51 protein-coding genes, 1 tRNA gene and 1 other RNA gene (1 of these 53 running past the window's edge) are annotated in these 57671 nt (G+C 56.2%); 22 read left to right on the forward strand and 31 right to left on the reverse strand.

All coding sequences use genetic code 11. From position 1 onward, the window contains the following. Positions 1-711: metallophosphoesterase (locus AC4GMC_RS00460; RefSeq protein ID WP_487879489.1), on the reverse strand; the 711-nt coding region annotated here is incomplete at its 3' end. 428 nt (positions 712-1139) lie between these two features. Continuing rightward, positions 1140-2390 carry a urate hydroxylase PuuD gene (locus tag AC4GMC_RS00465; protein ID WP_487878771.1) on the reverse strand — a complete coding sequence of 417 codons (1251 nt, stop codon included), beginning with the start codon at positions 2388-2390 and terminating at the stop codon, positions 1140-1142. Positions 2391-2490: 100 nt separating this feature from the next. On the opposite strand from AC4GMC_RS00465, the gene AC4GMC_RS00470 reads away from it, so the two are divergent. Beyond that, complete coding sequence (locus tag AC4GMC_RS00470; protein ID WP_487879488.1) at positions 2491-3393, forward strand: LysR family transcriptional regulator; 903 nt, start codon at positions 2491-2493, stop codon at positions 3391-3393. Here the strand turns inward: AC4GMC_RS00470 and uraH are convergent. Beyond that, on the reverse strand, positions 3390-3734 hold the full coding sequence (gene uraH / locus AC4GMC_RS00475; RefSeq protein ID WP_487880242.1) for a hydroxyisourate hydrolase: 345 nt from the start codon (positions 3732-3734) through the stop codon (positions 3390-3392). The genes AC4GMC_RS00470 and uraH overlap by 4 nt on opposite strands. A 143-nt stretch (positions 3735-3877) precedes the next feature. Here uraH and puuE point away from each other — a divergent pair, with 143 nt between their 5' ends. From puuE to AC4GMC_RS00505, 6 genes are all read left to right on the forward strand, one after another. Continuing rightward, complete coding sequence (gene puuE / locus AC4GMC_RS00480; RefSeq protein ID WP_487876940.1) at positions 3878-5296, forward strand: allantoinase PuuE; 1419 nt, start codon at positions 3878-3880, stop codon at positions 5294-5296. After that, positions 5293-6162, forward strand: coding sequence for a bifunctional allantoicase/(S)-ureidoglycine aminohydrolase (locus tag AC4GMC_RS00485; protein ID WP_487876941.1), 870 nt, complete (start codon positions 5293-5295; stop codon positions 6160-6162). The genes puuE and AC4GMC_RS00485 overlap by 4 nt, the downstream gene beginning before the upstream one ends. After that, the gene (locus tag AC4GMC_RS00490; protein ID WP_487876942.1) at positions 6159-6665 is read left to right on the forward strand and encodes an ureidoglycolate lyase; all 507 of its coding nucleotides are present in this window, start codon (positions 6159-6161) and stop codon (positions 6663-6665) included. Before AC4GMC_RS00485 ends, AC4GMC_RS00490 begins: the two co-directional genes overlap by 4 nt. A gap of 35 nt (positions 6666-6700) precedes the next feature. Next, positions 6701-8113: a uracil-xanthine permease family protein gene (locus tag AC4GMC_RS00495; RefSeq protein WP_487876943.1), complete on the forward strand. Its 1413-nt coding sequence runs from the start codon at positions 6701-6703 to the stop codon at positions 8111-8113. 577 nt (positions 8114-8690) lie between these two features. Continuing rightward, complete coding sequence (locus tag AC4GMC_RS00500; protein ID WP_487876944.1) at positions 8691-9491, forward strand: phosphate/phosphite/phosphonate ABC transporter substrate-binding protein; 801 nt, start codon at positions 8691-8693, stop codon at positions 9489-9491. 36 nt (positions 9492-9527) lie between these two features. Then, positions 9528-11333 (forward strand): ATP-binding protein, encoded by a 1806-nt coding sequence (locus AC4GMC_RS00505; RefSeq protein ID WP_487876945.1) that lies wholly within the window; start codon positions 9528-9530, stop codon positions 11331-11333. Positions 11334-11419: 86 nt separating this feature from the next. Here the strand turns inward: AC4GMC_RS00505 and AC4GMC_RS00510 are convergent, their stop codons facing one another. From AC4GMC_RS00510 to AC4GMC_RS00565, 12 genes are all read right to left on the reverse strand, one after another. Then, a complete protein-coding gene (locus AC4GMC_RS00510; RefSeq protein WP_487876946.1) occupies positions 11420-12139 on the reverse strand; it encodes an alanyl-tRNA editing protein in 720 nt (239 codons plus the stop codon). Then, on the reverse strand, positions 12136-14472 hold the full coding sequence (locus AC4GMC_RS00515; protein ID WP_487876947.1) for a mechanosensitive ion channel family protein: 2337 nt from the start codon (positions 14470-14472) through the stop codon (positions 12136-12138). Before AC4GMC_RS00515 ends, AC4GMC_RS00510 begins: the two co-directional genes overlap by 4 nt. Before the next feature lie 59 nt (positions 14473-14531). Then, on the reverse strand, positions 14532-15566 hold the full coding sequence (locus AC4GMC_RS00520; RefSeq protein ID WP_487876948.1) for a cysteine synthase A: 1035 nt from the start codon (positions 15564-15566) through the stop codon (positions 14532-14534). Between the two features lie 53 nt (positions 15567-15619). Then, positions 15620-16747: an NUDIX domain-containing protein gene (locus AC4GMC_RS00525; protein WP_487876949.1), complete on the reverse strand. Its 1128-nt coding sequence runs from the start codon at positions 16745-16747 to the stop codon at positions 15620-15622. Continuing rightward, on the reverse strand, positions 16744-17187 hold the full coding sequence (locus AC4GMC_RS00530; protein ID WP_487876950.1) for a TrgA family protein: 444 nt from the start codon (positions 17185-17187) through the stop codon (positions 16744-16746). The genes AC4GMC_RS00525 and AC4GMC_RS00530 overlap by 4 nt, the downstream gene beginning before the upstream one ends. A 6-nt stretch (positions 17188-17193) precedes the next feature. Then, positions 17194-18405 (reverse strand): class I SAM-dependent methyltransferase, encoded by a 1212-nt coding sequence (locus tag AC4GMC_RS00535; RefSeq protein ID WP_487879087.1) that lies wholly within the window; start codon positions 18403-18405, stop codon positions 17194-17196. Between the two features lie 89 nt (positions 18406-18494). After that, complete coding sequence (locus AC4GMC_RS00540) at positions 18495-19913, reverse strand: cryptochrome/photolyase family protein (protein ID WP_487878538.1); 1419 nt, start codon at positions 19911-19913, stop codon at positions 18495-18497. A 148-nt stretch (positions 19914-20061) separates the two neighbouring features. Further along, the gene (locus tag AC4GMC_RS00545; RefSeq protein ID WP_487879088.1) at positions 20062-21723 is read right to left on the reverse strand and encodes a BCCT family transporter; all 1662 of its coding nucleotides are present in this window, start codon (positions 21721-21723) and stop codon (positions 20062-20064) included. Positions 21724-21865: 142 nt separating this feature from the next. Continuing rightward, on the reverse strand, positions 21866-22849 hold the full coding sequence (gene acuI, locus AC4GMC_RS00550; RefSeq protein WP_487878647.1) for an acryloyl-CoA reductase: 984 nt from the start codon (positions 22847-22849) through the stop codon (positions 21866-21868). 12 nt (positions 22850-22861) lie between these two features. Further along, entirely contained in the window at positions 22862-23962 is a 1101-nt protein-coding gene (locus AC4GMC_RS00555; protein ID WP_487878646.1) for a dimethylsulfoniopropionate demethylase, read from the reverse strand. A 32-nt stretch (positions 23963-23994) separates the two neighbouring features. Further along, positions 23995-24702, reverse strand: a complete 708-nt coding sequence (locus AC4GMC_RS00560; protein ID WP_487879089.1) for a DUF1326 domain-containing protein — start codon at positions 24700-24702, stop codon at positions 23995-23997. A 1-nt stretch (position 24703) separates the two neighbouring features. After that, positions 24704-25471 carry a DUF2182 domain-containing protein gene (locus AC4GMC_RS00565; protein WP_487879090.1) on the reverse strand — a complete coding sequence of 256 codons (768 nt, stop codon included), beginning with the start codon at positions 25469-25471 and terminating at the stop codon, positions 24704-24706. 75 nt (positions 25472-25546) lie between these two features. On the opposite strand from AC4GMC_RS00565, the gene AC4GMC_RS00570 reads away from it, so the two are divergent. The 8 genes from AC4GMC_RS00570 (at position 25547) to AC4GMC_RS00605 (ending at position 30690) form a co-directional block, all read left to right on the forward strand. After that, positions 25547-26275 carry a FadR/GntR family transcriptional regulator gene (locus AC4GMC_RS00570; RefSeq protein WP_487878716.1) on the forward strand — a complete coding sequence of 243 codons (729 nt, stop codon included), beginning with the start codon at positions 25547-25549 and terminating at the stop codon, positions 26273-26275. A 79-nt stretch (positions 26276-26354) separates the two neighbouring features. Next, on the forward strand, positions 26355-27389 hold the full coding sequence (locus AC4GMC_RS00575) for an ABC transporter substrate-binding protein (RefSeq protein WP_487878715.1): 1035 nt from the start codon (positions 26355-26357) through the stop codon (positions 27387-27389). Positions 27390-27502: 113 nt separating this feature from the next. Next, entirely contained in the window at positions 27503-27862 is a 360-nt protein-coding gene (locus AC4GMC_RS00580) for a DUF4345 family protein (RefSeq protein WP_487878714.1), read from the forward strand. Beyond that, positions 27863-28218: a transfer-messenger RNA gene (ssrA, locus tag AC4GMC_RS00585) on the forward strand. 95 nt (positions 28219-28313) lie between these two features. After that, positions 28314-28775, forward strand: coding sequence for an SspB family protein (locus tag AC4GMC_RS00590; RefSeq protein ID WP_487876129.1), 462 nt, complete (start codon positions 28314-28316; stop codon positions 28773-28775). 95 nt (positions 28776-28870) lie between these two features. Further along, positions 28871-30262, forward strand: coding sequence for a class II fumarate hydratase (gene fumC / locus AC4GMC_RS00595; RefSeq protein WP_487876130.1), 1392 nt, complete (start codon positions 28871-28873; stop codon positions 30260-30262). Positions 30263-30271: 9 nt separating this feature from the next. Beyond that, a complete protein-coding gene (locus AC4GMC_RS00600; protein WP_487876131.1) occupies positions 30272-30475 on the forward strand; it encodes a DUF4169 family protein in 204 nt (67 codons plus the stop codon). Then, positions 30472-30690, forward strand: a complete 219-nt coding sequence (locus AC4GMC_RS00605; RefSeq protein WP_487876132.1) for a ribbon-helix-helix domain-containing protein — start codon at positions 30472-30474, stop codon at positions 30688-30690. The genes AC4GMC_RS00600 and AC4GMC_RS00605 overlap by 4 nt, the downstream gene beginning before the upstream one ends. Here AC4GMC_RS00605 and aroB read toward each other — a convergent pair. Beyond that, a complete protein-coding gene (aroB, locus tag AC4GMC_RS00610; RefSeq protein ID WP_487876133.1) occupies positions 30687-31796 on the reverse strand; it encodes a 3-dehydroquinate synthase in 1110 nt (369 codons plus the stop codon). The genes AC4GMC_RS00605 and aroB overlap by 4 nt on opposite strands. Beyond that, entirely contained in the window at positions 31793-32371 is a 579-nt protein-coding gene (locus AC4GMC_RS00615) for a shikimate kinase (protein WP_487876134.1), read from the reverse strand. Before AC4GMC_RS00615 ends, aroB begins: the two co-directional genes overlap by 4 nt. A gap of 83 nt (positions 32372-32454) precedes the next feature. Here AC4GMC_RS00615 and AC4GMC_RS00620 point away from each other — a divergent pair, with 83 nt between their 5' ends. From AC4GMC_RS00620 to AC4GMC_RS00635, 4 genes are all read left to right on the forward strand, one after another. After that, positions 32455-32583 (forward strand): hypothetical protein, encoded by a 129-nt coding sequence (locus AC4GMC_RS00620; protein ID WP_268873742.1) that lies wholly within the window; start codon positions 32455-32457, stop codon positions 32581-32583. Beyond that, entirely contained in the window at positions 32573-34126 is a 1554-nt protein-coding gene (locus AC4GMC_RS00625) for a hypothetical protein (RefSeq protein WP_487876135.1), read from the forward strand. Before AC4GMC_RS00620 ends, AC4GMC_RS00625 begins: the two co-directional genes overlap by 11 nt. Then, positions 34123-35070, forward strand: coding sequence for a site-specific tyrosine recombinase XerD (locus AC4GMC_RS00630; RefSeq protein WP_487876136.1), 948 nt, complete (start codon positions 34123-34125; stop codon positions 35068-35070). Before AC4GMC_RS00625 ends, AC4GMC_RS00630 begins: the two co-directional genes overlap by 4 nt. A 68-nt stretch (positions 35071-35138) precedes the next feature. Next, positions 35139-36470: an HlyC/CorC family transporter gene (locus AC4GMC_RS00635; RefSeq protein WP_487876137.1), complete on the forward strand. Its 1332-nt coding sequence runs from the start codon at positions 35139-35141 to the stop codon at positions 36468-36470. Between the two features lie 45 nt (positions 36471-36515). Here the strand turns inward: AC4GMC_RS00635 and AC4GMC_RS00640 are convergent, their stop codons facing one another. Genes AC4GMC_RS00640 through AC4GMC_RS00650 form a run of 3 tightly spaced genes read right to left on the reverse strand, consistent with a single transcriptional unit; the run spans position 36516 to position 41222 of the window. Further along, entirely contained in the window at positions 36516-37016 is a 501-nt protein-coding gene (locus AC4GMC_RS00640) for a chemotaxis protein CheD (RefSeq protein WP_487876138.1), read from the reverse strand. Positions 37017-37041: 25 nt separating this feature from the next. Beyond that, entirely contained in the window at positions 37042-38103 is a 1062-nt protein-coding gene (locus tag AC4GMC_RS00645) for a protein-glutamate methylesterase/protein-glutamine glutaminase (protein WP_487876139.1), read from the reverse strand. Positions 38104-38105: 2 nt separating this feature from the next. Continuing rightward, positions 38106-41222 (reverse strand): methyl-accepting chemotaxis protein, encoded by a 3117-nt coding sequence (locus AC4GMC_RS00650; protein WP_487876140.1) that lies wholly within the window; start codon positions 41220-41222, stop codon positions 38106-38108. A 195-nt stretch (positions 41223-41417) separates the two neighbouring features. Between AC4GMC_RS00650 and AC4GMC_RS00655 the strand changes: the two genes are divergently transcribed. Next, positions 41418-41867: a rhodanese-like domain-containing protein gene (locus tag AC4GMC_RS00655; protein WP_487876141.1), complete on the forward strand. Its 450-nt coding sequence runs from the start codon at positions 41418-41420 to the stop codon at positions 41865-41867. Positions 41868-41889: 22 nt separating this feature from the next. Further along, the gene (locus AC4GMC_RS00660; RefSeq protein ID WP_487876151.1) at positions 41890-42735 is read left to right on the forward strand and encodes a CE1 family esterase; all 846 of its coding nucleotides are present in this window, start codon (positions 41890-41892) and stop codon (positions 42733-42735) included. Here the strand turns inward: AC4GMC_RS00660 and mdoH are convergent. From mdoH to AC4GMC_RS00690, 6 genes are all read right to left on the reverse strand, one after another. Then, complete coding sequence (mdoH, locus tag AC4GMC_RS00665; protein ID WP_487876142.1) at positions 42719-44575, reverse strand: glucans biosynthesis glucosyltransferase MdoH; 1857 nt, start codon at positions 44573-44575, stop codon at positions 42719-42721. The two genes, AC4GMC_RS00660 and mdoH, sit on opposite strands and share 17 nt — an antisense overlap. Beyond that, positions 44572-46098, reverse strand: coding sequence for an OpgD/OpgG family glucan biosynthesis protein (locus AC4GMC_RS00670; RefSeq protein ID WP_487876143.1), 1527 nt, complete (start codon positions 46096-46098; stop codon positions 44572-44574). Before AC4GMC_RS00670 ends, mdoH begins: the two co-directional genes overlap by 4 nt. Beyond that, positions 46095-47351, reverse strand: a complete 1257-nt coding sequence (locus AC4GMC_RS00675) for an OpgC family protein (RefSeq protein ID WP_487876144.1) — start codon at positions 47349-47351, stop codon at positions 46095-46097. Before AC4GMC_RS00675 ends, AC4GMC_RS00670 begins: the two co-directional genes overlap by 4 nt. Positions 47352-47394: 43 nt before the next feature. Further along, entirely contained in the window at positions 47395-48747 is a 1353-nt protein-coding gene (locus AC4GMC_RS00680) for a tetratricopeptide repeat protein (protein WP_487876145.1), read from the reverse strand. A gap of 167 nt (positions 48748-48914) precedes the next feature. Next, the gene (locus AC4GMC_RS00685; RefSeq protein ID WP_487876146.1) at positions 48915-50123 is read right to left on the reverse strand and encodes a CaiB/BaiF CoA transferase family protein; all 1209 of its coding nucleotides are present in this window, start codon (positions 50121-50123) and stop codon (positions 48915-48917) included. Next, complete coding sequence (locus tag AC4GMC_RS00690; RefSeq protein WP_487876147.1) at positions 50107-51714, reverse strand: thiamine pyrophosphate-binding protein; 1608 nt, start codon at positions 51712-51714, stop codon at positions 50107-50109. The genes AC4GMC_RS00685 and AC4GMC_RS00690 overlap by 17 nt, the downstream gene beginning before the upstream one ends. A 172-nt stretch (positions 51715-51886) precedes the next feature. Here AC4GMC_RS00690 and AC4GMC_RS00695 point away from each other — a divergent pair. Continuing rightward, positions 51887-51976: transfer RNA gene (locus AC4GMC_RS00695), tRNA-Ser, on the forward strand. 307 nt (positions 51977-52283) lie between these two features. Here the strand turns inward: AC4GMC_RS00695 and AC4GMC_RS00700 are convergent. The 5 genes in view from AC4GMC_RS00700 to AC4GMC_RS00720 are tightly spaced (at most 1 nt apart) and all read right to left on the reverse strand, a layout consistent with a single transcriptional unit that may run on beyond the window. Then, positions 52284-54533 carry a hypothetical protein gene (locus AC4GMC_RS00700; RefSeq protein WP_487876148.1) on the reverse strand — a complete coding sequence of 750 codons (2250 nt, stop codon included), beginning with the start codon at positions 54531-54533 and terminating at the stop codon, positions 52284-52286. Further along, entirely contained in the window at positions 54533-54949 is a 417-nt protein-coding gene (locus AC4GMC_RS00705) for an EcoRII N-terminal effector-binding domain-containing protein (RefSeq protein WP_487876149.1), read from the reverse strand. The genes AC4GMC_RS00700 and AC4GMC_RS00705 overlap by 1 nt, the downstream gene beginning before the upstream one ends. Continuing rightward, on the reverse strand, positions 54946-56769 hold the full coding sequence (locus tag AC4GMC_RS00710) for a DEAD/DEAH box helicase (RefSeq protein ID WP_487880218.1): 1824 nt from the start codon (positions 56767-56769) through the stop codon (positions 54946-54948). The genes AC4GMC_RS00705 and AC4GMC_RS00710 overlap by 4 nt, the downstream gene beginning before the upstream one ends. After that, entirely contained in the window at positions 56759-57577 is an 819-nt protein-coding gene (locus tag AC4GMC_RS00715; RefSeq protein WP_487877506.1) for an HNH endonuclease, read from the reverse strand. The genes AC4GMC_RS00710 and AC4GMC_RS00715 overlap by 11 nt, the downstream gene beginning before the upstream one ends. Position 57578: 1 nt before the next feature. After that, positions 57579-57671, reverse strand: partial view of an ATP-binding protein gene (locus tag AC4GMC_RS00720; RefSeq protein ID WP_487877505.1) — the 3' end only. It continues 1560 nt past the right edge of the window; only the last 93 of its 1653 coding nucleotides appear in the window; its start codon lies beyond the right edge, outside the window; it ends in the stop codon at positions 57579-57581.

Here is a 57671-nt window from a genome sequence, read left to right on the forward strand (position 1 = left end):
AAGGGGAAGTCTCCTCAAACCCCGATTTGTGCAACAGAGCCGATCATTGGCCGCATAGTGCCCATGCACTAATCGATGACCCGGCAAGCCCGCGGATTGTTGCGAAGACGTTTGCCCCCAAAGCAAAGCCTCATCAGGCTGATCCTCCAGCGGCAACGTTGCTTCAAGATTTGCATGAGCGTAGACCACGTCGCCGGATACCGCGTAGCGTTGGAGGGAGCGTAGAAAACACAGATGTCTTTGCGCCTTTTCCTGAAGCGCGTCGCGCATGCTTATCAGTTCATTCTTATCCGGTCTTCGCGATGCCGACCTGATGCCGTAACTCGTAAGCGTTTGCAGTCCGCCCCAGCCAATCCAGTTTGCACCCGCGATTGGATCCTCCAGAAACGCAAGCATCGCGGCTTCATGATTGCCCATCAGAAAGTCGAAACTATTGTTGCTGGCTTCTTTGACGTCACAGAGCGTTTGTAAAACCTGTGCGGATTGATCGCCTCGATCAACGTAGTCGCCAAGAAAGATGAAACGCGCTTTCCGATCATCGCCAAAGCCGCAGGCATCCTTAGTGAGCCGTTCCAACATGGCGACCAATAGGTCATTGCGACCATGTACGTCACCTATTGCGTATACGCGTTCATCCGACGCAACACTCAGCAAACGACGAGACGCGTCGCGCTCTGCAAATCTTAATAATTTTTGAAGCAAAATCTTCACACACTTTAAAACCCCGAAGTAAGCATATCTGAAAACATGGCCTTAGCCTAGGGTTTAAGGCCGATCAGAGTGGAAGTAGGATTTCAGGTGGACTTAATTGCAGTCCGTTTTTGTGTTTTTTGTTCCAAGCTCCGGCGACACACATTCTGGATACTCTCAGTTGTTTGCTTGCTCGTTGAGGCACTGATTGTGACGGATGGCTAGCGTAGCACCCGACGTTCGTCGCTAAGTTGGGGCTGCCACTTGCGAAGTGACGTCGCGGGTGTCTTGCACAAGCCTGGCTTTGATGGACCTGCCGCTCAGCCCGGTCTAGATGGACGCTGAAAAAGGAACACCGCCGTGGCGAAGGGTTTAGACGCTTTCTGTGGCTATGCCGTATACTTACTTCGCGGGTCGTAAACCTGATCGGGATTGGTTGGCTTGCGCCCCTACTCGGCCAAGGCGGCGCGCTCAGCGCCCAGGCCGCGATACCAGCGGACGATTTGGGCGCGTTCTTCTTTGGTCATGCCGGTTACATTGCCCGGTGGCATTGCGTGGCTCAGACCTGCGTGCAGATAAACCGCGCGCGCGTTGAGAGCGATCTGCGCCTCATTGTCCAAGCGTACGGCCTTGGGGGGCCATACCATGCCGGACCAAGTGGGCTCTGGGTTGTGGCACATGGAACACCGCCCCAACACAATGTCATGCACCTCGCCGTAGCCCTCGGCCTCAACCGCATATTGCAGCGGCTCGGGCACGACGACCTCTGCCTGCCAATCATAGTCTTTATACATCGGTGCCGACGACAGCCACATAATCAGGACAAAGATCACGGCCGACGCGCCAAGCGTCCAAATTGGTTTGCCTTTTCGGGCGTGCATCGAGTTGAAGTAGTGGCGGATCAAAACACCCAGCAAAAACACCAAAGACGCGATGATCCAGTTGTGCTCAGTCGCGAAGGCCAACGGGTAGTGGTTGGACAGCATCAGAAAGATCACGGGCAACGTCAGGTAGTTGTTGTGGGTGGAGCGTAGCTTGGCGATCTTGCCGTATTTAGCGTCTGGCGCGCGGCCTTCTTGCAGGTCTTTGACGACTATGCGTTGGTTCGGCATGATGATCAGGAACACGTTTGCCGTCATGATTGTCGCGGTGAACGCACCCAAGTGTAGCAATGCGGCGCGGCCCGTAAACACTTGATTGTAGCCCCACGCCATCGTCACCAGGATGACAAAGAGCAGAAGCATTAGCGCTGTAGGGTGCTCTCCCATACGGCTTTTGCACAGGATGTCGTATAGCACCCAACCGATTGCCAAGGATCCGCCGGAAATGGCGATAGCTTGGAACGTCGAGAGTTCAATTTTGTCGTAGTCGATCAGGTACATCTCGGCCCCGGCCCAATAGACCAGCACCAAAAGAGCCGCGCCCGACAGCCAGGTCGCATAGCTTTCCCATTTGAACCACGTCAGGTGCTCGGGCATGTTTTCGGGTGCCACAAGGTACTTTTGGATGTGGTAAAAACCGCCCCCATGGACCTGCCATTCCTCACCATGGGCACCAACGGGCAGGTGCGGAACCTTTCGCAGACCAAGGTCCAAAGCGATGAAATAAAACGACGCACCGATCCAAGCCATTGCCGTAATGACGTGCAACCAACGCACCGCAAACCCGAGCCAATCCGTCATAACGGCGAGATCATACATGTGGCGTTCTCCCAAACATTTTTTGCGACGCTATACCGTCTCGCTTCTATATGATAATTGCTGATTATCTGGATCAGCTTCAAGAAAAACCAAATAATCCATGGCCAATATCAATAATATCCGCATGTTTACCCGCGTGTTTGAACTTGAAAACATGTCAGCGGCCGCGCGCGATCTGCGTGTGTCGGCGGCGGTTGCCTCCAGCCGGATCGGAGAGTTGGAAAAGCAGTTGGGGATTCGGTTGTTCACGCGCACAACCCGGTCCATCCAACCCACAGAACAGGGCCGCATTTTTTATCCCAAGGCTTTGAAAGTTCTCGAAGCCCTAGAGGAGGCTGAAGCTGCGGTTCATGAGATCACGTTAAACCCACGCGGGTCCATTTTTGTCTCAGCGCCGCTTGGCATCGGGCGGCGATTGATTGCGCCGAATGTGGCCGTCTTTCGTGAAAAATACCCGGAAATACACACGCGCCTTCGGCTGTCGGACCGGGCGCTTGATGTGGCGGGCGAAGGGCTGGACGTGGCTTTCGTGGTCGGCAATCCGCCGGACTCAGGCCTAATGATGAAGCCCATCGCCACGTTTGCGCGGGTCCTGTGTGCTGCGCCTGAATATATCACGCGCAAGGGTCGTCCGGTGCATGGCGCCGATCTGATTTCACAAAATCACGACTGTCTGCTTTTGCGGTTCCCCGGCTCGACCGAGTTTCGCTGGTCGCTGGCGACCAGTGATGGGTATCAAAACTTTGACGTAACGGGGCCGTTTGCTTGTGATGACGGCGATGTTCTCACCGAATGGGCATTGGACGGGCGTGGGATTATCAACAAACCTGCGTTTGAGGTTCAGCACCACCTAGATAGTGGTGCCCTTGTCCCGGTGTGCCAAAAATCGCCGCCACCCAATACCCAGCTTGCGGTGCTGTATCCGCATCGGAAGAACCAAGACCCAAAGAGCCGGTTCTTCATAGATTTCATGTCAGATATGCTGAAAGCTGCGCTCGCTTAGCTGCCGCGATAGGTGCTGAAGCTATAGGGGCTCAGCAGGAGCGGGACGTGGTAGTGATCTGCATCACTCATCACAAAGCGCAGTGGGATGACGTCCAGAAAATCTGCGGGCGCATTGTTGGCGCGCAGGTAATCCCCGGCATGAAAGACCAACTCATATGTGCCCGTTTCAAATGCGTCTTGGGGCAGGATCGGGCTATCGGTGCGGCCATCAGAATTGGTCGTGGTCTCGGTGATCTTCGTGGATGCGCCACCGTCGATACGGAACAGTTCAATCCGTAAATTCGCCGCGGGGCAGCCCTTGGCCGTGTCGAGAACGTGGGTCGTGAGGTAGCCAGCCATGATGCGTCTCCTGTTGGTGTAAAAGATGTCTGCGGGATGGGCTTTGCGTTGGAAATGCAAGAACCCCCGAAACACTTTCAAGAAATTTTTGAAAGACCGAAACTTAATCGCGGTTTAAGCGGAGATAGGTTTGGGAGGACACATTGCAACGTTACAGTCGAGATATGTCAGGTTACGCCGGACAACCGCCCGCAGCCAACTGGCCCAATGGTGCCAAAATTGCTGTGCAATTCGTGTTGAACTACGAAGAAGGTGGTGAAAACTGCGTTCTTCACGGCGATGCCGCCTCCGAGGCATTCTTGTCCGAGATCGTCGGGGCCGCCGCTTGGGAAGGCCAGCGCCATTGGAACATGGAGTCGATCTATGAGTACGGTGCGCGCGCTGGGTTCTGGCGGTTGCACGATATGTTCACCAAACGCGACATGCCCGTCACAGTCTATGGAGTGGCAACTGCCCTCGCCCGCTCTCCGGCGCAGGTTGAGGCGATGCTGGACGCCGATTGGGAAATCGCGAGCCACGGCCTGAAATGGGTCGAACACAAAGACATGCCCGAGGCTGAGGAACGTGCCCAAATCACGGAAGCCAAGCGTTTGCATACCGCCGTCACGGGCAGCGCGCCCAAGGGCTGGTATACGGGCCGCTGTTCCGAAAATACTGTGCGTTTGATCGCAGAGGATGGCAGTTTCGATTATGTTTCCGACACGTATGCCGATGACCTACCCTATTGGACCGATGTGGCAGAGCGCCCGCAACTGGTGATCCCCTACACGCTGGATGCCAATGATATGCGGTTTGCGACACCGCAGGGCTTCAACACGGGTGAGCATTTCTACACCTACCTCAAGGACAGTTTTGACACGCTCTACGCCGAGGGTTTGGCAGGCGCGCCCAAGATGATGAGCATCGGTTTGCATTGTCGTTTGGTGGGACGTCCGGGCCGGGCGGCGGCTTTTGCTAGGTTCTTGGACTATGTGGCCTCGCATGAGAATGTTTGGGTTGCCCGCCGTGCGGATATCGCCGCGCATTGGGCGGATGAGCATCCCTATCAAGCTCCGAAACTGGAGCCATCCCGGATGGACGGCCCCACATTTGTGTCCACATTCGGCGGCATATTTGAGCATTCGGCTTGGATCGCGGAGCGCGCCTATGAGGCAGAGCTTGGCCCAGCCCATGATAGTGTTGTTGGTATTCATGCCGCACTCAAAACGCAGTTCCGCCTTGCGTCTGAGGCGGAGCGCCTTGGGGTTCTGACGGCCCACCCGGATCTGGCAGGCAAGCTGGCACAGGCCAAGCGCCTCACGGCTGAATCCACAGGGGAGCAATCGTCTGCGGGTCTAGACGCTCTGACGGATGCAGAACGTCAGACATTTACCGACCTGAATGCTGCCTATGTCAAAGCCTTTGGCTTTCCATTCATCATCGCGGTGCGCGACCACGACAAAGCCAGTATTCTAGCGGCATTCCACGAACGGCTTAACAACAGCCGTGACCAAGAATTTGCGCAAGCGTGTTATCAGGTTGAACGCATCGCCTTTCATCGCCTCAAGGATTTATTCGCATGAATGTAGTGAACACCGCACCCACGGATGGGCCTCAATCAATCGAGACGCAAACCCGTTACGCCTTTCCGCCCGGCGGCATGCCTTCGTTTGACGAAAGCCCCGAAGGCACTGCGATTTTTACCTCCGCTTATGCCGTCCTGCCTGCCTGCACACAGCGTGATATCGTCACCAGCTTTTTGCCCGGTTGGACCGGACACCGCGCTTGGATCCTTGCGCGTCCACTGACTGGCTTTGCAGAGACATTTGCCCAGTACGCCGTCGAATTGCAGCCCGGTGGCGGGTCGTCCACGCCCGAGCCGCTGGCCACCGCCCAAGCCGCATTGTTTGTGGCGCATGGCAGCCTTCGGCTGACGATTGGTGAGGTTGCGCATGAATTGCGCGCCGGTTCCTTTGCGTACCTGCCTGCGGGCGCGCCTTGGCAGCTATGGAATGCATCCGATGCCGAGGCAGGTTTCCACTGGGTGCGCAAAGCCTATGTGCCCCTGCCCGGTGATCTGGAGCCTGAGCCATTTGTGGTGCACGAAACTGATGTCACCCCCACGGGCATGCCCGGGGCCGAGACAACGTGGGCCACGCAACGGTTCTTTGATCCGCTGGACATGGCCTATGACTTTCACATGACGATCGTGAACTTCGAGCCCGGCGGCCGCATTCCGTTTGCCGAAACGCATGTAATGGAACATGGGCTGTATGTTCTGCAAGGCACGGCCAAATATCTGTTGAACGACACATGGGTCGATGTCGGCCCCGGCGATTTCATGTGGTTGCGTGCCTTTTGTCCGCAAGCCTGCATCGCCACAGGGGATGAGACGTTTCGCTACCTGCTGTATAAGGATGTGAACCGTCACGTGGGGCTGCACCTGTGACCCAGTCGAACGAGACCCCGACGCGCTCGCTGCAAGCGCGGCCCATTACTGCGGCTGCGTTTGCGCCGTTCGGTGATGTGGTTGAGGTTGGCACTGTTGCCCCTGTCTCGATCAACGCGGGGCTTTGTGATCGGTTCAGTGACCTGGCGTCGTTCGACATTGAGGACGGGAAACTGGGCCTAAGCCTGTTTCAGGCGCAGCTGCGCGCCCTGCCCTACACCTGCGACCTGCTAGAGCGTCATCCGCTCGGCTCGCAATGCTTTGTGCCCATGTCGGCTGCGCGCTTTTTGGTCATTGTTGCGCCGGATGAAAACGGCCGCCCCGGCCCGCCGCAGGCGTTTGTTGCGACCAATACCCATGCCATCAATATCGCTCGTAACACCTGGCACGGTGTTTTGGCTCCGATCGAAGGATCGGGGCTTTTTGCTGTGATCGACCGCATCGGTGACGGCACCAACCTTGAGGAACACTGGCTGGAGGAGCCGGCCCTCATCACACTCTAACAAAAAGACGACTACACCAAAGGGAGGACAGCCACATGGCTGACACAACAATCGGAACGCCAGAACAACTGCGCGATCCAAATTACACACCACCGCTGGCAAAAGCGGTTCCACTGGGCATCCAGCACGTTCTGGCGATGTTCGTATCCAACGTCACGCCTGCGATTATCGTTTGTGGTGCGGCGGGCTTTGGCTTTGGCTCAAACAGCCCCGATTTTCCGCAGATGATCTATATGATCCAGATGTCGATGTTCTTTGCTGGGATCGCGACGCTGATCCAGACCATCGGTTTGGGTCCAGCGGGTGCGCGCCTGCCTATCGTACAGGGTACGTCGTTTGCGTTCATCCCGATCATGATCCCACTTGTGGCGGGGAAAGGCGTGGATGCTATGGCTGTCGTCATGGGTGGCATCGTCGTCGGCGGCTTGTTTCACGCGTTCCTTGGCCTCTTCATCGGAAAGATCCGCTTCGCTTTGCCGCCGTTGGTGACAGGCTTGGTTGTGACGATGATCGGTCTTGCGCTGGTCAAGGTCGGTATTCAGTACGCCGCCGGGGGTGTGCCCGCGATTGGCAAACCTGAGTACGGCTCGCTCCTGAATTGGACGATGGCGGGTACGGTTGTTGTTGTAACTCTGGGGCTGAAATTCTTTGCACGGGGCATGCTGTCCGTTTCTGCAGTGCTGATCGGTTTGCTCGTGGGGTACGCTTTGGCCTTCATGATGGGCGAAGTGAGCTTTGCGAACGTGGGCCGGGCTGCGTCCTTTGCGCTTCCCAACCCGCTGCATTTCGGGATCGAATTCTCGGTCGCGGCGATCGTCGGCTTTTGTTTGATGTCGTTCGTGTCTGCGGTCGAAACCGTGGGCGATGTGTCTGGCATCACCAAAGGCGGCGCAGGGCGCGAAGCTACCGACAAAGAGATCCAAGGCGCAACATATGCCGACGGTCTGGGCACCGCTGTTTCGGGCCTGTTCGGGGCGCTGCCCAACACATCGTTTAGCCAAAACGTTGGCCTTATTGCCATGACCGGCGTTATGAGCCGGCATGTCGTGACGATTGGCGCGCTGTTTTTGATTGCGGCAGGTTTGATCCCCAAGGTTGGCGCGATCATTTCCTCGATCCCGATTGAGGTTCTGGGCGGCGGCGTCATCGTGATGTTTGGTATGGTTGTTGCTGCTGGCGTCTCGATGCTGTCGGACGTGAACTGGAACCGCCGCAACATGGTGATCTTCGCGATCGCTCTGTCGCTCGGTCTGGGCCTCCAGTTGGAGCCGGGTGCTTTGCAACACCTGCCCGGGACACTGAAGGTTCTTGCGACCTCAGGTATCCTGCCTGCCGCATTCATCGCGATTGTGCTCAACCTGATCCTCCCCGAGGAACTGGCTGCCGAAGCGACCGAAGAAGTGTCGGGCGGCATGTCCGGCGGTGCAAGCGGGCGTTCTGGGAAATAAGCCGAACACCTTTGCATGAAGTAGACAAAGAGCAGCTCCCACACCGGGGGCTGCTTTTTTGGTTTTGAGTTGAGCCTGTTCCGTTGGACTCATCATGTCGTTCGTGTGGGTTGAAATATCCCATAGATAATCAGATGAGACTGCGAGCTGTCAGGCCAGCGCCGAACCTGGGACCTGTCTACTTACGGCGTGCCATCGAGCCCCAAGAACGGCGTATAAAACAACCAGCTTTCGAAACGCGGATCAGATCTAGGTGTAGTGTGGCTTTTCAATGCACTACATTGAATTTCCAATGTGAATTCAGGGGCCGAGGAACAGAATGTCTGTTGGGGCTCGCTTTCAAAAGTAAATGAAAGCCATTTAAAATTCCCAATTCGGCGGGGAAAAGGGGGCAAGTCTTCCCCTTACGTAAATCACGCCTTGACAGAACTACTTGTAAGTCTAAGAGAAATATTAGTACCTTTTTGGTAGTATTGTTGACACGTTTTTAAACCCTGCTGCAACCATAGCCGAGGTCACTATGTTTTATCACACGCACGGCCAGACCTGCGACATAAGACAAGCATTCAGATATGGCGTGGCGGTCCTAGCCTCGGCGCTGTCTTTGTCGGGCAACGCGACAGCGGACACATTTACCGTTGGCATCGTTCCGCAGTTTGAGCCGATAAAACTGGCCGAGATATGGTCGCCCATTCTGCGTAAGCTCGAAGAGGAAACGGGTCATACGTTTGAAATGATCGGCTCGCCCCGAATTTCGGAGTTTGAAGACAGCTTTATCGCGGGTGAGTTCGATTTCGCCTACATGAACCCGTACCACTTTTTGGTCGCGCGCAAAGCCCAAGGCTATGATGCATTGGTCCGTGATGGCGCCCGAGAACTATTTGGCGTTCTCGTGGTTGGCAAAGATTCAGGCATCGAAACAGTTGCGGATCTAAAGGGCAAAACCATCGCATTTCCCTCGCCCAATGCTTTGGGCGCGGCCCTTTTGATGCGCGCTGATTTGGATCGCATTCATGGGCTAGAGTACACTCAGGAATATGTGTCGACCCATTCTTCAACGTACTTGAACGTTGCCCTTGGGCAAATGGATGCAGGTGGCGGCGTCATGGCCACCTTGAACCGCGCAGAGCCCCAAGTTCGGGATCGACTGCGGATTGTGTACGAAACAACCCGTGTGCCGCCTCATCCCTTTGTCGCACACGAACGTATTCCTACTGAGGTTGCCCAACCCGTTCAGGACGCGTTCCTCAAACTTGCAGAAACGTCGGAAGGCAAAGAACTGCTGGCACGTATCCCGATGCGCCAAGCAATTCCAGCCACCAGTGCTGACTACGATGGTTTGTACGATCTCAACTTACAAAACTACTGGGTCAACTAAGCCCTTTGTGGGGCCAAGCCTGTTGGACATATTCACATGAATTTCAAATCAATCAGATTTCGCGTAACGGCCGTCATTCTTGTGTGTGCGACCGTGGGGGTGTTGCTGTTTGAAACATTCTGGCTTCCGCGGCTCAACAGTATGTTGACGGAAACTCAGACAAGTGAATTGCAAAAAGGCGTGGCAATCCTGTCAGAAGCGCTTTTGCCATATCTGGCTAGCAATCAGATTGGTGCGGTCTACGAAACGTTGCAAAACGTCGAAGCCCAGTACCCAGAGTGGGTACAGGTCACCTTGCATCGCCCTGATGGTGCGCAACTTTATCCTATGGAGCCATTGGCGGAATTGCAGGGCGCAAAGCTATTTACCGAAAGTATGGCTATTTCTCTGCAGGGTGACGATCTTGCGAAACTTACGATTGTCGCCGATTTTGGTCCGCAAATTCAGTATTTTCAAACCGAACAAATTCGCATTTTCCTCATTGGGATGGTCATCGTCGCACTTTTGTTAGGTGCCAATATCTACCTTGTAGATCGGTTGATAACGCGACGTATTTTGATGGTAACCAAGGCTGCTGATGAATTGGCGGCCGGTAACTATGAGGCATCGCTGCCAAGTGGTGCAGACGAAATCGGACTTTTGGCCAAAAGCTTTTGTATGATGCGCGATCATATTCGTGACCAAACTGCCAAGCTGGACGCTGCACGTGTGCGGGCGGAATTGGCGTTAGCGGCACGTTCTCGGTTCTTGGCCACAATGAGCCACGAAATCCGAACGCCTCTCAACGGAATTATCCCCGTGGCGGAGCTTTTGCGGCATTCAAAGTTAGAGCCCTCTCAGTTTGAAAAGGTTGATATTATTGTCAAATCCGGCAAGGCGTTGTCCTCGATCGTGAATGATATTCTGGATGTCTCCATGCTTGCTGGTGGCAAGCTAACAATTCAAAAGGTCGAATTTTCGCCCAATGAGTTGGTTGCAGAGGCCTTGGAGGTTGTTCGATCCGCTGCGGAGCACAAGGGCTTGAAGATTATTAATGCCTTCAATGCGCCTGCTGATATCCGCCTTCATGGTGACAATAGCCGCATTCGCCAAGTCCTGATCAACCTAATGAGCAACGCCATTAAGTTCACGGAAAGCGGTACAATTACGCTCAAAGGGTTCGCAAAGCCAAAACCTGGCGCTTCTGTTCCGCTTCATTTCGAAATTATTGATACCGGGATCGGCATTCCACAGGACGCGATTTCGCGGATTTTTGAGCGCTTTGAACAGGTCGATGGCAGTATTGAGAGGCGTTTCGGTGGAACAGGTTTGGGACTGTCGATTGTCAAAGACTTGATGGATGCCATGGAGGGCACTGTTTCTGTCAAAAGCCATCTTGGTGAGGGCAGCACATTTATTGTCGATCTTGAACTCGAAGCAATCACCACCCCCTCGGTACCCAAGGCAGAGACCGGAATTAAACCGTTATCGAACACTGGCCGCCGGATCGCCCTGATTGTGGATGATAATGGCATCAATAGGACTGTTGGATCGGCAATTCTTACAAAGCTGGGATATGCCTCTGAAATGGCGGAGAACGGCGTCGTAGGCGTCTCCAAGGCTCAGGATCAAAAGTTTGACGTCATCCTCATGGATATGCACATGCCTGAGATGGATGGTCTGATCGCGACCCAAAAGATTAGAGCAACCGATGGCCCCAATGCGGCGACCAAGATCATTGCCCTGACAGCAAGCGTTCAAGCCGAGGATATTGAGAAATGCCGTGTGGCCGGAATGGATGATTTTTTGTCCAAACCCATCAACATCAAAAATCTGACATCAATGCTGAGTGATGGTAGCTAAAAGGGGCGCAAAACGATTGGACAAGTTGCCGAGAACACTGGCTATTCGTCGTAAACACGCGACAAAGTGCTGCCCTAAGCCTTGCTCTAGTCTGCGAAAGTGATTGAGATACGGCGGTTCATCCGCCCCTTATTTTCAATCTTTGTGATTTTGATTGGACCAATTTCACGGGTGTTGGCGACATGCGTCCCACCGCATGGTTGCAAATCAACTGTTCGATTTTCGGCACCAATCCGGACTAGGCGAACGCGCCCACTGCCCATTGGGGGGACGACGGACATGGTTTTTACCAACTCGGGTTGAGCGGCCAATTCGGCATCTGTGATCCAACTCTCGGAAACATCAAAATACCCGGAAATGAGCTGACTAAGTTTGGCCTGAATCGTATTCTTGTCGTCAATCGGGTCTGGCATGTTGAAATCTAAACGGCCTTTGTCTGCCCCAATCGAACCGCCTGTTACGGGAAATGGCAACACAACCGACAGCAAATGCAGCGCTGTGTGAATGCGCATATGCGCATAGCGCCGCTCCCAATCGAGCCTTTGTTCAACGGCAGCCCCGATGGGGGGCAATGGATTGGGTGTTGCGGGAATAATCGCAATGTCATCCATGTCGACCTTTACGGAAGTCGCGATATCAAGCGTTCTTCCATCCCACGCCAATCTCCCAGAATCCCCCGGCTGCCCCCCACCGCGCGGATAGAAAAGGGAGCGGTCCAATACAATTCCGCCCTCATTCGTATGTCCGATTACGCGCGCAATGGCGGTTTTGGCATAGGGCTCTGAGTTGAACAGCGGCTCTGTCACGAGGGGGTCTCAGTCGCGGTCAACGCTTCGGGATTGCGGAGCCAAACGTCCCGCTGGGCGAACGGAATTTCGATGCCTTCCTGGACGAAACGCTCGGCAATCGAATGGTTCATGTCGGATTTGACGCTCATCATCCAGTTCACATCGCGAAGAAATGCCCGGATTTCAAAATCAAGGCTATCTGCGCCAAACCCTTGAAAAACCACGGCGGGTCCGGGGTTGAGCAGGACCATGGGATGGTTTTCAGCGATCTCTTTCAAGATGCCTTCGACCCGGCGCGTATCAGTGCCATAAGCCACGCCTACGGGCACGATGACGCGACCCGTCGTGTTGCCCAAGGTATAGTTCGTCACCACGCCTGCGATCAAATCCGCGTTGGGCACAATCACGTCTTGGCGGTCAAACGTCTCAATCCGAGTGGAGCGAACGGAAATGTCGCGAACATAGCCCGATACGCTACCAACAGATATCCAGTCGCCCAACTTGATCGGTCGTTCGATGAGCAAAATAATACCCGACACAAAGTTCGACACGATCGTCTGAAGACCAAAACCGATACCGACCGACAGCGCACCAGCAACAATTGCAAGGCCGGACAGGTCGATCCCTGCGAGGGTAATCGCAACCAACGCGGCGATGAAAAAGCCGATGTAGCCGGCCCCGGACAGGATGGCGTTCTTACCACCACTATCTAGGCGCGTTTTCGGCAGGACAGAGTTCCGCAGAACGCCCTGTAGCAGGCGGGTAATCGTGTAGCCGATGGCAAAAACGATGGCGAACGTGATGAAGTTTGTTGGTGAAATCACCGTGCCGCCAATAGAAGCCCCGTTAAGGAAGCTCGACCACAGCTCGGTCAAGGTCGCCCAACGCACACCCCAGATGAGCGCGAAAATCGGCGTAGCAAGGACCCACAGGACAATCCCGATCAATGTCGGGATCAATGCGTCACCCGCGTCGTCGGCGCGCTGCGTTGCCCATGCAAAAATGTCCTCAACCAAAGACTGAAGCGCGGCCAACAACGCCCAAAGGCCAAGAGATATGATTGTGGGCCAAATCAACAGGTTGGCGGCTGTACTATAGCCAACCAAAGACAACGCTGGTGCCGTGACACCGACGATGATTACGACTTTTGCAACCAAGCGAAGCGCACGTGTCAGGACCGGAATGTCCTCTTTGCCCTCGGCGGCAGCGCGGGCTGCGTGCAAAACCGTCAGCGCGAGGCGGATCAATACAAGACCAGCCAGTGCTATGACTGGGAACGTGAGGACGGAGACGTATTCGACCACCCCCTCGCCCGTGTTTTGAAGCACATTCGTAAGCTTGGCGACCGCGTACAAAAGCGCCAGCCCTAGGGTTTGTCTACGCGCTTTTGCACGAACCGATGCATCTAGATCCAGAACAACGCGGTGCGTTTCCCCCTTCGGAAAGACCAAGATGCCCAACCAGCGCGCCGCAAGGATAGCAATGCCGATTGGAAGGAGCGTATCGATAAGCGCCGTGAGACGGATGCCGGAAAGGCCCGCAAGCTCAAGCGCCCGACCGATGAGAACAAGACCTACAAGTGGCAGTGCCATCCGCACAAAGCTCGCAAAGAAACTGATTGCGCGCCCTTTGGGTGTGTCATGGCTTGGCAGGAGTGCGGCCTTGCCACGTTCTATCCAACGACCCGCGCGCAACAAGAGCACTGCTGAGACAATCAAATAGAGAGCAATTGGAACGGAGTTGCCACGCAATGCTGTGCGCTCAGTCTCAGTGTCAAAAGCGCGCTCCACTTCCGTGCGCACCTGATCCGTATATTTGTTTAATGCGTCAATCGCAGGCAGCCAGTTGGCAACATTAATCGCCCCGCGATCAAGGTTAAAGAATGCCTCGGTTTGGCGGCTTGCGATGATCTGATCGATTTCACCGATCAGGCCACCAGCGCGTTGAAAGGCTTCTGTTGCCGCAAAGCCGGGGGCTTCCTGCGCCCGCAGCTGTGCTGCAAGTTCCGCGCGCCGCGTCGCAATTTCCTCTGGCTCTGCAATGCCATCAGCGGGTTCTGGGCCGAGGGCGGCGATCTGTTCGCGCAAGGTTGCAATGCGGGCTGCATTGGCCAAGCGTCCATCAGAGAATTGCGTACGAGCATCGTCAACCTGATCGCGCAAAGCTTCAAGCGCGCCCGTGGACGCAAGTGCACGGTCAATGACGTCTTCGGCACGTGATGCCAAACGTTCCCACTGAGCGTAGTCCTCAGCCGTTAGCGCGGCACGCGCATTCTGCGCAGATGCGCCCCCCGCCAGAAGGGTCACGCTCAACAAAAATGAGAAAAGAATATGCAATGATACCGCTTTCATGTGCGATGTAAGCTCTTTCATAGCGCGAGAATGAAACTGCGCTTCATGGGTGTGCGTCATTATACGTCTTCAAAAACAGTGGGCAGATCTTGGGGCGCACAATCAAGCCATTCCGGTACAGGCAAGCCTTTGGACTTGAGGAATTCCGGATTGTACAACTTAGATTGGTAGCGATTGCCGTAGTCACACAGGATCGTGACGATGGTGTGCCCCGGACCCATCTCTTTGGCCATTTTGATCGCGCCGCCGATGTTCACACCGGTCGAGCCGCCCATAACCAACCCTTCGTCCCGCAAAAGGTCAAAGACGATAGGCAGTGCTTCTTCATCCGAGACGCGGCACACAAAGTCGGGTGTGAACCCTTCAAGGTTAGCAGTGATACGCCCCTGCCCGATCCCTTCGGAAATGCTGGTGCCCTCCGACTTCAGCTCGCCCTCGGTGTAAAAGCTATAAAGTGCAGCGCCCATCGGATCAGCCAGCCCAACCTTTACGCCCTTGGGCTGTAGCGCCTGTGCCATGCCAGCCACCGTGCCACCCGAACCAGCGGCGCAGATAAAGCCGTCTACTTTACCATCCGTTTGCGCCCAAATTTCGGGGCCAGTCGTCTCAATATGAGCTTGGCGGTTGGCGGTGTTGTCAAACTGGTTGGCAAAGATCGCCCCATTCGGCTCCGTCAGGGCCAGCTGTTCTGCAAGCCGTTTGGCATAGCGGATGTAGTTGTTGGGATTTTTGTAAGGTGCGGCAGGAACTTGAACCAACTCAGCCCCAGCAAGGCGAAGCATGTCCTTCTTTTCTTGGCTTTGTGTTTCGGGGATGACGATCACCGTCTTAAAACCCATCGACGCCCCAACCAGTGCAAGCCCGATCCCAGTGTTGCCGGCTGTGCCCTCAACAATTGTACCGCCGGGCTTCAAGGCACCCGACGCAATCGCTGCATTAATAATATACAGCGCTGCGCGGTCCTTAACGGACTGCCCGGGGTTCATGAATTCGGCCTTACCAAGGATCTCACAACCTGTCGCCTCAGATGCGGCGCGCAGCCGGATCAAGGGGGTGTTTCCAATAGCTGCCGCGAGCGTGGAATGGATGGTCATGGGGCGCCTCCTGCTGGGTGTGAGGCCAGTGTTACGCGCGGGTTAAAGCGACTTCAAGCACCTGCCTGAAGGCGATTTCGCTCCGCTTGCAGCCATTGTGCGCTGATGATCAATGCCGCGTTGGCAGCCTCTCCGGAACGCACCATTTCCATCAGGGTATCAAATCGCACCAAATGCGCGCGCAGGTCCTCATGCTCGGTGGCTTCACCGCCTAAACCTGCCGCTTCATCCGGCAAATCACAGACCGCAACATAAGAAACAAACCGCTGTGCAATTCCCCCAGGGCTGGGGTAATACGTTGAAATATGATGTAAATCTGCCGGATCCAGTGTCAGACCAGCCTCTTCGTGCGTTTCACGCAAAGCGGTTTGCTCAGGCGTTTCCCCGGCGTCAATCATCCCCGCAACAGGTTCGAGCATCCACGGCTGCTGGTCACCGCGCACCAATGCACCGATCCGAATTTGCTCAATCAGCAGCACGCGGTCGCGCACGGGATCATAGGGAAGTACCGTTACGGCATCTGTTACAACAAACACCGCACGATCAATTGGACCGACCTCACCCCCGTCGTGCGCTTTGTGCGATAAAGTCACTTCGTCTACGCGAAAGAAAGCCTCATACGGATGGCGTGTTTCGTGAATCGTTATGTCCGCAACGCTGGCTGGCGCGCCGATTGTGGCGGGCCGGCGCGATTGCGACGTACTGATCGTTGAATGGGCCCTCGCCCGGATGATCGCCTGACGTTGTGTTAACGTTTCAACGCTCATCCCGGTGTCATGCGCGCGCATGATTTCAGCCGCGGCCTCAATAGTCATAGCGCCGTGGCTGGCAATCCATGTGTCCAAATCCCAAGCCGTAAAACTGGGCGATAGCCCTTGCGCCCGATAAACCAGCGCGCGCTTTGGCCCTGTTATGGTTTCAACGGATTGCTCCATTAGATCAAAAACAAAGCCGGCTTCGTAGAAATCTAGCCGTTCTTGTTCGGCTTTCGTGACGTTTTTGACCCAAATTCCTGTTGCGGTATCGTTGGGTGATGCCACCAGCATTGGGAAATCCGCACCTTCGACGTGGCGCACGCAGAAACCGCGCAACTCTGCCGCTGAGACAGCCGGCTCCCGCCCCATCACGATCCGCAACAACGGCAAATGGCGGAGCGTTCCAAAGAAAAAGAAATCCGTCACCGCCAGTGACGCGCCGTGAAGTGCCCGATCAGGCCTGCTATAACCGAGAGCCCAAAGTGGAAACCCAGTACAACACCGTCGAAAATCTGGACTGCGTAAGCCGCTGTAAAGTTTAACATCCCATCCAGCGCTTTCTCAGGGCTGTCATAGCTTAGCTCTAACGATTCAGTAATCATTGTGTAGAACCCCTGCGACACGAGGGCCAAAGCCATCAGCAGCCCGCCAACAAACAGACCATTCATCATAGAGATCGAAATGGTTTCCCCGACCATTCGGCCCAACAGCCGCCACCCAAAGAAAAAACCAAGTAACGCGTTATATTCTTGGAACCAACCGACCCGAACACCCTCTTCAAGTGTTTGGAGAACGACGATTTCTGAAGAAACATAGCCAACCGCCGCCATGGCGAAGGCGCATATGAGTTTAGCGGCGGTGGGCATATTGAATTACTTTGGTTTTTCTACGGTAATCTGGAGTACGTCACATGTGCGCGAATGAAATGTCGCCGCGCAAGAGGTTAAATACACATTCCACATCCGACGGAAGCGATCGTCAAATCCTAATGATGCCACCTGCTCCCACCGGTCGTTAAAGGTTTCGAACCACCGACGCAGCGTGACTGAATAGCTCTCTGCGAACTCAATGTCTTTCACTTTGCGCAGACCGGCGGCCTCAATCTCTTCGCTGAGACGCGTTGGGCTAGGTAACATTCCGCCCGGAAAGATGTACTTTTGAATGAAGTCGACGCCCTTGCGGTACGAATGCCAGCGTTTGTCTTGCACCGTGATTATCTGCAATGTCGCGTTGCGTCCGGGGTTCAGCCGGTCGCGGAGCGTTTGGAAATAGGTGGGCCAATATTGCTCACCCACTGCTTCAAACATCTCGATTGAGGCGATCCCGTCGTATGTGCCTGTCTCATCTCGGTAATCTTGTAATTTGAAGGTCACAAGATCCGAAAGACCTGCTTTTTCAATGCGTTCAACGGCATAGTTGAACTGTTCTTGGCTGATCGTCAGGCCCGTGACCTTTAGGCCGCGTTCCTTGGCTGCGTATTCCGCAAAGCCGCCCCAACCACAGCCGATTTCAAGCACGTGATCACCGGGTTCGACACCCATCTGATCCACCATCATTTCATACTTCTGTATCTGTGCGCTTTCGGTGCTTTCTTGCCCGGTTTTGAACAACGCGGACGAGTAAGTCATCGTATCATCGAGCCATAACTTATAGAAATCATTGCCTAAATCATAGTGGGCTGAGATATTCTTGCGTGCCTGTTTCTTAGTGTTGCGCTGAAGCCAGAACCGCACTCTCTCATAGGCTTTGACCAGTGTTAGGGCGGGATAGCCGTCATAAATGGCTTCATTGTCCGCATGCACAAAATCAAAGAAGGCCATCAGGTCGGGGGTGTCCCACCAGCCGTCCATGTAGGCTTCACAAAAGCCAACATCACCATCGCGTACCGTGCGGGCAAACAGGTCCACGTTATGAACATGCACTTCAGCAACCGGACCGGGCTGGGGACCCTCAACCCGAAAGCTGCGGCCATCGGGGAGGTGAATATCCAGACGTCCGTTTTGGACCAACTGTGCCACTGCAAAAACGCGGGCAAAATAGCGTGGGAGATTTTTTTGACCGTCGGTCGTCGTCAGAAGTGTCATTCGCGTTCCTGTCGCAGGATGTGTAAGGCCAAGTTGACAGATAGTGCGGTTCTTAACAAGTGCCGCATATAGTTACATTTTTAGAAAGGTTAACTGGCTTTTAAGGCTGAATAAGCCTCTAGAGCGCGGACCCGACCTTCGGATGTGTCAATCAAAGGACGCAAGGGGTAGCCATCCTTGACGTTCATGTTCCAACTTTCGGGAATGGCGTCAAAATAGCTTAGTGCTGTGGGCTGAGGATTCGGGTCCTGTTCCGCAATCCAACGTCGCCGATATTGCCCCTTCGGATCGAATTTCTCGGCTTGGGTTTCTGGATTGAACACGCGGAAATAGGGCGATGCATCGGGGCCGGAACCTGCCGCCCATTGCCAGCCCATAGCGTTGCTCGCGGGGTCCCAGTCAATCAGACAGTCGGCGAACCACGCCTCACCAATCTTCCAATGCGTCAATAGGTGTTTGGTCAGGTAGCTTGCGACCAACATGCGCGCGCGGTTGTGCATATAGCCAGTCACATACATCTCACGCAGGCCAGCATCGACCACGGGCAAGCCCGTCTGAGCGCGACGCCAGCTTTCGGCCTGTGGCCCATCGGTTTGCCATCCGAACTGGTCCCATTCGGGGCGCCAATTTTCGGTCGTGATCCGCGGCGTGTGATAGACAAGGTGATAGGCAAACTCGCGCCAAACCAGCTCTTTCAAGAATGTTTCGGCCTGTGTGTAACCTCGCTCCAAAGCTGCGCGGCCTGCCAAATAGGCAGTGCGCGTCGAGATTTCTCCGTAGGTTAGGTTTTCCGACAGGCGGCTGGTGCCGTCTTCGGCCAACATATCGCGGGCTGAGTTATAGCGATCAATTCGGCTGTCGATGAATGCCTCAAGACGCGCACGCGCGGCTGCCTCACCCACAGTGACATGGGCACTAACGATGTCCGCGCCCCGTCCCATCGCGCGACCAAGATCCCACGAAGCAAGTGCCTCAGACTTAGGCCAAGCATCTGGTGCAGGAATTTTGCCGGGTTCGGGCAAGGTGGTACCTGGGTCACGGTCCCGAACGGTTTTCCAATAAGGGGTGTAAACCTTGTAGAAACTGCCCTGCCCTGTCTCAACCGTCCAAGGTTCAAACAGCAGGTGCCCGTTGTGACTGTTGGCGTCCAACCCTGCGTGGCGCAATCCGTCCTTGACGTCTGTGTCGCGGCTGCGGGCCACAGGATCATAGAGCCGGTTCCACATCACCGTCTTGGCGCCTGTTTCCGTGGCCAGCGTTTTCAAGACTTCAAGCGCGTCACCCTTACGCAGGATCAGCTGGCTGCCTTTGGCTTCAAGATCTTTGGCGATCTGCGCGATGGACAGCCCCAGCCGCCACAATGGTGCAGCGCCTTGGGCTTCAGTCTCGGGATCAAGGACAAAGACCGGTATGACCGGCGCACCAGTTGCGATCGCGGCACTTAGCGCGGGGTTATCGGCAAGCCGCAGGTCGCGGCGCATCCAGTACAAAATAGGGGGCGTGGGCATGTGATCTCCAACATCGGCTACCCCCTCATTTAGGACTGTGCACAGGTTTTCCACCCTCATTTAGTGGTTGTGCCACAGATTTTAGATATCCAACCCCAAAGCACAAATGGCCTCCGAAGGGGCCACTCGCTATCGTTTATTAATGGGTCTATTCAGCTGGGCTTACCGTTGTTTCAAGACCGTGCTTTTCGCGTAGACCATCGCGCCAGATTGCCTTGACGAGGGCGATGCCCATCAAAACCATCACAAAGCTGAACGGCAGCGCGCCGATGACCATGGCCGTTTGGATTGCGCCCAAACCGCCTGCGATAATCAAGCCGCCGACCACAAACGCAAGTGCCGCACCCCAGAACAGGATGTGCGGCCGTGCCTTGGGCCCTTCGTCGCCGGCTGCGTTGATCGTGTTGATGATCAACACCGCGCTATCGGCTGAGGTCACGAGGTAGGTCAAAAGCAAGATCACAACGATGACAGACATGATCCAAGCAAGGCTCTCGGAGAGGATGACGGCCAGCATCGCGAACAGCTGATCAGCTTGGCCCGCGCCGGTGATGGCCCCGTTAGCAGCCCCGTTCAGTTCCAAATCGATGGCGGTACCGCCCACAATCGCAAACCAGACAAAACACATCAGTGCAGGGATAATCATCGCCCCCAAGACGTATTCGCGGATCGTACGGCCCTTGGATATCCGCGCCAGAAACACACCGACAAAGGGCGCGAATGCGATCCACCAAGCCCAATAGAAGATGGTCCAGCCACCTTGCCAACCAGCCAAGGCATCGCCCTGCTCCGTTCCGTCAGCGGACCACACCGTGAGGATGTTGCCAGGGATAGAGGCCAGATAATCCCAAATGCCCAAAAACAGCGCCTGTAGGCCAAAGAACGTCGACCCAAACGCCAAGAAGAACGCGAGGATAAAGAACGACAGCCCCATGTTGATGTTCGAGAGCCACTTGATGCCCTTGCCCACACCCGAAAGTGCCGAAAGGGTCGAGGCCCCCATAATCACCACAAGGGCGACCACAATCCCGGTGGTCGAGGAACTGACGCTGCCGTCCGCCGCGGTCACCTGAAGCCAATCGCCAAAGCCAATCCGCACGAGGCCCGAGACGAATTGCTCAACCCCAAAACCCAAGGTTTGAGCCACGCCCAAAACGGTCGCGACAACAGCCACCACATCTACGGTGTGTCCAATTGGACCTGACAGTTTCGCGCCAAAGATGGGGGTCAGCGCCGAGCGGATCGTCAGTGGCAGCCCCCGCCGGTAGGAGAAAAAGCCTAAAGCAAGCCCGACGATTGCATAGGACGCCCATGCGGCCAGCCCCCAGTGCGTGAACGACCAAACATAGGCCGACCGAACGTTACCGGCAGTTGATCCTTCGGTTTGGCCCATGATCGTCGATGGGTTTGAGGCCCAGTGATACATCGGCTCAGCCGTGGCAAAGGTCAGCATCCCGATGCCAATCCCTGCCCCGAACATCATGGAAAACCATGAAAAATTCGAAAACTCAGGGCGGTCCGTTTCCAGCCCCAATCGCATGCGTCCTGCTGATGGCCATAGCGCCAGCACGAAACACAAGACCACGAAGAACGCCATTGCATAGACGTACCAGTAGCTAAACGAGGCCAGGATAAACCCGTTAATAGACCCCAGCACACTGGCCGCTTGGTCCGGAAAGGCGATAGCCCAGATAATAAGCGCCCCGACCAAGATTTTGGCCGTGACCGTGACGTCTTTTGTAAAGCCTTTGTAGAAGCCACTCGCCGCCGTTTTGATCGGCAGCATTGTGATTGGTTCTTTGATTGGCATAATCTCAGTCCCTGTTTTTTTAATAATTTTGTAGGTCAAGCCTAACACAGAGGTCACAATTTGCAAAAACCAATGAAAACGCGCGCCCGGATGGATCCGAACGCGCGAAAGTGTTTTGGGCAAAGTGATTTAGAGCCAGTGCTTAGGCGTTTACGTCCACAACGACGCGGCCTTTGACGTTGCCCTTAAGGATGTCACGACCCAGTTGCGGCAAATCGCTAAGAGTAGCGGGCTGCACCATGGCTTCTAGCTTTTCCATGGGCAGATCGCTTGCGATACGCTTCCACGCAGCGACGCGGTTTTCATAGGGTTGCATGACGCTGTCGATGCCCAACAGGTTCACACCCCGCAGCAGGAACGGGATGACTGTGGCTGGCAGGGCCGCACCACCCGCAAGGCCCACTGCAGAGACGCTAGCGCCATACTTCATCTGACCCAAGACGCGGGCGAGCATGTCGCCGCCCACTGCATCGACGCAACCGCCCCAAGTTTCGGTCTCCAGCGGACGCTTGGTTGTCTCGTTGATGTCTTCGCGGGCCACGATCTGTGTCGCGCCGAGGTCTTTGAGGTAATCGGCCGTCTCGGGCCGACCTGTCACGGCGGCAACCTCGTGGCCGAGGTTCGACAAAATCGCTGTCGCGACCGAGCCAACCCCACCCGCCGCACCCGTCACCAGTACAGGACCGTCTTTGATGCCGTGTGCCTCAAGTGCCATGACCGCGAGCATGGCGGTAAAGCCCGCAGTGCCGACAGCCATCGCCTGGCGTGTTGTGATACCTTCGGGCAATGGGACCAGCCAATCCGCGTTAACACGGGCCTTTTGGCCGTAGCCGCCCCAATGGGCTTCACCCACGCGCCAGCCTGTAAGAACGACCTTGTCGCCTGGTTTGTAGCGGTCATCGTCCGATGCCTCTACAGTGCCGGCAAAGTCGATGCCGGGCACGTGCGGATAGTTCCGGACCAAGCCGCCGCCGGGCCCAATGCACAGCCCGTCTTTGTAGTTCACGGTCGAGAATTCCACCGCAACAGTAACGTTGCCCGCAGGCAAATCGTCCAGTGTCAACGATTGCACCGCTGCGTGGGTCTTGCCTTCATCGTCTTTGGTCACAACCAGAGCGTTGAACATGGGGTTCTCTCCTTAAATCCAGAATTTTTCTTTAACGAGGGCCCCCTTGGGGCCGTCGGGTGTTTCGACCGTCAGTTCCGTGCCGTCGTCCCAATGGGTCATGCGGACCATGCCAATTCCGACCGAACCGCCGAAATCAGGCGATGTCGCAGCCGAGGTTACCTGCCCCACCTGCTTGCCCTTAGCCATAAGCTTCCATGGACGGTCGCAAGGGCCAACAGGCCCATCAATCGCGATGGCGCGGATTTGCTTGACCGGACCTTCTTTGGCAACGCGCAACAACGCATCCCGCCCGACGCAACCAATCGCGGTCTGCGTATTGCAGAATTTGCCAAGGCCACATTCGTGGGGTGTGTTTTCGCGTGTCATGTCGTTCCCATAGGACAACAGGCCACCCTCAATCCGCTCAATCAAATTGGGACAGCCAGCATGCACGTCCAAATCCTTGCCGGCCTCCATCAGCGCATTCCACAAGGGCATGCAGATATCGGCCCCTTCCACGTAAATCTCAAAGCCGCCCTGTTTCGAATAACCCGAGCGCGCGATGATCATGTCGCGGCCTTGGAAATCAAAATGACCAAAGCGGAAGAACCGCAGATCTGACACAGTGCTGCCAAAAACGCGCGACATCAGCTCATCCGCCTTGGGACCTTGGATCGCAAGGGGGCTGACGTCCGGCTCATCCACCAACACGTCCAAGCGGTAGCCATATGCAATGCCCTTGACCCACAGCAAGAGATCGCTGTCGGCAATGGAGATCCACCAACGGTCCTCGGACAGTTTGACGGCTACGGGGTCGTTCAGCATGCCGCCCGTTTCATCCACTGTCGGAATGTAGAAACACTGCCCCGGCAACATGCCGCGAAGGTCACGTGGTGTGAGCATCTGCATCAAGCGAGCAGCATCTGGTCCGCGCAACTCCACCTGCCGCTCAACCGCGACATCCCAAATCTGCACCGCGGATTTGAGGTGGTGATAGTCTTCCTCAACCGAGCGGAACACCGTCGGCAAGAGCATGTGGTTATAGACTGTGTACCCTTTGGCACCAGCGGCCTCTACACCTTCGGCAAAGTTGGTGCGACGCAGGCGACGCGAAAACGCGATTGCGGCCATGTTAGATCCCTCCAAAGATCATAAAGACGGCTTTAAAGTGGCTTGGGGCCACCCCAGTTGATCGGGCAGATCTCGGCGGATTTGCCACCAAAATCCCAAACACGTCCGTAGTCACGGACCTTGGAACGCAGGCCAGTCGCGGCGATGATGTCTGGGCCCATCCAGTACTTGGAGTTAGACACCATAACGGGGTGATCGGGGCTTTTGCCTTCGATCATCTCGATCTCACCTTGGATTTTGCGTCCAATGTTGATGGAGCGTTTTTTGCCCTCGCGCACGATTTCAACGGGGGCACGTTCGGCACCAATGATTTCGGATACTAGCATGGTGAACAGACCCGTGGTGCCACCAGCGGCCCCGGACAGGATTTGCAGCAGGCCGTTATAGGCTTTGCCGGTCGCGTTTTCGTCCACGTAGGCCGCGACCTTCCAGTTGCCCTCACCCATGCGGCCCGGAATATCGACCAGCAGCCCGACGTTCAAACCTGCAAGGCTTTCGCCCTCAAAGTGGCCATCATCAATCGCGATGGCCATCCAAGCGTGGCAATGCCCTTCGGTGGGAGGGTGCGCGCCAAGCGAGACGACGCAAGGACAAAACACAGTGCATGAGCAGTTGAGAAACAGCTCGCCCTGAATGGCCCAGTTTGTCGGGTTCATTGTGCGGCGGCCCGGGTTGGGCATCCGTTGATCGATCCGTTGCGATATGGGCAACCGGTCTGCGTCAGCGCGTTGTTTGGTCATATCAGGCTCCGTTGAACAGAATGTTTGCCGCCAGCACGAGGCCGCCAGCGATGAGGGCAAAGCCCATTGGTTTCGTAAGGCGATGGCCAATTTGCGGCAGTTTTTCGAGGACCATGAACAGGGTTGCCGCCCCCATCCACAAAAGGCTCATCACGCCGCCCGCAAAGCCAAGCGCCATGAACCCCCAGCAACAGCCGACACAAAATGCACCAAGCCGCAGGCCCATGCGCAATCCGCCCACAAAGCCGGTGCGCCAGTGGCCCAAAAAGTAATGCATCGGCGCGTGGCACACGCCGTGGCAGATTTCTTTGGTACGGCTGAATTGAAAAGCCCCGACAGCTATCAAAATGGCCGCCGTGATCCACAATGACGTCGCAGCGCCCATCATGTCCAACAACCCTGCCCCGCGAAGCCCCAACTGCAATGCCGCGATACCGGCAGCGAACACCACCCAAACGGCAAAGTAGCCCAGCAATACGCCGGCCCACCCAGCCCGAGTGCCATCAGCGTTTGCAATCAGGTCTTCGTAGGCGCGCAGCGTCGGGACGAGTGTTGGTAACATCATCGCGGCCATCATTGCCGCCCACATGATAAACAGAGGCGTAAAGCTGCCCATCATCATGTCCATCATCATCGGGTTCATTGAAGGCGTCGCACGGCCAAAAACGTCTAGCCCCATGCCAATGCTCATGGCATACATAAGCCACCAAGCCGCAAGAATGCTGGCAAAGAATACTAGCCACAAAGTGGACCGAATGACTGACTGCATCGTGCGAACCCTCCCCCGACTCAAATGGCCGTTTTGCGTGGGGCAGCTTGTCGCAGTTTTTCAATTGTCTGACAAATGAAAAACACGTCACCATCTGCCTCTGATTTATCGGCGCAAATTGCCGATGCGCTGCGCCAAGAAATTATCTCAGGTGTGCTCTTGTCCGATGATCGTCTCCCTTCGGAGGCTGATTTGTGCGAGAAATTCGTTGTTTCGCGCAGTACCGTGCGCGAGGCGCTGAAACGGCTGGCCGCACAGAACCTGATCCGTACCCAACGCGGTCATACGGGCGGCGCATTTGTGAACAAGCTGACGTTTGACGCCGCTGTCACACAGCACATCGGAACGTCCACTCTTCTCTTGTCGATGAATGCCGTCAGCTTTGAGACAGCCTGCGAGGCCCGCTTTACGCTGGAACGTGCATGTGCGGCCCTCGCCTGCGCCCGACGCGAACGTGAAACGTTTGAGTTGATGAAGGCCGAGGTGGATCGGCAGAGTGATCCGACCCTGAGTGATGAAGCGTTTTGCGCCAGTGACGTCGCATTTCACCGGGCCTTTGTGGATGCCGCTGATAATCCGGTTCTGTCCTATCAGCTCGCCGGCGCGGTTGAGGCGATGCAGCCTTTGATGAACATGATCACGTTTCCCGCGCGGGACCGGGCCCGCATCGTGGCGCTGCATATCGGGATGGCCAATGCGCTCAAGGCGCGTGACCCGGATGAGGTGACTGCACTATTACATGAGCTGGAAACCTATACGCTGGAATTGGCCGATACATACCGCGCGCGCCGGGCGGGCATCTGACATCGATATATCACGCTTGAAGCGGCGGCCCTGCGGCTCTAGTTTCCGCTTCAACCGAATGGTCCAACGGGAGTGACCCATGACACTGAAACTCACCCTTTTGACGGGCACAGCCCTCGCACTTGCCTCTGCGGCACAGGCCGATTTGCTGGTCTTTGACTACGCAGGCTTCGAAGATCCTGCATTCCACGCGGATTACGTGACCAAGCATGGGCAGAGCCCAGATTTCTCGTTCTTCGGAGACGAGGAAGAAGCCTTCCAAAAGCTCCGCTCGGGCTTCAAGGCGGACGTGACACACATCTGTGCGGGCTCAGCCACCAAATTCATCGAATCCGGCATTATCGCGCCTTGGGATACGTCGAAGCTGGATCAATGGGGCAACCTTGATACTGACCTTGCGGGTGAGCAGATCAGCGGCCAAGGCGAAGTGTTCTTCCTGCCGGTCGACTATGGTTCGACCGCGATCGCCTACAATGCCGAAGACGTGCCAGCCGAAGACGTGGCCTCGCTCAACGTCTTTTTGAACCCAAAGTACGCGGGCCGCATGACCCTGCCCGACAACGTGGATGATGCCTATGCACTTGGGTACTTGGCCACAGGTACGACCAACTGGCAGAATGCAACACCCGAGCAGTTTGCCGCGGCTTCCGACTGGCTGCGTCAGGCACATGCCAATCTGCGCACCTACTGGACCGATCCTGCGGAACTGAGCCAACTCCTTGCCTCCGGTGAGGTTCTGGTCAGCTGGGCTTGGAATGAAACGCTGCCGACAATGGTTGATGAGGGCTTTCCCATTGGTTTCCAGCGCGAAGCGGCTGAGGGGTCTTCGCTGTGGCTGTGTGGCTATGTGAAAATGGCCGAGGGCACCGGCGCATCCGAAGATCTGGTGTATGATTTCGTGAACTCTATGCTGGCACCATCCTCCACCACCGCCCTATTGGATGCAGGCTACGGCCAGTCCAACGCGGTTGCGATGGCGGACAAAGGCGAAGAGGCTCTTGTGGCATCTGGCCTCGGCCAAATCAGCGCGCCGGTTTTGGCTCAGCTGCCCATGGATGGACGTCTGCGCGAGATGCAGGCGGCAGAATTTGAGAAAATCAAAGCCGGTTTCTGATCACCCCTTTGACTGACTATGAACGCGCCCCGGATGTACGTAACGTCGCCGGGGCGTTTTCATTGGTCCAATCGCTTGGCTGCGCCGTACATTATTAAAAGGAGCTTTTGAGCATGGACCTAATTTTCAATCTGATATTTGTGGCGCTGTCTGTTGGGCTTGGCGCCATAGGTTGGCTCGCGCCCCGCTACACCATGAGCCTACTTGGTCTCACGGATGGCAGCGTGCGCGGCATGGGTACGTCAGAAATTCGGGCCGCGTCGGGGGCATTGTTTGTTCTGGTGGGCGTTGGCGCGTTGATCATGAACACACCTGCAGGCTACGCGATGATTGGTTTCGTCTGGCTGGGCGGCGCTATGGGGCGGGTTACCTCGGGCGTGCTAGAAGGCTGGACCCAGCGTAAGTTCGGCTTCTTCGTCACAGAACTGATTGTGGGTGTCGGTGCTTTGGCTGTGAACTGGCCCCACCTCTGAACCCTTGCACCTTGGGCGGTAGGGGCTTATATCAGGGGTGTCTCGGCAACGGGACTATCGTGATAAACGCGCTCGTAATACACGGCTCGGACCCGGGGGCGGTACCCGGCGACTCCACCAACACTCCCTTCATTTGAGGGACGCGCGGGGTCGAAACAGGATCGACGGACGTTTAAAGGTGTTAGCTTTCACGCGGCGGGATACCACCGTTATTGGTTCAACTAAGCTAGTTGCAAATGACAACAATGCTCCGGTAGCCCTGGCTGCGTAAGCAGTTCGGAAAACCGAAAATTAAGTCCTAGCGCTTAGCAGCTCTAGGCGGGGTTCGCAGGTACCTGGCAACAGAAACCTGCACTTAACTTCCCTCTCAAATTGCAACGCGTTAACTATGGCATTGACCATAGAATCCCCTATGGTGGTACCTGACCAATTTGACAAAAGAGTGTTCGCGATGACTGCATCTATCGACTACGGAAATCTGATGCACAATGCGATGCGTGGCCTCATTCAGGATGTATTGACGCGGGTCGCTGAACAGGGCCTTCCCGGGGATCACCACTTCTTTATCAGTTTTGATACCACGCACTCAGGCGTGGCCATCGCGGACCGACTGCGCGAACGTTACCCCGAAGAAATGACCATCGTTATCCAGCATTGGTTCGAAGACCTGATCGTAACCGACAAGGGGTTTTCAATCACGTTAAACTTTGGCGACACGCCCGAGCCGCTTGTTGTGCCCTTTGATGCGCTCAAGACGTTTGTTGATCCTTCTGTCGAATTTGGTCTTCGGTTTGAAACTCAGGACATGCCCGATGATCCTGACGCTGATGACGACGATAGCGATGATGATGACCAACCAGAGCCCCCCAAAGGGGATGGACAGGTGGTCTCGTTGGATCAATTCCGCAAATAACAAACCAGCCTCCTGCGACACGTGCGCATTTGTGCCCGGCGCTTGGACTCGTTAAACGGCATGCAACAGCATACCGCACTTGAGGGATTCATATTATGACCACCACCCGCACCGAGACTGACAGCTTTGGCCCCCTTGAGGTCCCGTCGGACAAGTATTGGGGCGCACAGACCCAACGCTCGATCATGAACTTCCCCATCGGTTGGGAGAAACAGCCCGTGGCCATCGTGCGCGCCCTAGGTGTAATCAAGCAGGCCTGCGCCAAAGCGAACACAGCATCCGGCAAGCTGCCCGCCCAAATAGGTGAGGCCATCCAAGCCGCCGCTGCCGAAGTCGTTGCGGGCAAGCTGGATGACAACTTTCCACTGGTCGTCTGGCAGACCGGGTCAGGCACGCAGTCCAACATGAATGCCAACGAGGTGATCGCCAACCGCGCAATCGAAATGCTGGGCGGCACATTGGGCACCAAAGACCCCGTCCACCCGAACGACCATTGCAACATGGGGCAGTCTTCGAATGACACCTTCCCCACCGCTATGCACATCGGCACCGCAATGACGGCGCGCGACATGTTGTTGCCCGGCCTCGTGAAACTGGCCGAAGCGCTAGAGGCAAAAGTGGCCGAGTTCGACGGCATTATCAAAATTGGCCGGACCCACACGATGGATGCCACACCACTGACGCTGGCCCAAGAATTCTCGGGCTATGCACATCAGGTCCGCATGGGGATCGCGCGGATTGAAGCAGCCCTGCCCCGTATCAACGAACTGGCACAAGGCGGCACAGCCGTCGGGACCGGGCTGAACACCGCACCAGGTTGGAGCGAGGAAGTCGCCGCCAATATGGCCGAAATCACCGGCCTGCCCTTTGTCACGGCACCCAACAAGTTCGAAGCCTTGGCCGCCCATGACGCAATGGTTGAGATGTCCGGTGCGACCAAAACTGTGGCCGCGTCGCTCTTCAAAATCGCAAACGACATCCGTCTGCTGGGCTCTGGCCCGCGCTGTGGACTGGGCGAATTGATGCTGCCCGAAAACGAGCCTGGCTCATCCATCATGCCCGGCAAAGTGAACCCAACGCAGTGCGAAGCCCTGACTCAGGTGTGCGCCCACGTGTTCGGCAACGACGCAGCCGTTGGTTTTGCAGGATCGCAGGGGCACTTTGAGCTGAACGTTTATAAGCCTATGATGGCTTATAACGTGTTGCAATCCATGCAGCTTTTGGGTGACGCAGCCGTCGCCTTTACCGATAATTGTGTGTCGGGCATCCGCGCCAATGAGGATCGCATCGCTAAAATTATGCGCGAAAGCCTGATGCTGGTGACAGCACTCGCGCCCACCATCGGCTATGACAACGCAACAACGGTTGCTAAAACCGCGCACAAGAATGGTACAACCCTCAAGGAAGAAGCCATTGCGCTGGGGTTTGTGGACGAAGAGACGTTTGAAAAAGTCGTACGCCCCGAACAAATGATAGGGCCGAAGTAAGGATCACGTTTGAGCAATAAGAACGTCACCAATCTTAACCGCGCCCGAAAATCCCGGGCGCGGACTGAGAAAGCGGCGCAAGGCGCTGAGAATGCGGTCAAGTTCGGCCGCACCAAGGACCAACGCGTACGCGAGCAATTGTTGGACGCTAAGGCGAAGGCCACGCTTGATGGCCATCAAATCGGGGATGCGCCCGAGACCCCAGACACATGAGCCGGCCTAAAAAACGTTCACTCACCTTGCGCGGACACCGGACAAGTGTATCTCTGGAAGACGAATTTTGGGAGGCCTTCGGTGCAATTGCTACCCGTGAAGGTAAAAGTATCAATGCGTTGGCCGCTGAAATTGATGCAGAACGTGTTTTGAAATCAGGCCTTGCTGGGGCCATCCGGCTGTATGTTTTAGCGTGGTATCAAGCGCGCGATTAGGAGGCATCCTGCAACACGCGCAACACTTCGTCGCGTGGCACGTCGGCGGTGACAAAGGCCGCGCCAATTCCGCGCGCAAGGATGAACCGCAACTGTCCGGCGACCACCTTTTTGTCTTGTCCCATTAGGGTCAATAGTGCTGCTGCATCAGGCAGATCACCGGAGATGTCTCGCAAATCCCGCATCATACCCATCTGGGATAGATGCTCACGCACGCGACTTGGTGCCTCTTGGCTACAAAGACCCAAACGAGACGACAGCTCAAACGCGAGCGCGCAGCCGATGGCCACACCCTCGCCGTGCAACAGGCGCGCGCCGTCATATCCCGTTGCGGCTTCTAGCGCGTGGCAGAACGTATGGCCTAAGTTCAAAAGTGCCCGATCACCCTGTTCGGTTTCATCCCGTACCACGATGTCAGCCTTCATTTGCACGGACCGCGTCACAGCCTGTTGGCGCAAATCCATGTCACCTTTTGCAAGGTCTGGTCCGTGTGCTTCGAGCCATGCAAAGAAATCCGCATCGCCCAAGAGCCCGTACTTGGCGACTTCACCGTAGCCGGCCAGGAAGTCCCGTGGCGTCAATGTGCCCAGAACCTCAACATCCGCCAACACAAGTGTGGGTTGATGAAACGCCCCTACAAGGTTTTTGCCGTGCCGTGTGTTGATCCCGGTCTTGCCGCCAACCGAGCTATCGACCTGCGCCAGCAAGGACGTCGGGATCTGCACAAAGCGCACACCCCTGCGCAAGATCGCAGCTGCAAAGCCAACCAAATCACCAATGACGCCGCCGCCAAAGGCCACGACCATATCGCCACGCTCAACTTCGTGATCTAGCAGCCACTCGACACAGGTTTGAAGATGTGCCCATGATTTTGTGGTCTCACCGGGGTCTAGTTCAAGAACCGGACCATCGAGTTCGGCCGCTTTGAGGGACGATTTAAGAGTTGCTAGGTGCAAACCAGCCACACGTGTTTCTGTAATGACAAACACCCGGGGCCGCTTGAGCAGTGGCGCAATCGCGGCTCCGGCCTCGGCCAAAAGACCCGCTCCGATCCGTACGTTGTAGGCACGCTTACCCAGCGGCACATGGACTACATTTTCGCTCATCCCAAGGTCTCCGTCAAAATGCCTGCGTCCATCAGAACGCCAATGACGACGTCCACCATGGCCTCAATGCTGTATTCTGGGTGACACTCGGCCACCAAATCCGCCATCTCATAAGACGGCGTGCGCGCGGCTAACAGGTCGGCCAAGGTTTGCTTGGGATTCTCGGTCCGCAATAAGGGTCGCGTATCTTTGTGTTTCACCCGCGACCACAGCAATTCGATATCTGCGCGCAACCACACTGCAACGCCGTGCCCCGAGATGAGATTCCGCGTTTCAGGGCGCAGATACGCCCCACCACCCGTGGAAATAATTGCAGGTGCCTCACGCAAAAGCCGTGCGATGACTTCGGCCTCACGGGCCCTGAAAAACGTTTCACCGTCGCGGGCAAATATCTCTGCGATGCTACAGGCTGCAGCTTGCTCAATCTCGGCGTCAGAATCGCGAAACATCACCCCGAGGCGTTTGGACAAGGCCATCCCCACAGCGGATTTTCCGGCCCCCATCATCCCGACCAAAACCACTGGTTTCAGCAGGACAAGCGAGCAGGCATTCGCGGTTGGCAGGTGTTCGCGCAAGTTTGATGGCTCCGTTAGGTGGCGTGGTGCGGCTGAGAGTGCTATTTATAACTTGGGCATAAAAGCAACAGAAGGCAGCGTCCATGGGCAGACTGGTAAAATATCTCGTGATCCTCGCGATTTTGGGTGCGGGGGGGCTGTATGGCTATTCGTATCTTTTGACCGCAGACGTGGCACCTGTGTCTTTGGTGGTACCGGTTGATGTTAACTAAGACTGCTGCAAGCGTTGCGGCGCTTGGGCTTTTTCTGTCAGGGGCGTTCGCGTCAGAGACCAGTGAAGCCGGTCCGCCGCCAGAAGGGCCGCGCTCTGCGATTGAGTGGTTGACGGACCCTGCGTCCTTGATGCGATTGATCGTTGAACCCGAGGCAGAGGCAGAGCAGACCCGCGATCCAATCCAAACCACGCTGCTTGGCGGGCCAACCTTGGGTGGTGTTGGGCTGTTGTCACCCCTGATCACTGGATTGCCGCAGGATACATTTGCCAATGCGCGGCCTGAGCGTTTGTTGACATTACTGTCTGATTTGCGCCCCAGTGATTTGCCTGCATTGCAGGACCTGACCTTGGTTTTGTTGCTGGCGGAATTGACACCACCAACCACCGCTGACGGGGGCACTGCGCTGTTGCGCACCCGGGTGGAGCGGTTGATTGCGTTTGGGGCCATTGATCAGGCCCAAGCGTTGCTGGAACAAGCCGGGGCCGATACGCCCAAGTTGTTTGACCTCTGGTTTGATGTGTCCCTTCTCAGCGGGGATGACACGAGTGTTTGTGAGGCGTTACGCCGTGCACCGGATCTGACCCAAGATCTGGGCACGCGTATTTTTTGCCTGTCGCGCGGTGATGATTGGGCGGCAGCGTCTCTCACGCTTGAAGCGGGGCGCGCTCTTGGTGCGATTGCCGCCGAAGACGCCCTATTGCTCGGCCAGTTTTTAGATCCAGAGGCCTACGAAGGCACATCCCTGCCGTCACTTCCGGGTCAAATGACGCCCTTGCGTTTTCGACTTTTGGACGGGTTGGGCGAGCCGCCTGCGACACTGGCCCTGCCCCTTGCCTATGCGGTTTCGGACTTGCGCGACACTATTGGTTGGAAGGCTCAGATTGAGGCAGCTGAACGTCTTGTGCGAACCCAAGCTATCGCGCCAGAGCGGCTGCGCGCGCTGTATTCCGCGCGCAAGCCAGCGGCATCGGGCGGCGTGTGGGACCGTGCAACCGCATTTCAAACGTTTGACGGCGCCTTACAATCAGGCGATCCGGGCGCCATCGCAAACGCCCTGCCCGAGGTTTGGGCGGCGATGTCGCGCGCGGGTCTTCAGGTTCCCTTTGCTCGGATGTTTGGGGCCGAGTTGACCGACTTGCCACTTGCGCCGTCGGCGGCGCAACTGGCGTTCAAGATCGGGCTCCTCTCCAAGGATTATGAGGAGGTCGCAGCCTCCGATGCACGCTCTGACTTGCCTCGGGATGTGTTTGCACGCTCCGTCGCGATGGGGGTTGCCGCAGATCCGCGTGGGCTGGGGCCCTTGGCTGAGGCAATCACTTTGGGCTTCACCCTCCCGCAGGTGCCAGAACCTTTTGCCGCCCTCGTGGCTGATAATCGTTTGGGAGAGGCCTTGTTGCGGGCCCTTTTGCTATTGCAGGACGGTGCGCAAAGCGATCCGGGTGATATTGCTGCTGCCCTTGCGTTGCTGCGGACCAATGGGTTGGAGGCTGTTGCTCGGCAAACAGCACTGCAATTGATGTTGATGGAGCGCGCGACATGAGTGCGCCTCGCAACGCCGCCCTTTGGGTCGATACCTTCATTGAAGCGCAAGCCGCCGAATTGGATGCTGCCCAGAACACGCAGTTAGCCTATGCGCGGGATTTGATGGATTTCGTGGCGTGGTCCGATGCGCCGGGCAATGTGTTCTCAGAGATCACCAAGGCCGATGTTGAGGCTTATTTGATCCATTGTGAGGCGCAAGGATTGGCCGCATCAACCCGTGCGCGGCGCCTGTCCGCGCTCAAGCAACTGTTTCGTTTTGCCTATGAAGAAGGCTGGCGCACGGACAATCCTGCGATGCAGATCAAAGGACCTGGCAAGACGAAGTCTTTGCCACATACCTTGCCGCCTGAGGCGGTTGAGGCTCTGCTTTTGGCAGCTGAACAAACCGCAGAAACCAAATTTGACCGCGCCCGCGATACCGCTCTGGTGCGCTTGTTGTATGCCACGGGCATGCGCGTTTCTGAATTGGTTGGGTTGCCTGTCGCGGCTGTGCGGGGCAACCCAAATATGGTGTTGGTTCGGGGCAAAGGGGGCCGTGAACGCATGGTGCCGCTGTCCCCCGATGCACGAGAGGCCGTTGGTCTCTGGCTCGAAATGCGCGATGTGCGTGAGGAAACGCGCCGTTTAGAAACGGGTGCGCCCCCGTCGCGGTTCTTGTTTCCATCCAATGGAAAGTTGGGGCACCTGACGCGGAACTGGTTTTTCACCCGGATCAAACGCTACGCGCTTGAGGCCCAGCTCGATCCATCCCACATCACGCCGCACACCCTACGCCACGCATTTGCCACGCATCTGCTGGCGGGCGGCGCGGATTTGCGGGTGATCCAAACCCTTTTGGGTCACGCTGATGTGTCCACGACTGAGATATATACCCATGTGCTTGATGCGCGGTTAAAGGACCTGGTCCTGCAAAATCATCCCTTGTCGGCTGATGCTTCCTAGCAAGCGCCGATCCGATGCTCATGTGAAACGCTCTTGAAAGCCTATCCCAAGGACCCCATACCCTAATCATGACCCCACTTGACGCTTCACTTGCCCTAGAAACCTCTCCCTTTGATGCCGCATTTTGGTGGACGTCCGCGGGTATTGTCGGCCTTTTGTTCATGTCGGCTTTCTTCTCGGGTTCCGAGACTGCATTGACAGCGGCCTCCCGCGGAAAGCTGCGTTCCCAAGCCGATCGTGGCGCGGGCGGTGCCGCGCGTGCCCTACACCTGACCGAAGATAACGAGCGCCTGATTGGGGCCGTCTTGCTGGGCAATAACCTTGTGAATATCCTCGCCGCATCATTGGCGACGGCGCTGTTCACCCGTGCCTTTGGTGAAAGCGGGGTCGCCTTGGCGACGCTAGTTATGACACTTTTGGTGCTGGTTTTCGCGGAAGTTTTGCCAAAGACATACGCGATTTCCAACCCCGAGGTGGCCGCATCGCGGGTGTCCCCAGTGATTGCCGTGGTGATTGTGGTGTTTTCCCCGGTTGTGACGGCCGTTCGGGCGCTTGTGCGGGGGGTGTTAGCGTTGTTTGGGGTGCGGATCGATCCGAATAGCCGGATTATGTCTGCGCAGGAAGAAATCGCAGGTGCCATCTCGCTAGGTCACTCCGAGGGGAGCTTTGAGAAAGAAGACAGGGATCGATTGATGGGCGCCCTCGATCTGGGAGAGCGCACGGTCGAAGAAATCATGCTGCATCGCTCCTCGATTGAGATGGTGGATGCCGATGATGCGCCCGAAAGCATTCTCAGCCAATGTTTGGCGTCGCCCTATACGCGACTGCCCGTCTATCGCGGCGATCAGGAAAACATCATTGGGGTTTTGCACGCCAAAGACCTACTGCGCGCCATGGATCGGCTTATGCGCGGCCCGAACGCGAACGCCGCCGCACTTGAGGCTTTCAAAGTGACTGATGTCGCGATGAAGCCCTATTTTGTTCCAGAAACATCGACACTCGATGAACAAATGCGGCAGTTTCTTCGCCGTCATACTCATTTTGCGTTGGTGGTGGATGAATACGGCGCGTTGCAGGGCCTGATCACGCTTGAAGATATCCTTGAGGAAATCGTCGGCGAAATCACCGATGAGCATGACATTGACGAAGGCAGTGTCCTTGCCCCTGATAGCTTGGGCAATTTTAACGTTGATGGCGCCATGACCATTCGGGACCTGAATCGCGCGTGCGATTGGAACCTGCCTGATGATGAGGCCAATACTGTCGCGGGTTTGGTTATCCATGAAGCGCAGTCAATTCCGACAACGGGGCAGGTCTTTAGTTTTCATGGTTTCAGGTTTGAGATCACATCCCGCGCTGCAAACCGAATTGTCAGCTTGAAAATTAGGCCGCTCAGTTAACCTGACGTACCGTTGCGTATCGACGAAGTGCGGCCAATGGAAAGGTCAAAATAGCTCCAGTCCACTGTCGACCGGTTTAGGTGGCGCAACAATCGGTTCAATTGGGCGATCCGTCACCAGCTTTAATTGTACGCGCCCGGTTGTCGGTTCGAACCGAATTCGGCGTGCCTGAGTGCCGCCTAAGTCCTGCCCTTCAACAGGGATACCCTCATCGTTAAGAAATGACAAAACGAATTCCGCGTTCTTTTCGCCAACGGCTGCGGAACTGCCGATCATGCGCGCACCTCCAAACACCTTTGCCACCAACCTGCTTCGCACCGCACCACTTTTGAGCAGTGCATTGATCAGGCATTCCATCGCGTTGACTTGGGTCATCAAGTCGAATGGATCATTGGATGAATCGTTGGGCAAAACCATGTGGTTCAACCCGCCGACCTTAGCGAGAGGATCAAAAAGGCACGTGGACACGCACGACCCAAGAAGCGTGGACAAAACAACCGATGGGTTGTCAGACACCGCATGCTCACCTTGACCGACGTGCTGCATTTTTGTTGCTTCCTGTACGATGGGTCTAGGCCTTTGCTGTGCGGGAGGCAGGTACGGCTGCTTGAGCGAGCAGAGCATCGCCAATCTTATTTAATGGTAGAACCTCGCAGGCCGCTTCCAATTCAACCGCAGCGCGAGGCATCCCATAGACGACACAGGTAGCCTCGTCTTGGGCGATGGTCATTGCGCCACTGGCGCGTAATCCTTTCATACCGTTTGCTCCGTCCCGGCCCATGCCCGTCAACAAAGTCGCAACCACTTTATCACCGAGGCGCGCCAATGATCCGAAAAGGACATCTACAGCGGGACGGTGTCCCGCGACTTTCTCAGATCCGATCAATTCGACATTGGGTCGGGTGCGTTCAAGACAAAGATGATAATCCCCCCCAGGAGCGATCAACACAGACCCGGGCCGCAGCGGTGTTCCATTTTCTGCGAGCTGAACCTTGGGTGCATATTTCCCATCTAGCCGCGTTGCGAGTGACGTTAAAAACAACTCAGGCATATGTTGAACAATCACCGTTGGGGGGCAGTCAGCAGGAAATCTACTCAGCACGGTTTCTAATGCGTCCACCCCGCCGGTGGATGCACCGATCGCCACTATCTTGCCTGTCCATGCTCCGTGGCGCGTCGGCAAAGGTCGTTTGTTGTCGACACGTTTTTGACCAACGCGTGCACGCGCAGCGGTTTTAACGATAGCCACAAGAGCTTGCCACTCGGATATCTCCGCACGCCGCGGCTTTCCAAAAACATCAACCGCTCCGAGCTGTAGAGCCGTAAGCGCAGCTTCTGAACCTTTGTGGGTCAGTGTCGAAATCATGACCACTGGCGTCGGGCGTAGCCGCATCAACCTGCGCAGAAACTCGATGCCATCCATTTTCGGCATTTCGACATCAAGGGTTAGAACGTCCGGATCGGTTTGCTTGATCAGTTCTCGGGCTTCTATAGGGTTTTCAGCCTCACCAACGACGGAAATTTCAGGGTCAGCTCCAAGAACCAAACTCAAAAGACGCCGAATAGTGGCGGAATCGTCAATAATGAGGACCTTTATAGGGGAGCTTGGGTCAGTTCTGAATGTCGGGTCCATCTCTAGAACTCCCGCCAATCATCTAGATCATCTTGGGGTGCAATCTGTACCGCGCTAACTGCGACTGAGGGTTGGGTCGAAGAAGTGTGTGCTGTACCTTGCAAAGACATCCCTGTGCTGGTGTGACGCTTTCCTGTGTAAACAGGTTGCTCGGTCTTGGCGGGCTCGGAAGGGGTAACTTCAGCATCAATTCTGAAATGCCGAATAAGCTGTAAAAGAGTATCAGCATCGGTGTTGAGGGATTGACTGGCGGCGGTTGTTTCCTCGAACAAAGCTGCATTTTGTTGGGTGACTTGATCCAGTTGGCCCATCGACGTGTTGATCTCACTCAAGACGGAGCTTTGCTCCTTTGCGGAGTGTTCAATATCACTGACGTGCTCTGATATGTTGGTCACAAAGCCAACAATCTCTTGCAAGGCAGTCCCGGCCTTACCCACGAGATCGACACCGTGGCTCACCTGTTTTCTGCTTTCGGATATGAGGTCATTTATCTCTTTGGCGGCTTCGGAGGACCTATGTGCTAGGGACCGGACCTCTGATGCTACAACAGCAAAGCCTCGCCCTGCATCGCCGGCTCTTGCGGCCTCCACGCCGGCATTCAGGGCCAATAGGTTCGTTTGAAAGGCGATGTCGTCAATGACGCTGATGATCTTGGACATCTTGGAAGAGGATGAAGATATAACGCCCATGGCCGAAACTGCTTCGGTGACGACCAAACCACTCTGCTCAGCATTCGCCTTCGCGGCACAAACAACACCATTGGCTGCCGTGGCGCCTTCGGCTGCAGAAACCACTGATGCCGTGATCTCTTCGATGGCGGCAGCGGTTTCTTCCAGCGTTGCGGCTTGCTTCTCAGTTCGGGTTGAAAGGTCGGCGGCGGCATTACTTATCTCCGCGACTTCACCTCGGATGCTCTCTGCATTGGTGCGGACGTCTTGCATGGCTTTGGCAAGCCGAGAACTGGTAGAATTGAAGTCAAGCCGGAGCTTTTCGTATTGGGTTCCAAACGTATTTTCTATTGTGGCCTGCAGATCTCCATCTGCCAGCTTGTTCAAGCCTACCCCTAGCTGCTCGACGACAAGGTCTTGTTGCGCCTTCATTTCTTCGCGCTCTTTCGCGGCTTGTACTTGTGCGGCTCGTTGCGTGCTTACGTCATCAAATATGGCGACAACCCGAGATATTGTTCCATCGAGATCATGTACGGGGTTCAAAGACCCCATCAACCAAAGGGGGCTTCCATCTGCTTTTGTCGCCACAAAAGTCCCCGAAAGTGTTTCGCCCTGCCCGGCTTTTAACGCAGCGTCGATGAGAGGGACGGCATCAAGGGGGGGGCCATCAACTGATGAACTCAAAATCTCATGCAGATCGTCAAGACTGCCCACGTTTGCTGCATTCAGCATGTTTGCATTGGCGTTGATGATCTCGCCTTTTGTGTCCATTTCAAACACCGCTTGCGAGGCTTCAATCGCTTCTAAAAGTGTAGCGGACAGAAGTGTCTCGGTGACGTCCTTCCATTCGACAATATAGCCCGTGTGCTGTCTGCTGTTCGGATCAACAATACGACCAATGTTGAGATTAAGCCGGGCTTGACCGAGCTCGATATGCATCGAGATAGGTGAGGTTTCTGCACACCCCGCATCAAGATCATCACACCTGTGAAGGGCATCTAGGCGTGTCCCGACCATATCGGCCGGATCAACGGCGACACCTTTTTGCGACCATGCCTCTCGATGCTCTGCGATCAGGTCTTTGGCCGCTGGATTGATATACGTCACGACGCGGTTTTCGTCGGTGATCATCATTGCCGCAGAGGATTGGTCAAAAGCCGCTCCTTTGAACTGAGCGTCATGCGCCGCTGACTGTCCTGCTGCTAGGTCCCCTCTCAGATCACCCAGAGCGGATGCGATCTGCCCAATTTCATCCTTGCGTTCTGTGTCAGGGACATCGCTGGTCAGATCACCATTGGCTGTCTGGCGGAGCGCTTTGATGACGCGGCTCAATGGACCGGACAGTGACCGCGCAAACAGCCATCCCATCCCGAAGATTACAAACTGAACGATAGCCATCTCGATCAGAGTGAAGTTGCGGATTGCCACTGCGGGCGCCAATACTTCGTCCAGCGATTTTTCTACTGCCAACGTCCACGTTCGGTTCCAGACCGCTACAGGTGCAAAGGCAGTTGTGGCGTGATCGTACCACGTACCCGCGCCCTCGAAGGCGGCATCCTCTGCCTGTTGCACCGCGTCCAAGAAACCGGTTTTTGCACGTATTTCATAATACGGCGCTGGTCCCCCATTTACTCGGGGAGCCGTCCGAAACATCCCTTCAGGCCCCAGTAAATAGGCTTCGCCAGATTGGCCGAGGCCAGTGGGTCGGTCGATCACCGCTTGGAGCGCATCAATGGGCAACTCTAGCACCATGACCCCCCGCGTATCACCGCGCACATTCACCAAGCGCTGGGCAATGAAGGCGGTCGGTTGACTTCCGTTAGGCGCGTAGGGGGCTACGTCCATGAACACAGGGGAGGCTGGTCCTGTCTGTGCACTGATCTGCTCAAACAGCTGTGCTAGGGCTGAGCCGCGCGCATCGTCCGCCGCCAGGTTAGTGCCAAAATCGTCCCGTTTTTGAACCGAGTAGATCACCTCACCCTCAGGGTTGATCATCAAAAGATCACCGTAGTTTAGGCTCTGCATAAATCCCTGCATCTGAGCGTGGGACATAGCGTGGGTGAGTGAATATTCTGAGCGATCATCGGCATCACTGAGTTGGTCCCGTAGCGCCATTGGAAACGGATTGTCGCGACCGTAGAGCGCACGAATTGCGGCACGCTCTTCCTCTGACATGTTGTTCCAAGACCTGTTCAGGCCCCGTAGTGCCTGCTGTGCCTCCTGCGAAGCGGCAAAACTGCGGATGTCGCTATCAATTCGTGCGATTAGATCTTCGACCTGTCGCAGGCGGGCATCGCGGGTGGCCATCAGCTGGATCATGTTGGCATCGCGCACCGATGCATAGGCGCTCACGATGTGAAAATAGCCACTGACCCCCATCGCTAGTGCTGTTAAGCCCATCAAAACTAGAGGTAATTTTACCTTAAGGCTCAGGTTTTTGAACAGCGACATATTTGGACTCCGGGCTTACGCGAGGGACAAAACCGTTGGGGAGACGGCTCTGTGTTGGACGCGTGTTTCGCCGCTAGGTGTGAATATTCGTTTAAGTCGCGGCTGGTTTGCACCGTTACAGTCACTGGTTTGTGTAATGCGTGGAGGCTTGTGCGGGTCTAAACCAGACGATGTAGCGACTAGAAAGTGCCCTTTATGGCTATGAACCCCACGCGCCGCGCCCTTTTGTTTGCCCTGTCTGCGACGGTGATTGTCGGGGCCGCGATGATGGGGACTGGCGGCCCACCAAAGGCCCGCGTGGCCCTTACTCCGGAAGAAGCCTTTGAGATGGCTGCGGGAGGTGAAATCCTACTGGTTGACATCCGAAGGCCCGATGAGTGGCGCGCTACTGGTGTGCCAGAATTCGGCACCCCGCTGGATATGCGCCAACCCGATTTCATCGCCCAATTGGCAGAGCTGGCTGATGGCGATTTTGCAGCACCTATTGCCTTGATCTGCGCACGCGGCGTGCGGTCTGCGCGACTTTCCTCACGGCTGATTTCCGCGGGATTTACCGGCGTGATTGACGTCCCCGAGGGGATGCTTGGCTCGCGCACGGGGCCGGGTTGGTTGCGGCGCGGCTTGCCTGTCAGATCCAGTGCTTAGCCACATGGTGTTCCGCTTGATCGTGCCCCTCTTTTTGCTCGCGGCCACGCCTGTTGCAGTGCAGGCCGCTTGTGGCAGATCCGATCCCCCCTGTGAGGTCGATCAGGGCACCTATCGGATCACCCTGCCCGACGGACCTGCCCCAAATGACGGCTATCCCCATGTGATGTTCTTGCATGGTGCCGGAGGGACAAGCCGGGGCGTTTTGGGGATGGCCCAAGTGGTGCAGCCTTTGCTGGATCGCGGCTATGCGGTGATTGCTCCGCAAGGGCTGTCATGGCGTGGTGGCGAAGGCGGGATTTGGTCGTTTCTGCCGGAAACTACCCGGCCGCGCGCCCGGGATGAGGCTGCGTTTTTCACCGCCGTTCTGTCGGACGCGCATGTCCGACACGGGGTATCGGCACAAAAGGGAATGCTGGCGGGGTTCTCTGCAGGGGGTTTCATGGTGTCCTATTTGGCATGTGAAACGCCCCGCGACTTTCTCGCCTATGCGCCGGTGGCCGGTGGGTTTTGGCGACCGCACCCTACGGAATGTGCGGGGCCTGTGCGGTTATTGCATACGCATGGCTGGGAGGACCGGACCGTACCGCTAGAAGGACGCCCGTTGGGTGACCGCTTCCTGCAGGGGGATATTTTTGAGGGGATGAGCCTTTGGCGCGGGGCGAATAGCTGCGCCTCGCCTGCGCCAAGTGCCGTGTCACAATCGGGTGCTTTTCTGCGCCGAAGATGGGAGTGCGCACCGGGATCTGCCTTAGAACTTGCGCTTTATCCCGGCGGGCACCGCGTACCAGAGGGCTGGGCCGATATGGCACTGGATTGGATGGAACAATTGGCCCCATTGGATCAAGCGACTACTCCCCCGGAATGAACGCCGTCTGAACGGCTTGTTTCACCCTATCTTGCCACCTCAAAGCCGCGCGCCGAATAGCCGGTGCCCGAAGGCTTTGCGGCGTGACCAAAAGCCGGTGATGGGTGGGTCGGCCACTAAGCCAAGAAAGCCCCACAGCCCCCGCCAGCGAAACCGCAATCGGTAATAACCACAGCGAAACCAACCCCGCGGCAATTCCGGTCAACAGGGCGGCGCCAAGTATGGTTTCTAACCAATGGGCGCGCACCAAGTCGCGCAGATCATAGGTTGCGCCGTCTCGTGCTTGGGGTGTCCAGTCGACTGAGATACCGAGGAGGGTCTGAACCACGGCGCGGGTCTGTTGCACCATCAAGATCGGCGCATAAAGGATCGACAACAGTACCTCGGTCACCAAACCAAAAAGAAACGCGCCAACCCCGCCTACCCGCATAATACCACGCCGTTGGACCAAGGTTGCTGCCGCACCAATCAGTTTGGGCGCGATCAATAGGCTGTAGACCAGAAGCATCGCACCGACGTGGCCTTGGGTGCCCATTTCGGGCCATGTGGGGCGTAGGGGCATATCGGGTGAGAAATAAGCGAGAACGCTCCGTTCTTCGCTAGTGCCAATCAAGGCCCAGATAATCAAAAGAGCAAACCAAAGCGGTGATAGCAAATAACCCACTGCCCCATGCAGCAAGTGAAACCGTGACAACCCGTGAAACCCCCGCGCGCGTAACAAGCGCAGGTGCTGTAAATTGCCCTGACACCAGCGTGTGTCGCGGGCGACGTGATCCAGTAGAGCTGGCGGTGCTTCCTCCCACGAGCCGCCCAGTTGCGGCAGAAACCGAATGCCCCACCCTGCGCGCCGCATCAGTCCCGCCTCGACAAAATCATGGCTCAGGATCAGCCGCCCGCCCTGCAATTTTGGCAAGCCCGCGCTGGCTGCAAAGGCCGTGGTACGGATGATCGCGTTGTGACCCCAGTAGTTCCCCTCCTGCCCGGTCCAAAGGGCCAAGCCCTTGGCAAGCGCGGCTCCATACGTGCTGTTGGCGAACTCTTGGGCACGGGCAAACAACGTGCGCGCACCAATAAGGTGTGGAAAGCTTTGGATCAGCCCTGCGCCGGGATCACTGGCCAGGGCATCAGTTAGGGCGCGGATCGCGGGCGCGCTCATCAAGCTATCGGCATCCAGAACCAGCATCGCGTCATGTGCGCCGCCCCAATGCGTGACCCAATCGGCAAGGTTGCCCACCTTGCGGTCCGTATTTTGGGCGCGCCTGCGGTAGAACACTTGCACACGGGACGGCAGGCTTGCCCGTAGATGCGCGAATGCGATTTCCTCGTGCACGGCGGTGTTTGGATCACGGGTGTCGGACAGCATATAAAGAGTAAATGTATGGCCCTGCGCCCGAGTGTGGCTTAGCGCCTCCATCATAGCAGCGGCGTTGCCAAAGGTTAGGTGCGGAGCCTCATTATAGATCGGCATCAAGAGCGCGACATTGAGCGGATCACCTCGCGCGGCGCGGGGTTTGTGGGCGCCCAGTGCCAGTGCCCCCAAAAGAGCCGTGGCAAAGCTGAGCGCGATCCAAAACACACCAAAGCCGATAAGACAGGCCAGAAGGACCTCAACCCAAGACAACCCACCTTGGGCGAACCACTTGAGAAAGACCATCATCAACAGTCCGGTGATGACCAGCGCCGGGGCAAAAACCGCGATCCGTGCCCAGATCACTTGTGGCACGGTCACGGGGGCAGCGTGCGGGTTAGGTGCGCCCTTGTGGGGTCGATCGAAGGCCTGTTCAGGAAAGGCCAAGGGCTGTTGTGGCGGCATATGACCGTATTGAGGGGCGAGGTTCATGCAGGTGCCCTCCACCGGTAAAGCCAGACCTCGGATACTGGTCGGCCCTTCCGCAGAAGCTGTGCGCGTAATTCGGCGGAAGTGCGTCCCTCAGGCTCAAAGCTAAAGGCCAGCCGCACACCCTGCCCGTCCGGCAATCGTTGCAGCAAGCCGTCACTGACCGCGACATCGTTTGAGGAGACATGCACGCCAATGTCCTCAAGCGGACCGTTTAGCTCTGGATGGCCCTCGAAGTCGATCACCATCTGCTCCGCATTTTGTGCGAAATTCAGCCCGGCTAACGTGTTGCTCACACGTGCCAGGTCACGGCGGCGCAGCGGCTCTTCGCCCCATGTCAGGCGATAGTCGAACCGATGCGCGCGCCCGGGCACAAGTGCTTCTCTTGGGCGCCAGTAGGTGACGATATTGTCGTAAATCTCTTTGTCCGCAGGGATTTCGACCAAGCGCACCACGCCTGGTCCCCAATCGCCCAACGGCTCAACCCAGGCAGAGGGACGCGTGTGGTAATGCGCCTCAAGGTCTTCAAAATCCGCAAAATCGCGCGCGCGCTGCATCAGACCGAAACCCTTGGGGCTGTCATCCACAAAAGCCGAAAACCCAAGATCGCGCGGATTGGCAAGTGGTCGCCACAGCATTTCGCCTGCGCCATTCCACACCAACAGCCCGTCACTGTCATGCACCGCTGGGCGAAAGTCGCGAAAGGCCTCGCGGTTGGTTTCATCGTAAAGAAACATGGACGTCAGGGGCGCGATCCCAACATGGTCTAGCGCCACACGCGGAAAGAGCGTTGCGCGCACGATCATTTCGCACCGCTCACCCGGAGTGATCTCAAACCGAAAGGCACCGGTCACAGAGGGGCTGTCCAACAGGGCATGCAGGATAAACGTGCCCGCGTCGTGTGCGGGTGTTTCTACCCAGAAACGCACGAAGTCGGGGAACTCCTCGCCGCCATCGTCGCCGGTCTTGAGGGCAAGCCCCCGAGCCGACAGCCCATAGTTCTGGCCCGTCGCGAGGGCACGAAAATAACTGGCGCCCTGAAACACACAAAACTCTTGATAGATGCCAGCTTTGATCAACTCTGCCCGCAGTCGTAGGCCCGAATAGCCCATCGTCTCATCCAAGGGCAGCTCAGGCGCTTTGTCGGTCTTGTCGAACAGCGCGTAGTCAAAGGCTAAACGATGCGCCCTATCCTCGGCCACGATGTCCACTTCAACCGCTTGGGGAAAGTAGAGGCCGGGATGAAACAGGTCCAACTGAAGGGGTAACCCTGTATCAGACCAAACCGCCTTGGAGGTATTGAACCAAATTTTGCGATATTGATCATAGGTCAGGTTGCGCCATGCCTCGGGCACCAAGGGACGCGGGCGAAACGGAGCCTCGGACAGCGTGCGTGCCATGGTTTCGACTGTGGTGGCGTCGAAGGGCTCATCACTCAGGAAGCGAGGCATAATGGCATGGCTGGGAGCCGCGAACAGCGCCAGCGCCGCCGTGCTTTGCGTGAGAAACTCGCGACGCGTAATCATAGCCGTGCCCTCCAAGGTTGGGACTTGAACCAACCCGCCCCATAGGCGCACAGGATCAAAAGCCCAAAGCCCGTTACGTTCACCATCGTCCACGTCCATGCATTACGGCCAATGTTGTCGAGGACAAAGCCATTCACCCGCGCCAGCACCATGGAAAAGATAAACACCGCAAGGCTTTGCTGACCGACCTTTATGATCAGCGGCAGGATATGTTCCCACACGCGGGCCGCCAACGATGTGCCCCGCGCCATTAAGCGCGCGCCTTTGTGGCCCGCCAAGGCGTAGCCCAAATAGGCCAGCGCCAAGAAGTGCACATACCGTAGAATGCCAAAGTCGGATTTGTCGATCAGACCCTTGTTTGCAACGCGCCATTCGATCACCGGGTTGGTTTCGAACGCAAGGCCGAACCATTCGCGGCTAACGGCGCGCACACCGATGTTCGACAGCGGGACATTGGCGATGACGATGATACCCGCAACAATGAGCAGTGCCTTGTTGATGGGGGGCGCAGGAATCCATCCGCGCATCAGGGCAAAGCCGGTAAAAAACACCAATTGCCAGCCAAAGGGGTTAAAGAACCACTGCCTATCGGACCACGGCTCAGCCGGTAGGTTTAGGTGAAGCCCGCTCAGCCCGACTGCTGCCAAAAGACGTTCTTGAGCAGCCAACCACAACACAATGACCACGCCAGCACTTAGGAACAGTGACACCCGCGACAGAGCTACAACCAAGGGCATCAGGGCCAAAACCACCATATACATTGGCAAAATGTCGAAGTAGTTCGGCACATAGGTCAGCGTGAATAGGCCCACCAACTGGGGCCCCGGATCGGCGAAGACCTTCCACAGGTTCAGGGTCCCGATATAGACCTTGTCGTAGGCCCCGGACTGATCAATTGCCGCCAGCAGGGTCGCGATGGCGAAGAACATCCCGATATGCGCCCAATAGACCTGCCAAATTCGAAATCCGACCCGCGCGGTCCCCAGCCCTAATCCCGCACGGTCAAACGTACGCCCAAAGGCGATCGCGCTGGCCATGCCCGAGCAAAACACAAACATCTCGGTGGCGTCAGAAAACCCCCAGCGCGCCGGTATCCACGATGTCCAAGCGTTGCCGGGAGTGTGTGCCAAAAGGATGATGAACATTGCGATGCCGCGAAAAAAATCCAATCGGGGGTCGCGGATCGCACTGGTGGGTGGTGCCACCGTTCTGGGGGCGTTTTGAAACGCGGTTTCTGGGCTTGTCGTTGTCATACTTGGGTCTTTCCGGGGTCGTGTCGCACAGGAGGCCAGCGGCCTATTGTGCGGCTAAAAGGGCCGCTTGTGTGCGGGCTTGCGACAGCAGCGCGTGGCGTGCGGCGGCGTAACCATCCTCACCTCCGCGCTTCGCTTGCCGATCTGCAAGCAGCGTTTCGACTTGGGCGAATTGCCCCGCGCGCAAGCCTGCGTCGATCGTGATGCGTTCAAAAACATCGCGTTGGGCATGGCTGCCCCCGGCCTTTTGCATGTCGGGCCGTGCGGCCAGTAGGTTGGTGAAAGCGGCGCTATAATTTCCCTCTCCGAAGGCCTCTAGCCCACGGGCTGCGGACAAGCCGGGGGTGGCCATACGCTTGCGTGCAACTGTGTCGGCGTATTTGGCATCTGCGTGCATCCGGCCCAGCATGCGCGCCATGGCGTCCTCACGCCCATCGGCGGCGAGTGCGAGAATGTAATGCAGATCAGCAAAGATGAGGCAGCCATCCTCGGTTCGGCTTTGCGCAAGGTCTGCCAGTTCCTCCCACCGATTGCCGACATCGACCCCTTCCAACTCAAGCCGCATGAGCAGCGATGTCCCGTTTGAGATATCGCGGTAGTCATCGGTTTTGTCGGCTCGGATCTCGGTATCATATAAGCTCATAACCTGATCCATTTGACCCAAGTCCAAGTGCATCAGAGCCTTGTGCCACCACACATGGTAGCGAAAATTGTTGCAATGCGCCCATGCGGCCTCTCGGCCAGAAAGCCAATCCAAACCGCCCCGCGCATCTCCTGTCATGTCATGAACGTGCGCCACGGCGTGCAAGCCCCAAGCGTCATCGGGTGCAGCCTCTAGACCGCGCAGGCCCGTGGTCCGGGCGCTGGCGTATTCGCCGGTTTCTTCTAGGGCAAAGGCCATACAGCCCTGAAAATACCCATGCGCCATGTGGTCTGGGGTATAGGCTTCTGCCACCCGTTCCAATGACGCGCGCATGCCAAGGCTATCGCCCAAAACGAACCGCCATGCGTGCGACAGTTTCATCGCGAGCGCATCTTGGGGCGTGACGCGCAGAATGTGTTCAAGTGACCTAAGGCCCGCATGCGTGTCACCGGCAACGCACGCCTCTAGCGCGGCAACATATATCTGCTCGCGTGGCAATTGATCGGGACAGGCACGCGCGGCTAAAAGAGATTCTGCCGCGACGCTCATCAACTCGCGGCGTCCAAGCAGCAGGTAGAACATGCCCTTTGCCACGTGAGCCAAGGTGAATTGTGGCTCAAGCTCAAGAACGCGAGCCAAGTGATGGGGTGTGTCCGCGCCATGGGCCAGGAACGCCCTGATCGTGCTGTCCCACGCCGCGATCGCCTCGGGGTGGCGCAATGGAATGGGTAATCCGAATGGGTCAGTTGCCATGAAACAGGCCTTTCAAAAGAGATTTGACGCAAATTGAGCGTTAATTCTCTTTCTCAGTCGCAGGCCCGGCGGCGTTCGTAAATTCACGCCCCCGTGACCACACGCAACTGTGACGCTTCTTGCCTATTTTCGTGATCAAATTAGCGGATTTACGCCAAATCCAATGGCTATTCGGTGGGCATATCCCATGGATTATCAGCCTGAAGCCGCTGCGTATCTGCGCCAAACCGGGGCGGTGCATGGCGGTACGTGACCGGCGTTTGCGAGAGTTTGAGCGGGTTTCCGATCAGGTGGCACGTCTCCCCATTGGGCGTTGTCATATCGACCTGCATCTCACGGGCGGCGACTTGATCGCTCGCAAAAACCTGATCCAGCGTTTGTACAGGCCCGACCGGGACTTTGCGCGCTTCAAGCGCGGAAATCAGCCTCTGGGTCGCGATTTGTGCGACCGTTGGTTCCAGAATGCTGGCCAAGGCATCGCGGTGTTTGAGCCGCCCTAGGTTGGTCGCAAACCGTGGATCATTGGCAAGCGCAGGTAAACCAACCGCGTCGGTAAAGCGTTGGAATTGCCCATCGTTGCCCACTGCTATGATCACATGACCATCAGAGGTGGCATAAACACCATAAGGCACGATGTTGGGGTGTCGGTTGCCCCGTCGCCGGGGCAATTCACCGGATGTTAAGTAATTCACCCCCTCGTTAATCATCCACGCAATCTGTGCGTCCACTAGGGCGACCTCAACATGTTGGCCCTGCCCTGTGGCCTCTGCGTGGCGCAACGCTGCAAGCAAGCCAATGGTGGCATACATCCCGCACATCACATCTGCGATGCCCACGCCAACCTTCATCGGCTCACCCTCTGGCTCACCTGTGATCGACATCAACCCGCCATACCCTTGGGCCATAAGGTCGTATCCCGGTTTGTCGCGATTGGGCCCGGTCTGTCCAAAGCCGGAGATGGATCCGTAGACTAAGCTTGGGTTTTCAGCGGCCAGATCGTTGTATCCGAGACCATATTTCTCCAGACCGCCGGGCTTGAAATTCTCGATCAGGATATGTGCATCGGCGACCAGCTTGCGAATATGCGCCTGCCCCTCGGATGTTGAGATATCGACCGCAATGGAATGTTTGTTACGATTGGTCGACATGAAGTATGCGCTAAGATCAGTTTGCGCGCCGGAGGCATCGGTTACGTAATGCGGGCCCCATTGACGCGTGTCATCCCCCCCCGTGACGGGGTTTTCGATTTTCAGAACCGTGGCGCCAAGGTCGCCTAGCGCTTGGGTGCAGGTCGGCCCAGCAAGGATGCGGCTCAGGTCCAGCACACGGACACCGTGGAGCGGCCCGCGCGCTGAAGGATTAGAAGCGGCCGTCATAGCTTTGCCTTTCGATTTCAGCAGCGATCAGAGTGAAGATCTGTGTCTGAGCCAGTCCGTCGGTGACAGCAGCCATAAGGTCATCACGGTTTGAGACGGTTACGCCGTTGCCGCCAAACGCCCGTGCGATGGCGGCATAATCGTGATGGCCAAAGTCCACCCCAAGGTTCGGCATCTGTCGCGCGCGCTGTTTTTTCTCAATCAAGGCAAGCGATCGGTCGACAAAGACCACCATCACAACGGGCAACCCCATTTCGGCTGCGGTCGCGAGTTCACCGGTCACCATTAAAAACCCTGCATCCCCCATGAACGCGATGACATTGGCGTCTGGTGCGGCGATCTTGACGCCGAACGCGAGCGGCATCGCACAGCCCATCGTGCACAGGCCTGTCGATTGCAACAACTGCCCAGGGCCATCGCAGGTCCATGTCTGACTGAGCAAAATGCGGTGTGCGCCGCTGTCGACAGTTGCGATAGTGCCTTTGGGGGCCACAGTGCGCACCGCGTCAATCACCGCCACAGCGCCCCAGTCGTCCGTGCGATCAAAATCCTGCGCCAGTTGGGCACGGGCAGCATTGATCTGCCCCTCAGGCCACGTTTCTGCGGGCGTTGCCGCCATAAGGGCACGCAACGTAGGCTGCAGGTTTCCAACGATATTCATGCTGGCATGGTGCATGTAGTGGTGATTGGGCGCGTGCCCGATATCGACCACCATTTGCCGCGTCGGGTCCCACGGGTTCTGCCACCCTGTCCGCATCTCAATGGGGTCATAGCCCAAGCACAGAACGAAATCCGCCTGTTCAAACAACGGCAGAATGCTCCGGTCGGCCAAAGGCGACAAGCCGGCGCCGCTAAGGCACAGCGGATGATCCTCGGGCACAATGCCTTTGGCTTTGTAGGTCGTGACGATGGGGACATTGAAGCGCTCCACAAACGCAAGCACATCAGTGCTGATGTCTTCACGCACGGCATCCAAACCAACCATCAGAATGGGTTTAGTCGCAGAGGAAAGGGCGTGCACGATGGGATTGACGTCGCTCAGCGTAACCGCAGAGGCCGCAGGCCGATTGGCGCCGCGATCTTCACTCGCAGCATCCGCAACGCTGATAGGCACATCAATATGCACAGGACCCGCGCGCCCTTCTAACGCGATGCTGAGCGCTTTGTCCGCAATTACGTCCGCCGCCTGCGCGCTCAGCGTAAAAGTCGCTTTTGTGATTGGCGCAAACACTGCGCGGTGATCCAACACTTGGTGCGTGTAAATCTCGGCATCATGGGCATCGACACACCCGGTCAGGACAATCATCGGCACGCGATCTTGTTCGGCATTGGCCACGACGTTCACGCCATTCACTGCGCCCGGCCCTACGGTTGCCACCAGAATTGCGGGTGCACCGTCCATGTGGTGGCCACCTTCGGCCATGAAACCACCTGCGTTTTCGTGCTTGCACAGCACAAACGTGATCCCTGCCCGCTCCAGCGCGTCGATCAACGTCAAAACCTCACCGCCCGGCATTCCAAAGGCACGGCGACACCCCGCAGCGTATAGGCGTTGCGCCAAGATATCGGCTGCGCGAAGGGCTTGGGTCATGGAGGTGCCTCTTTATTGTTTGTTCAGAGCGTTTGGCGGCCATATTTTCCCGCACAACAAGGCATGACAAGCGTCTCTGTGTGACACAAGACCCAAGGCATCACATTCTTGGCAATGTTTGTTGCAAAAGGCCCTTGCGCTTGCCCCAGCCTTGGCGCTACACCGCCCGCACGGTGAGGTGGCCGAGTGGTCGAAGGCGCACGCCTGGAAAGTGTGTAGGCGGGAGACCGTCTCCAGGGTTCGAATCCCTGTCTCACCGCCACTTGCCCTTGAGAAACTGATCTCCGATTGAGGCCATCCTGGAATTTTGTTGTTGTTGTCAAAGGTTATAGCCGACGGGCTGTTGAGTGCCTTTCTGGAGGTTTGGCCAGAAATGGTTCTCTGACCCCCGATATTCTCCAAAGCTGTTGACTAAATTGGTTTTGGTTCAGTTTTGTAAGGCATTGTAAAAAATCAGTAATTTATAACTTTCGTTTGCGAAGTTCGAAGTTCCGCACGCTGGGCGGGCGGAACTGGGAGCGAACCATGATGAAAACTAACATAGCAGCCGGTGGCTTCCAGGTTGGACATCAATGCGTACGGCGAAATCCCTTTAGAACAACGCGTTGTGGTAAGATATCCTCCACCTGTGCGTTCTCAAAGGTTCGGTGCTCTCTGATTGTGTTGGGTTTCGGGACGGTTTGGCTCTGGATTTTCGTATATCGACCAAGTCGTCCCATTGGATAACCTGTCATTATTGAAACGATTGCAGGCAGTTGCGGTTCCAGTTCGTCATTGTCCAGCCCCCATCTTCCAGCAAGCACCCGCTTGACCAATTCGGCTTCGCCGTTAACTTCATCAAACGCTTTGTCTACCTCACTCCAAAATTCGAGGAACTCGAGTCTGACATGTGCCTTGGCGATTGATAGATGACGGTCGAGAAAGACCTCATGCAGGAATCTCAACAGTTTTGTTTCTACCATTTTTACGGAGGGAGCATGAACCTTAAAATCCAAGGCCAATGCCTCGGTAGTTGGCCTGGTTTGCAAGGCTTGGGCGGTCCTCAACTGAAATGTCTGTGGGGCAATGGCGGATAATTGCCGTGCCTCCAAAACTGCGACTGCCGTCGGGATGATTTGCTGCAGAAAGCGCTGCGGCGAGGAGGGTTCATCCTCAGGAAATACCGGAACCTCTGCCAGCCAAGCGTAGTTCAGCCAGTCAACATTGCCTTCTGAATCCACGCTCTGGGAGAGGAAGCCGATATGCTGGTGAGCAATTTTTGCAGGTCCCTTTTCAACATCAATGTTGCCCGCTGCTGCCGCACCCAAATAGTCGCCGACGTCAATGACGCCTTCCGCTGCAAGCGCATCGGCTGCCTTTTTCAATTGCAAAAGTTTCAGGGACACGGACAAGGCCTCGCCTGCGCCCTGTGACAGGAGGTTGCCCTCAACCAGCATTGTTTTTCTGAAGTCACCTCCCGTCGGGAGTTCACCGGTAATGATGGCTGTAATTAGGGGCAGTTGATCCTGAAAGGCCTCCGCAGGCGTTCCCCATGCCAATTCAAGCCCCGTGATCAGGTCATTAAGCGATATGTCTCCCTCAATGGATGAGAAGTGTTCGGCAGCCTTGCGCCAAGGGGCCGTGAATTCAGGCCGGAAGTGATAAGGGGCATTGGCGTAGTCGCCATGTACAAGTGATGCCGCCAGACGTCGAAGTATCATTGCCTCTTTTTGCCGGACTCTTTCTCGGGTAATCCGCGTGGGCATCAATTCACCCACCGCTTCAAGGGTAAGCCGCTCCAAAGGCGGTTTCATGATCCGGTTTTCCAAGATGATTCTGTTGTCGTCGGTTTCCCCCGCTAGGACGGTTTCCTCGATGACCAAGGGAAGCAGCGCAATCGTTTGTTCAAAGGTGCCGGTTAGGGGTTGTGAGGGCAGAAGCGTAAGCTGCATGAGGTCACAATATGTTTCCCAATCCACATCGCCGTCCGGACGCTGTGCTTTTGTCAAAGCTTCGAGCCCTACAGCGATCCGGGAAACTGTTGTTTTGCCCATTGAGGGAAAGGACAGAATTTTCGAACTAGGGTAGTTGGCAACATCTCCAATGGTTGATAGCCCCTGTTCTCTCAGTAAGTCGGACTTTTTGCCAAGGTGAAGCCCACCCAAATCCAAAGCCCGAATTTGGGATGAAAGGTTCGCTGGTGGTTCAATGCTGCCTTCCGGATCAGCTTTATTTGGACTTTCGTACTCCCGTTCGGTGGTTTCCGTGATGGGGTGGCGCATGGCCATGATCTGCAGAATTTCTGGGTCTTGCCTTATAGCTTCGGCCAATTTGATCAGGTCACTCCAAAGCTCCAAAAGCTTGACCCTGCCAAAACCGGATGGCAGTTGCCCGATGCCATCGCGCAGTTTTTCAACGAGCATTCCAAACGTGCCGATACCAGCACGCTCCAGCATTGCACCTGCATTCCCGAGGGACTCACGATTGACGGAAAACACTGGGTTGCCAGGGTGGAGTTCCCGAAATTCCATAGAGTTGAAATACAGGCCCTTTGGTTCGAAATCAGGCTGCTGGTAATAGGACAGCCAGTCAACACCGTCTCCGGAAATGCAACCCAGAAGCCTGAAGCTGCACTTAGCCAGCTCATTCCGGTTGACGACAGACAATTCCGGATTGGTCAGAACGTCGGCAATATCGGAAACTTCAAGGCCACCCAAGGATTCAACCTGATCTGATGCTGCCGGATTCATATGAAGATGGCGAATACTGGTCCCGGAAGCAATGCCGCTCTTGTCTTTGCCGTCTTCTGGTAATTCAAATTTTTCCGGCTGTCCCATCATCAGTGCACGCGTCTCCAGCCCCTGAGAATGACTTTCGCCGGAAGCGCATGAGATTGGGCAAGGAAACGAATGCGGTGGAAAGATTCGCTTTCGTCTTTGGATATCTCGATCTCATCGCCCGCCTGTGCGCCGTTGCGGCGCAGATATGCAGTTAGGCAGGTAAGGCGATATTCATTCCGTGTGCCACGTTCGTCGTGAAGCTTATTGTTATAGTAAATGTATTGAAGATCGAGGACGTCGCCATTTTCATCCAGACAATGTATCGTATTGCGTGGATTCTTGACATCCGGATCGAGGTGACCGAGGAAATCCCTGAATTCCCGGTCGCCTTTGGGTATCAGCATCCCGGCCTGATGGCTTTTGGTTTGGCCGGTGTCATTGGCGCTGAGCGTTTTGCGGAATGCTTGGCGTGTCATTTTTTCCTCGGGCTTATGGTGATGGCTTTTTCTAGATCTTCCACATTCCGGTTGGAGACCGGCACGATTTCATTTCCCATTTCGTTTTTCCATGCCGAACGGTCGAGCATGACCCGCTCTATGGTATCTTCATAGTAGAGGCGGTAAATCGTGACCGGTAAGGTTTGGCCCCGTCTGTGGGCCCTTGCGCTGGCTTGGGCCTCAAGGGCCGGGTTCCAGACTGGGGTCAAGTGGATTACGACTGTCGCTGCCGTGATGTTCAGTCCGGCACCGGCTGCCTTCGGGTTGAGGACGAGGATGGCTGGACCGTCAAAGTCACTGAACGTATCAATGACTCCCTGACGCTCTTCCTGGGGCGTGCTTCCATTTATGGCTCCCCAATATGCATCGGGCAGGTCCTGCCCCGCCTGCCTCAAGAGTTCCCCCATCCGGTTGAACAGGGCGAAGACCAAAACCTTTTTCCCGGTGCTGAATGCCTCGTCGATCAAGGCGAGCGCCCGTTCCATTTTAGTGTTGATCAGCGGCACCCCGCAATTCGGGTCGATGACGGCATTTTCGCCCCCATCAATTTCAACCTTGTTCTCCCTCAGCCATGGGTGTGCACAAACGAGCTGCAATTGGAGCGTTGCGACCAAGGCACCAGCCACCGGGTATTGGGCCAAAGTTGCTTCCCGGACGTCTTCGTAGTGGTCAACAAGGTCTTCTTCCATTTCAAGCGGAACGTCGATATCAATCCTTTCGGGCAAGTCATCGGCAACATCCGCGACCTTTCGTTTGATCATGATCGGACCAACGATTTCAGCGACTTCCCTAGCTGTTTCAATGCCGTCTGGGTACCTTTCCTGAAAAGCGCTCAAATCACCCAACACGCCTGGTACGGCAAAATCGGCCAGTGACCACAAGTCAGTCAGACTGTTTTCAACCGGTGTGCCCGTCATCGGAATGGATTTCATGCGGGGAATGGTCGCAACACATTTTCGGCGGTTGGAATGTGGATTCTTGATCGCCTGGGCTTCGTCGCATATCACCCATGACCACTCGAACGCGGCAAAAATCGAGATGTCGTTCACCATGGTGTCATAAGTGGTGATCACAACATTGGCGGACTGCAGTCCCCTGAAGGTGCCTGTTCTTTCCGGGCCACGATGAACAAGGATCGAAAGTGATGACGCAAATCTCTGAATTTCCCTAACCCAATTTGCTATGAGACTGGTAGGGCAGATGATCAGGGCGGGCGCGGCCTCGTCAGGGACCTCCATCATCAGCAGCGCGATGATCTGGAGTGTTTTCCCCAATCCCATTTCGTCCGCAAGGATCAGGCCACCGTGCGAATTGGCGGTGTCCCCCATCCAAGCCACGCCTTTTGCCTGATAAGAGTAGAGCTTGGCGTCCAAGCCTTTGATTTCGATTTCTTCTGAATGCATTGCTGCCGCAGATGTGCCGGTCTCAAGAACTGCATCCGAAAGTTTCAACTCTATGTCCGGATCACTTTCAGTCAACTGCTGACGCAGTACGCCGTATCTAACACCTAACGATGAATCCGGTCCCAGCTTGGTGATCAGGGCTTCGGGAACATCTCTCGGAAGCGGCCTTATGATGTTGCCATCTAGTACCCAGTCAAAATTGTTTGCGGGTGCAGGAATGATGTGTTCATCCCCACGAGCCACTCGGCGGCCAGCCAATTTTGCAACTAGGCGTCCATCGAGTTTTTCTACGATTACGACCGGATCTAGCACACGTTCGCTTATCCGGAAGTCCTGTGGCAGATCCTTGACCACATCTGCAAAACGGGGAGGCATATGAATTGGATCAACTGACATTTTTTTCCATCATGCATTGAAGTTCTGTGACCGAATGCGGGATGGGCTTTCGCGTGTGAACGGCACGGTGGCAGTTAGGGCACAGTGGAGCCAAGTCCGTCCGGGGGTCATACTTGCGCGGCTCCCCTAAAGATGAAAGCGGTTGCAAGTGGTGAACTTCGATTATCGAGCCAGCCTCACCGTAAATCGTTTTTGGCACCAAGCCGCAGGCTTTGCAAATGTGCCCATGAATTCGCAAACACAGAAGTCTGTTTCTGGGATTGCGTTCACGGGTGGCGATTTCCCGCGTCGTAAGTAAGCCTTCCATTGTACCATCCGGCTCATTTTCCACGACAATATCGTAACCGATAAGCTCGGCCATCGCAGCCATCATTGGCACAATCACTTCTCGACAGGTTGCAATCATGGCATCCGGGCTATCGGAACTTTCACCATGGCGGAGCGATGCATGCATGCGAAACCCACCATTATTTACATGCCAGGAGTTCATTGCCTGCTCGGGAATCTCCACTTTTGCCTCGGCAATGATGCTCTCGACTAGGGATCGCGCAAGTTCAATGTCTTCATCCGGAGCTTCGGATATCTGTTCAATGATCTGGCGTGAGAAATTTCCGAAGCGCAATTCAACCCGATGGGATTTGAGCCCTTTGGGTCTCAGTTCAATAACCGGCCCTCGGTTGCGCTCCAGATCACTGAACCAGATATCAAGGCCGGTCCGAAACCCGTCTTCCCGGGTGGATAGAGAAATTCTTGCACCCGTACCTTCGGCGATTTCCTTTGAGATCAGGTCAGTATGGTTCTTGAGCATCTCACGTGTCGCCTTCCCCGGCAATGTCGATGTCGATGTCGATATCGTCCGAGTTCGGGGTGGCCAGATCACGTAGAAGCTTACGCAGGTTCGA

This window comes from Thalassobacter sp., assembly GCF_982993085.1.

What these genes read in the sequence shown, in the direction of transcription:
- AC4GMC_RS00465 (WP_487878771.1), bottom strand. Translation starts at nt 2,390, where the DNA reads ATGTATGATCTCGCCGTTATGACGGATTGGCTCGGGTTTGCGGTGCGT.
- AC4GMC_RS00470 (WP_487879488.1), top strand. Translation starts at nt 2,491, where the DNA reads ATGGCCAATATCAATAATATCCGCATGTTTACCCGCGTGTTTGAACTT.
- uraH (WP_487880242.1), bottom strand. Translation starts at nt 3,734, where the DNA reads ATGGCTGGCTACCTCACGACCCACGTTCTCGACACGGCCAAGGGCTGC.
- AC4GMC_RS00485 (WP_487876941.1), top strand. Translation starts at nt 5,293, where the DNA reads ATGAATGTAGTGAACACCGCACCCACGGATGGGCCTCAATCAATCGAG.
- AC4GMC_RS00495 (WP_487876943.1), top strand. Translation starts at nt 6,701, where the DNA reads ATGGCTGACACAACAATCGGAACGCCAGAACAACTGCGCGATCCAAAT.
- AC4GMC_RS00505 (WP_487876945.1), top strand. Translation starts at nt 9,528, where the DNA reads ATGAATTTCAAATCAATCAGATTTCGCGTAACGGCCGTCATTCTTGTG.
- AC4GMC_RS00515 (WP_487876947.1), bottom strand. Translation starts at nt 14,472, where the DNA reads ATGAAAGCGGTATCATTGCATATTCTTTTCTCATTTTTGTTGAGCGTG.
- AC4GMC_RS00520 (WP_487876948.1), bottom strand. Translation starts at nt 15,566, where the DNA reads ATGACCATCCATTCCACGCTCGCGGCAGCTATTGGAAACACCCCCTTG.
- AC4GMC_RS00530 (WP_487876950.1), bottom strand. Translation starts at nt 17,187, where the DNA reads ATGCCCACCGCCGCTAAACTCATATGCGCCTTCGCCATGGCGGCGGTT.
- AC4GMC_RS00535 (WP_487879087.1), bottom strand. Translation starts at nt 18,405, where the DNA reads ATGACACTTCTGACGACGACCGACGGTCAAAAAAATCTCCCACGCTAT.
- AC4GMC_RS00540 (WP_487878538.1), bottom strand. Translation starts at nt 19,913, where the DNA reads ATGCCCACGCCCCCTATTTTGTACTGGATGCGCCGCGACCTGCGGCTT.
- AC4GMC_RS00545 (WP_487879088.1), bottom strand. Translation starts at nt 21,723, where the DNA reads ATGCCAATCAAAGAACCAATCACAATGCTGCCGATCAAAACGGCGGCG.
- acuI (WP_487878647.1), bottom strand. Translation starts at nt 22,849, where the DNA reads ATGTTCAACGCTCTGGTTGTGACCAAAGACGATGAAGGCAAGACCCAC.
- AC4GMC_RS00555 (WP_487878646.1), bottom strand. Translation starts at nt 23,962, where the DNA reads ATGGCCGCAATCGCGTTTTCGCGTCGCCTGCGTCGCACCAACTTTGCC.
- AC4GMC_RS00560 (WP_487879089.1), bottom strand. Translation starts at nt 24,702, where the DNA reads ATGACCAAACAACGCGCTGACGCAGACCGGTTGCCCATATCGCAACGG.
- AC4GMC_RS00565 (WP_487879090.1), bottom strand. Translation starts at nt 25,471, where the DNA reads ATGCAGTCAGTCATTCGGTCCACTTTGTGGCTAGTATTCTTTGCCAGC.
- AC4GMC_RS00570 (WP_487878716.1), top strand. Translation starts at nt 25,547, where the DNA reads ATGAAAAACACGTCACCATCTGCCTCTGATTTATCGGCGCAAATTGCC.
- AC4GMC_RS00575 (WP_487878715.1), top strand. Translation starts at nt 26,355, where the DNA reads ATGACACTGAAACTCACCCTTTTGACGGGCACAGCCCTCGCACTTGCC.
- AC4GMC_RS00580 (WP_487878714.1), top strand. Translation starts at nt 27,503, where the DNA reads ATGGACCTAATTTTCAATCTGATATTTGTGGCGCTGTCTGTTGGGCTT.
- AC4GMC_RS00590 (WP_487876129.1), top strand. Translation starts at nt 28,314, where the DNA reads ATGACTGCATCTATCGACTACGGAAATCTGATGCACAATGCGATGCGT.
- fumC (WP_487876130.1), top strand. Translation starts at nt 28,871, where the DNA reads ATGACCACCACCCGCACCGAGACTGACAGCTTTGGCCCCCTTGAGGTC.
- AC4GMC_RS00605 (WP_487876132.1), top strand. Translation starts at nt 30,472, where the DNA reads ATGAGCCGGCCTAAAAAACGTTCACTCACCTTGCGCGGACACCGGACA.
- aroB (WP_487876133.1), bottom strand. Translation starts at nt 31,796, where the DNA reads ATGAGCGAAAATGTAGTCCATGTGCCGCTGGGTAAGCGTGCCTACAAC.
- AC4GMC_RS00620 (WP_268873742.1), top strand. Translation starts at nt 32,455, where the DNA reads ATGGGCAGACTGGTAAAATATCTCGTGATCCTCGCGATTTTGGGTGCG.
- AC4GMC_RS00625 (WP_487876135.1), top strand. Translation starts at nt 32,573, where the DNA reads ATGTTAACTAAGACTGCTGCAAGCGTTGCGGCGCTTGGGCTTTTTCTG.
- AC4GMC_RS00630 (WP_487876136.1), top strand. Translation starts at nt 34,123, where the DNA reads ATGAGTGCGCCTCGCAACGCCGCCCTTTGGGTCGATACCTTCATTGAA.
- AC4GMC_RS00635 (WP_487876137.1), top strand. Translation starts at nt 35,139, where the DNA reads ATGACCCCACTTGACGCTTCACTTGCCCTAGAAACCTCTCCCTTTGAT.
- AC4GMC_RS00640 (WP_487876138.1), bottom strand. Translation starts at nt 37,016, where the DNA reads ATGCAGCACGTCGGTCAAGGTGAGCATGCGGTGTCTGACAACCCATCG.
- AC4GMC_RS00645 (WP_487876139.1), bottom strand. Translation starts at nt 38,103, where the DNA reads ATGGACCCGACATTCAGAACTGACCCAAGCTCCCCTATAAAGGTCCTC.
- AC4GMC_RS00650 (WP_487876140.1), bottom strand. Translation starts at nt 41,222, where the DNA reads ATGTCGCTGTTCAAAAACCTGAGCCTTAAGGTAAAATTACCTCTAGTT.
- AC4GMC_RS00655 (WP_487876141.1), top strand. Translation starts at nt 41,418, where the DNA reads ATGGCTATGAACCCCACGCGCCGCGCCCTTTTGTTTGCCCTGTCTGCG.
- mdoH (WP_487876142.1), bottom strand. Translation starts at nt 44,575, where the DNA reads ATGAACCTCGCCCCTCAATACGGTCATATGCCGCCACAACAGCCCTTG.
- AC4GMC_RS00670 (WP_487876143.1), bottom strand. Translation starts at nt 46,098, where the DNA reads ATGATTACGCGTCGCGAGTTTCTCACGCAAAGCACGGCGGCGCTGGCG.
- AC4GMC_RS00675 (WP_487876144.1), bottom strand. Translation starts at nt 47,351, where the DNA reads ATGACAACGACAAGCCCAGAAACCGCGTTTCAAAACGCCCCCAGAACG.
- AC4GMC_RS00680 (WP_487876145.1), bottom strand. Translation starts at nt 48,747, where the DNA reads ATGGCAACTGACCCATTCGGATTACCCATTCCATTGCGCCACCCCGAG.
- AC4GMC_RS00685 (WP_487876146.1), bottom strand. Translation starts at nt 50,123, where the DNA reads ATGACGGCCGCTTCTAATCCTTCAGCGCGCGGGCCGCTCCACGGTGTC.
- AC4GMC_RS00690 (WP_487876147.1), bottom strand. Translation starts at nt 51,714, where the DNA reads ATGACCCAAGCCCTTCGCGCAGCCGATATCTTGGCGCAACGCCTATAC.
- AC4GMC_RS00700 (WP_487876148.1), bottom strand. Translation starts at nt 54,533, where the DNA reads ATGATGGGACAGCCGGAAAAATTTGAATTACCAGAAGACGGCAAAGAC.
- AC4GMC_RS00705 (WP_487876149.1), bottom strand. Translation starts at nt 54,949, where the DNA reads ATGACACGCCAAGCATTCCGCAAAACGCTCAGCGCCAATGACACCGGC.
- AC4GMC_RS00710 (WP_487880218.1), bottom strand. Translation starts at nt 56,769, where the DNA reads ATGTCAGTTGATCCAATTCATATGCCTCCCCGTTTTGCAGATGTGGTC.
- AC4GMC_RS00715 (WP_487877506.1), bottom strand. Translation starts at nt 57,577, where the DNA reads ATGCTCAAGAACCATACTGACCTGATCTCAAAGGAAATCGCCGAAGGT.